Below are 57103 nucleotides of genomic sequence, written 5' to 3' on the forward strand. Positions count from 1 at the left end.
GATCTGGCCGGTGGTGTTGGTGGTCTGGTCGCACATCAGGTCGATCTGGCCGCCGATCAGGTCGTTCATCGCAGGTCCCGTGCCCTGATAGGGAACGGTGGTCATCTGCGTGCCGAGCGCGGACATGAACAGCATGCCGCACAGATGCGAGGCGGAGCCGACGCCGGCATTGCCGTAGATCACGCCGTCCTTCTTGTCCTTCACATGCGCGATCAGCGCGCCGATGTCCTGGGGCGCAAGGTCCGGCTTGCCGATCAGCGTCATGGGCACGTCGGTGACGAGCCCGACCTCCTCGAAATCGGTCAGCACATTGTAGGGCAGCTTGCGGTAGAGCGTGGCCGCCGTCGCCTGGCCGATATGGTGCAGCAGGATCGTGTAGCCGTCCGGCGACGCCTTGGCGACCTGTCCCGCCCCGCGCGTGCCGCCGGCACCGCCGACATTCTCGACGATGACCTGCTGGCCGAGCGAGCGCGACATCGATTCGGCGACGAGGCGCGCCACCGTGTCGGTCGGCCCACCGGCAGCGAACGGCACCACCATGGTGATGGTGCGCGCCGGATAATCCTGCGCATTGCCCTTGCTGAGCGGCAGGGTGGTGAGCGCCAGTGCGGCGAGCGCCATGGCGGCGGCGGTCAATTTCTTCATGCGTCCCTCCCGAGACTGTGTGTGGCTTGTTCTGAACGCTTGAGCGACTTCGAGCCGGAGCGAAACCCGGCCGGTCCCTGCTTGTCCGTCTAGGCGAGCATTGGCGTGTCCGTGCGTCAAGAGACGCTTTGGACTGAGGCGGGGATGTCGGCAAACAAATCGCGCCCCGCGCCGTCCGATCTAGGAACGCGCGGCATGAGGCTCCATATTCGGTCCATGATTCAGGAAGCGCTCCCGCTCGTCGTCGAAATCGCCTTTCAGGACCCGTGGGAGGCCGCGCGCCGCCTCGCGGGCGGGGCGGATGCGCGCCAGTCCGGACTGGTCTTTCTCGACAGCGCGATGGCGCACCCGCGGCTCGGGCGGTGGTCCTACCTGATGGCGCGCCCCTTCGGCCGCTTCAGGGTCGAGGACGGCGTGGCGCGCTGGAACGGCGCGCGCGAGGCGCCGCCGCCGCTGGAGGCGCTGCGCGCGCGGCTCAGGGCCTATGCGCAGCCGCGCCTGCCGGGCGACGCCGCCTTCCAGGCCGGTGCGGCGGGTTATGTCGCCTATGAGGCCGGCCGCCTGTTCGACCGCTTTCCGACGCGCGCGGCCGAGCCGGGAGAAGGGCCGGAAATCGACCTCGGCTTCTACGATCTCACCATCGCCTTCGATGTGGTGGGCCGGCGCGCCTTCATCGTCTCCACCGGCTGGCCCGAGCACGAGCCCGCCCGCCGCGCGCGCCGCGCCCGCGAGCAGCTGGCGCAGGCGAGCGAGCGGCTCGCCGGCCCGCTGCCCCCGCTCGGCGCGCCGGCCATCGCCCGCGACTGGCGGTCCAATTTCGATGCCGACGGCTACCGCGCCGCCGTGGCGCGGGTCATCGCGTATATCCGCGCCGGCGATATCTTCCAGGCCAACTTCACCCAGCGCTTCGAGGCGTTGATCGACGCCACCGATCCGCTCGCGCTCTACGACCAGCTGCGCCGCGCCAACCCGGCGACCTTCGCGGCGCTGATCGTCAATGATGATCGCATCATCGCCTCCTCCTCGCCGGAGCGCTTCGTGAAGCTGACCGGCCCGCAGGTGGAGACCCGCCCGATCAAGGGCACGGTGCCGCGCTCGGTGGAGCCGACCCTCGATGCCTTTCGCGGCCGCGAACTCGCCGCCAGCGAGAAGGACCGCGCCGAGAACGTGATGATCGTCGACCTGCTGCGCAACGACCTCTCGCGGGTCTGCCGGCCCGGCACGGTGAAGGTGCCGCACCTGTGCGGGCTGGAGACCTATGCCAATGTGCATCATCTCGTCTCGGTCGTGACGGGCACACTGCAGGACGGACGCGACGGGCTGGACCTGATGGCGGCCTCCTTTCCCGGCGGCTCCATCACCGGCGCGCCGAAGATCCGCGCCATGGAGATCATCCGCGAGCTGGAGGGTCGCCCGCGCGGCCTTTATTGCGGCTCCATCGGCTATATCGGCTTCGATGGCGCGATGGACTTCAACATCGCCATCCGCAGCGTGACGGTGGAGAAGGGCCCCGATGGGCCTGTCGCCAGCTTCGGCGTCGGCGGCGGCATCACTGCGCTGTCCGACCCCGCCGCCGAACATGCCGAGAGCCTGACCAAGGCCGAGCGGCTGTTCCGCGCCTTCAAGCCGGAGGACGTGGCGTGATCCTGCTCATCGACAATTACGACAGCTTTGTCTTCAACGTCGCGCGCTACCTCACCGAACTGGGCGAGGAGGTGGAAGTGGTGCGCAACGATGCGCTCGACCTTGCCGCCATCGAGCGTCTGGCGCCCGATGCGCTGGTGGTCTCGCCCGGCCCCTGCTCACCCTTTGAGGCCGGCATCTCGCTGGCGGCGGTGCGCGCCTTCTCCGGCCGGCTGCCGATCCTGGGCATCTGCCTCGGCCATCAATGCATCGGCCAGGCCTTTGGCGGGCGCGTGGTGCGCGCGAAGGAGCCGATGCACGGGCGCGTCTCCCGCGTCACCCATCGCGGCAGCGACGTGTTCGCGGGGCTTCCCTCCCCCTTCCCGGCCGGGCGCTATCATTCGCTCGCCGTCGAGCTGGACCCCGGCTCCCCGCTCGTCGCCACCGCCTGGAGCGAGGATGGCGAGATCATGGGCCTCGCCCACCGCACGCATCCCACGTTCGGCGTGCAATTCCATCCCGAATCGGTGCTGACCGGCCCCGGCTATGAGCTTCTGGCGAACTTCCTGCGCCTCGCCGGGCTCGGCAAGGCGATGCCGGCGCTCGCCCTCGCCCCCTTGCCGGACGACGCGCCGCAGCTCTACCCGCCGCTGCTGGCGCCCGCCGCCTTGCCGACTCCGGACTGGGCCAAGGTCTGGCCCGCCCGCTGGGGTGCCGAGCCGTGAGTGCCGTCGTCTCGGTCGACGATCGCGGCTTCACCCTCGGGGATGGCGTGTTCGACACCGCGCTGGCGCTGGGAGGCGTGGTCTTCGCGCGCGACCGTCATGTGGAGCGGCTGCTCGCCGCCGCACGGCAGCTCGGCATTGCCGTCGAACGCACGGCGATCGACGCGGCGATCGACGCGGGGCTCGCCTCTGCCCCCGCCATCCTGCGCACCACGCTGACGCGCGGCGCAGCGGCGCGCGGCCTGTGGCCGGCAAACGCGGGGGAGCCGACACTCATCGTCACCACCGCGCCGTGGAGCCCCACCCTGGTCGGCCAGCCGGCGCGCCTCGTCACCGCCACCGGCCGGCGCAACGAGTACTCGGCGACCGCCAACCTCAAGACGCTCGGATATCTCGACCACATCCTCGCCGCGCGCGAGGCGGCGGTCGCCGGCGTCGACGACGCGCTCATCCTCAACACGCGCGGGCGTGTGTGCTGCTCCACCATCGCCAATATCTTCGTGCGGATCGGCAGACGGCTCGTCACGCCCTCGCTGGCCGAGGGTTGCCTGCCGGGCATCCTGCGCGCACGGGTGATCGAGGCCGCGCCCGCGCTCGGCCTCTCGGTGGAGGAGCGTCCGCTGGCGCCGGAGGTGCTGTTCGGCGCGGACGCGGTCTTCCTCACCAACAGCGTACGCTTCATCCGCCCGGTGCTGGTGCTGGACGGGCGCCCGCTCGCCGGCGACGACGCGGCCGTCGCGACGCTGATGGCGCATTTGCGGGCGCTGGTACGCACCGAATGCGGCGCGGATCTCGCCGCGCCCTGAGCCCGCCCCCTGAGCCCGCGCCCTGAGCGTCAGTGCAGGGAGGGAAGATTGTCCGTCGCCCATTCCTCGCGCGGGATCGCCGCGCCGACGCGGAAGGCGAAGCCGACCACCTTGCGCAGCCCGGCGTCCAGCTCGCAGCGATAGGAGACTTCGTACCATTTGCGCTGGTTGCGGAAGGCGCCGCCATGGGCGATGAGCGTGGTGCCCTCCATGCGCGTGTCGGACAGCGCATAGTCGACCAGCCGGTCGGGCTGGAAGTCGGCCTGCCAGGCGTGGATCTGCTCCATCGCCTCGAGGTCGCACAATTGGGCGATGCGATCCTCGTCCACCAGCCGCCCGAGTTCGCGGCGCAGCCCCCGGTTATGCGGCTGGCCGAGCGCCAGATCGGAGAGCATGCGGGAGGGCTGGATCATGTCGGGTATCACCGGGCGAGCGGCGGTTCCCGGCACCGCGGCGACCGGCGGTGGCATGGAGGTGGGGCGCGCGGACGGCAGCGCCTCGGACGCGGTATCCGGCGCCGGCAGTGGCGTTTCCGACCGCGCCGCGCCGGAGGGCGCCGGTGTGACACCGCGCAGCGCGTCGAAGGCGCGAGCGTCGATCACTTCCGTCTCCACCGCATTTTCCTCGATCGGTGGCAGGCGGGCCGGCACGGCAACGAACAGGATGGCGGCGAACAGAGCGAGGTGCACCCCCACGGAACCGGCGAGGCGGCCGGCATCGGCAGGCGGACTCAGCCGCTCCCGCCGCGCAGGGCGCGCGTCCAGGGCCGGCAGATCGACCTCCGGGGCGGACACAGCCAGAATCATGCGGCGCGGATCGTCATCGGAGAGCCTTGAGCGGAAACGACAGCCATCCCCGACCGGGCGGGCAGCATTATGGCGGCGACGCCTCGACCACCCGCATGAGCAGGCCCACCAGTTCCGACCCCCGCACCGTGTGCCCGCCCTGCCGCCAATCGGTGGTGACGGCCATCACCAGGCCTCGCGCGGGCACGATGGCGATCATCTGCCCGCCATAGCCGGCGGCATAGGCGGCACCCGGGCCGAACACGTCGGGGTTTGGCACCCACCAGAGATAACCGTAGCCCTGATGCCCGCGATCCGTCGGCGACCAGGCGGTGGTGGAGGCTGCGACCCAATCGGCGGGCACGATCTGCCGGCCGCCCCACATGCCCCTGTCCAGGTAAAGCTGGCCGAAGCGTGCAGCGTCACGGGCGGTGAGGCGGAACGGGTAGGCCGGGTGTTCGGAAGCTTTTTCGCGCACATAGCGGCCATCGGCGGCGGTGAAGTCCTGCATGCCGATGGGCCCGGCGATACGTCGCTCGAAGGCCGCGAACAGGTCTTCGCCGGTGGCGCGGCGATAGATGGTGCCCAGCGCGTTGAAGTCCCAGTTATTGTAGAACCGGAAGCTGCCGGGCGGGTGGCTGCCGCGCGCCGGGCGATCGCGCTTCATCGGTGCCGTTTCATGTGCGGCGGGGTGATAGATGCCGGAGCGCGCCATGAGGAGATCGCGCAGCCTCGCGCGGCGCTCTTCCGGTGTGAGCGCGGGCGGGAGGTCGTCAATGCCGAGATCGGCCAGCGTGCTGTCGAGCGACAGCCGCCCTTCCGCCACCGCGATGCCGATCAGTGCCCCGAGGAGGCTCTTGCGCACCGAGGCGACATCGACCTTGCGGGTCACATCACCCCAGCCAGCCACCAGCCGGCCATGCCGCGCCACGACCACGGCTGTCGTGCCAAGCCGGGCCGCCTCGTCCTGCGCCGCCTGGAGACGGGCGGACGACCAGCCGGCGGTCCGGGGATCGGCGCTCTCCCACACCGAGCCGGGCACGGCATCGGGAGAGGCAAGCGAGGGAAATCCGCTGCCGAGAAAAGATGCCGCCGCACCGAGGACGGTGCGACGGTTGATCGCGCGTGCCGACAGGGCTGAAGGGCGGGAGGGCAAGGTCAGGACGCCATCCTGCGCATGACCATCCCTCACCCTCACCCCTCACCCCTCACCCCTCACCCGTCACTCCGCCGCCGGCTGGGCCTGCGCGTTGAGGCTCTGGCGCTTGGTCTGCAGCTTGTTGAGCGCGATGATATAGGCCTGCGCCGAGGCGACCAGCGTATCCGGATCGGAACCGCGCCCCGTCACCGCCTTGTCGCCCTCTTCCAGCCGCACCGACACTTCGGCCTGCGCGTCCGTGCCCTCGGTGACGGCATGCACCTGGTAGAGCGCCAGCTTGGCGGCATGCGGCACGATCGCCTTGATGCAGTTGAACACGGCATCGACCGGACCGTTGCCCTCGCATTCCTCGGTAGTGACGACGCCATCCACCGCCATCTTCATGGTGGCGCGCTGCGGGCCGTGGCTACCGGCGATGACGGAGAGCGACACCAGCTTCATGCGGTCATGCGCGGCGGCGATCTCCTGATCGACCAGCGCCTCGATATCCTCGTCGTAAACCACCTTCTTGCGGTCGGCGAGGTCCTTGAAGCGGGCGAAGGCATCGTTCAGCGCGTTCTCGCCCAGCTCGTAGCCCAGCGCCTTCAGCTTGTCGCGGAAGGCCGCGCGACCGGAATGCTTGCCCATGACCAGCGAGGTCTTGGACACGCCGACACTGTCGGGCGTCATGATCTCATAGGTCGTGTTGTTCTTGAGCATGCCATCCTGATGGATGCCGCTCTCATGGGCGAAGGCATTCCGGCCGACAATGGCCTTGTTGTACTGCACGGGGAAACTCGTCACCGCCGAGACCAGCTTGGAGGCGCGCGTCACCAGCGTGGCGTCGATGCCAGTCTGGTAGGGCAGCACATCGGCGCGGGTGCGGATGGCCATCACCACCTCTTCCAGCGCCGCGTTGCCCGCGCGCTCGCCGAGGCCGTTGACCGTGCATTCGATCTGCCGCGCGCCGCCGGCCAGCGCCGCCAGCGAATTGGCCACGGCGAGGCCGAGATCGTCATGGCAATGGGCGGAGAACACGATCTTTTCCGGGTTGGGCACGCGGTCGAGCACGCGCTCGCGCACGTTACGGAACATCGCCTCATATTCGGACGGGGTGGCGTAGCCCACCGTGTCGGGCAGGTTGATGGTGGTGGCGCCGGACCTGATCGCGGTTTCCACGCAGCGCACCAGATAATCGAGCGGCGTGCGGGTGGCATCCATCGCCGACCATTCGATGTCGTCGATCAGGTTGCGCGCCTGGCTGACCGTGGCGGTGATGATGTCGATCACCTGATCCTGCGTCTTGCGCATCTGGAATTCGAGATGGATCGGCGAGGTCGAGACGAAGGTGTGGATGCGCGGGCGCTGCGCATGCTTCACCGCCTCGCCGGCGCGGGCGATGTCGGCGGGAATGGCGCGGGCGAGGCCGGCGATCACCGCGCGCTTCGTGCGGCGGGCAATCTCGGCGACCGACTCGAAATCGCCATTGGAGGCGATCGGGAAACCCGCCTCGATGACATCGACGCCCATCGTGTCGAGGAGGTCGGCCACTTCCAGCTTTTCCTCGAAGGTCATCGAGGCGCCGGGGCACTGCTCGCCATCGCGCAGCGTGGTGTCGAAGATGATGACGCGGTCCGTCTCGGTGGAAGCGGCGGCGGCGCTTGTGGCGTTCATGGCGGACATCGGGGGCGTTCCTTCTTGTCTGCGGGCGCCGGGAGCCGCGCGGGTTCATATCCCTCTCGGCTTCGTCCGGCGCAAATTCAGCTTTTCAGGCGGTGGCGTGGAGGCATCATCCCCTGAGCGCCCAGGCATCAGCCCGGCCGGCCCTCAGGGGCGGCTAAGAAGAAGCAGGCCGGACGCAAGGAGAGCCTTCCCCGTGAACCGCAGGGCGGCCGGGGTCGCGGAATAGCAGCGGGCGGACGAAGGCGTCACGGCTCGGCTCTCGCGAGGTTGCTCTCTGGACACGCTGTTTAGCCGAGAGCCGGCCCAACGGCAAGAGCAGCGTTGACCGGCAGCGTTGGCCGGTAGCGTTGACCGGCGGCGTTGACGAGCAGCCTGACCGGCGGGTCCGGGCGGGGTCAATGCCCCCCGCCGCCGCCCATCGCCTTCGGCCGGCTCATCAGCGGCGTGCAGAAGAACAGCACCACGAACAGCACGGTCAGCACCAGGAAGACATCGGAGAAGGCCATCACCTCGGCCTGCAGACGCACCTGGCCGGCCAGTCTCTTCAGCGCGGCCGCCTCGGCATCCGAGCCGAGCGAGCCCATGGCCTTCGTCATCGTGTCGAGCCGCTCGACCGCCGTCGCGCTGGCCCATTGCACGCTTTCATGCAGACGAGCGAGGTGAAGGTCCCAGCGGTCGTTCAGCACGGTGTTGATGAGCGCCAGCCCGACCGCGCCGCCGAGATTGCGCATCAGGTTGAACAGGCCGGAGGCGTTCTTGATCTGCGAGGGCGGCAGCGTGCCGAGCGAGATATTATTGATCGGGATCATCGCCATCATGATGCCGACGCCGCGCAGGATCTGCGGCACCAGCAATTCCCCGAAGTCGAAATCCTTGGTGATCCCCGTCATCTGCCAGGTGCCGACCGCGAAGACCGCGAAGCCGAAGGCGATCATCAGGCGCGGATCGACCTTCGCCACCATCCGCCCGGCGACCGGCGCCATGAAGAACATGGCGAGGCCGGAGACGAACATGGTCTCGCCGATCTGCAAGGCCGAATAGCCGCGCACCCGGGCGAGATAGAGCGGGTACAGATAGGTCAGGCCATAGAGGCCGATGCCGACCACGAAGCTGAAGGCGGAGCCGACCGAGAAATTGCGGTTGGCAAAGGCCTTGAGGTCCACCACCGGATCGCGCGCCAGCAGCACGCGGGCGAAGAAGGCGAAGGACGAGAGCCCACCGACGATGGCGAAGAAGAAGATCGCCCGGTCCTCGAACCAGTCGTTGGTCGGCCCCTCCTCCAGCACGAATTCGAGGCTGCCGAGGAAGCCGGCCATGAAGAGGAGACCCCACCAGTCGAAGCGCTGCAGCAGGGAGAAGTCCGGCTCATCGAAATCCACCAGCGTCACCGTGGCGATGACGACGAAGATGCCGGGCACGATGTTCACCAGGAACAGCCAGTGCCAGGAGAACAGGTCGGTGAGGTAGCCGCCGATGGTCGGGCCGATGGTCGGCGCCAGCGTGGCCACGAGGCCGATCAGCGGGGTGACGATCGGCAGCTTCGAGCGCGGGAAGATGGTGTAGGCCGCCGCGAACACGGTCGGGATCATGCCGCCGCCGAGAAAGCCCTGCAGCGCGCGGTAGACGATCATTTCGTTGATGCTGGTCGCCGTCGCGCACATGAAGCTCATGAGCGTGAAGCCCACCGCCGAGGCGGCGAACAGCCAGCGCGTCGACAGCGCCCGCGACAGGAAGCCGGACAGCGGGATCATCACCACCTCGGCGATGAGATAGCTGGTCTGCACCCAGGAAATCTCATCCGACGAAGCGGCGAGCCCGGCCTGGATTTCGGAGAGCGAGGCGGAGACGATCTGGATGTCCAGGATCGCCATGAACATGCCGAACACCATGCACAGGAAGGCGAACATGCGCCGCCCGTCGGTGGAGGCCGCGCGCGGCGCGCCTCCCGCTGTGATCGTTGCATCGGCCATGGTCGCAGCCTCGCTCAGGCGCCGCCGCGTATATCGACGGTGGCGACCACGGACATGCCCGGACGCAGTTCGCCCTTGTCGCGGTCGCTCTGGTCGAGTTCGATGCGAACCGGCACGCGCTGGACGATCTTGGTGAAGTTGCCGGTGGCGTTTTCCGGCGGCAGCAGGCTGAACACCGAGCCGGAGGCTGGCGCCACGCTGACCACGTGGCCGTGGAACTCCTCGTCCGGATAGGCATCGACCGCGATGTCGACCTTCTGGCCCGGCTTGAGCTTGCCGAGCTGGGTCTCCTTGAAGTTCGCGTCGACATAGACCTGATCGATCGGCACCAGCGCGACAAGCCGGGTGCCGACCTGCACCAGCTGGCCGACCTGCACCGCGCGATTGCCGATGACGCCGTCGAACGGCGCGTGCACCACCGTGAAGTCGAGATCGCGCTGGGCCTGCTGGCGGGCATTTTCCAGCTCGCCCTGCACCTGCGACGCCTCGGTGCGCTGGGCCTTCAGCACGTCGATATTGGCTTCGGCCGAGGTGACCGCGGCCTTGGCGGCATCGACCGCCGCCTGCGCCTTGTCACGGTCGGCGCGCGCATTGTCGAGCGTGGCGCGGCTGGAATATTGCGACTTGACCAACTCGGACTGGCGATCGAATTCCAGTTGCGTGCGGTTGAGTTCCGCCTCGACCGACACAAGCTGGGCCTTTGCCTGGTCGACGCTCGCCTGCCCGGCGGCGATCTGCTCGCCGAAGCGGCGGATCGTGGCCTGCTGAGTGGCGATCTTCGCCTCGGCGGCCTTGAGGGAGAGGAGATAGTCGCCGTCGTCGATGCGCGCGATGACATCGCCGGCCTTCACCGGATGGTTGGTCTCGACCTCGAGCGCCACGATGTGGCCGCCCACCTTGGCCGACAGGATGGACATATCGGCGCCCACATAGGCGTCGTCGGTCGACACCATGAAACGGCCGACGCGCCACCAGTGCGCGCCGTAATAGCCGGCGCCACCCAGCGCGGCGACGAGCAGCACGCCCAGCACCAGCCGCTTGTGCCCGCGCCGCCGCGGCCGTGCCGGGGGAGAAGACAGGGCGCCATGGTCGCCCGGCGCGGTATCGGGCTTCTTCAGCGTCACGAGCGTCGCGGATTCCGAACCGCGAACGGCCCCGCCCTCCCCGATCTCCATCGTCTTCGCTTCCGCCTGAGCCATGGCTCACCTCACCGAGGGTCAACTAAACCGTTTAGTTCATCTGCGACTTTACATATCAAACTAAACCGTCTAGTCAACTCCTCAGACGCAAGCCCTTCACGAGCCCCGATCCGTTCGCGAGCCCGTGTCGAGGATGGAGAAGCCATGAGCACGAGTGACGCCGGGATGGCGCCCGGGCGCGGCGCATCGCGCGCCGACGCTGAATCGTCCAAGCGCCGCGACATCATCGACGGCGCACGCCGCGCTTTTTTCGACAAGGGGTTCGACGGCGCCAGCATGGACGAGGTCGCCAAGACGGCGGGCGTCTCCAAGGCGACGATCTACGCCTATTTCAGCGGCAAGGCCGAGCTGTTCGAAGCACTGGTGCAGAATGACCGCATGCGCTCGGCCGAGAGCCTGTTCACGGTCGATGCCTCGATCACCGACGTGGACGCCCTGCTGCGCCGCATCGGCACCTCGTTCATGACCATGATGGTGCAGCCCGACCATATCCGCCTGCTGCGCATGGTGATGGGCGCCGCCGAGAAATTCCCGCGCATCGGTCGCACCTTCTACGATGCCGGGCCCTGCCATGGCGGGCAGCGCCTCGCCCAGCTTCTGCACGAGCAGGCCGAACTCGGCCGGCTGCAGCTCGACGATGAACTCGCCGCCGCGCATGTTTTCTTCAATATCTGCCAAGGCAACATGGTGAAGGCGCTGCTGTTCAGCGATGCCCCCACCCCTACGCCGGCGCAGATCGAGGAAAACGTCAACCGCGCGGTCCGCGTCTTCCTCGCCGCCTACGGCACCGGCCGGCCGAACTGAGCCGGCCCACCGGAGGCCGAACGGAACAGTCCCGGCCAGCCTCGCCGCTCAGGCGTCGTGGACGGCCAGCCGGCGCTCCTCGTCCACGATGAAGTCGCGGATGACGGGCACGTCGTCGCGGTCATTGGACAGCAGCAGCTGGTAGACCATGTTCGAGCCGTGCAGGAAGCCCAGCTCGACCGCGACGAGATAGAACTCCCACATGCGGGCGAAGCGCTCGCCCATCATGGCCACCACCTCGGGGCGCTTGGCCTCGAAATTGATCCGCCAGTGGCGGATGGTCCAGTAATAGTGCAGCCGCAGGATCTCGCAGTCGGCGGTCCACAGCCCGACCCGCTCCAGCGAGGTGAACACTTCCGACATGGCCGGCACGTAGCCGCCGGGGAAGATGTATTTGCGGATGAACGGCGCCGTGGTGCCGGGCGGCGACATGCGCCCGATGGCGTGGATCATGGCGAAGCCGCCGGGCGCCAGCAGCCGCTTCACCGTGCCGAAATACTCGTCAAAGTGATTGACGCCGACATGCTCCATCATGCCGACGGAGACGATGCGGTCATAGGTGCCGGTCAGTTCGCGATAATCGCGCTCGAAAAAGGTGATGCGGTCGAGCACGCCCGCCGCCTCGGCCCGCTTCCTCGATTCCGCCAGCTGTTCGGTGGCGACGTTGATGGCGGTGACGTGCACGCCGAGCTTGGCGAGATAGATGGCCAGCGCGCCCCAGCCTGAGCCGATCTCGGCCACGCGCATGCCGGGCTCCAGCTTCAGCTTGGCCGCGATATGGCGCAGCTTTGCCTCTTGCGCCTCTTCCAGCGACGCCTCGGGCGTCGGGAAATAGGCACATGAATAGATCATCTGGCTGTCGAGCCACAGCCGGTAGAATTCGGGCGGGTGGTCGTAATGGCTCTGCGCGTTCTTGGCCGACTTCCCCAGCGGGTTGGACTGGTGCCAGCGCTTGAAGGCCCGCCAGCCGCGCCTGAGCGCCTGCTGCACCGGGTGCGAGGCGAGGCCGCGCCGGTTGATCGAAAACAGATAGAGGAAATCATAGACGCTGGAGCCGTCCTCGAAGGTCAGCCGCCCATCCATGTAGGCTTCGGCCGAAACCAGCTCCGGATTGAAGAACAGCTCGCGGTCCAGCTTGTCGTCATGCAGGCGAATGACGACCTCGGGGCCGTCCTCACCCGTGCCGAACGCATGGCGAACGCCATCCGGGCCGATAACGACAAGGCGCCCCTTGTGGACGAACCGCTTCAGGAGATGGGGTAGGAAACGCATGGGACGCAGGGTTCTCCCGACAGCCAGGGTGCGGGCATCGGGCATAAGGCCGGCGCCCCTGTCAAGGGCACGGGTCCCGGCAGCGCGCCAATCAGCCCGCCGTTTCCAATCAGTCCGCCGTTTCCTTGACGGTGGCGGGCCGCACCTCGCTCTCGGCCCGCAGCAGCTTGCGCACGGGGCTGCTGGCGACGATCTCGCCCTTGTCGAAGAAGGCCTCGTGGTTCTTCTCGATATCGGCGAGGATGTAGCGGTAGTTCACCATCAGCCCCGCCGCCTGCTGCAGGCCGCGCGCGGAGAGATCGCCGAACGGGTTGATGCGCTCCAGCCGGGCGCCGTTGCCCAGGTGGAAGCGCGCGACGGGATCGAGCGGCCGGCCTTTGGGCGAGCGGGCGACGAGAAAGAAATGCGCCGCCAGCGCCTCGATAAGCGGGCGCAGCGCCGCGCGGGCGGCCTCATCGGGCCCCTCCGGCGCGTCCATTGCGGCGAGCGCGGCACGGTCCTCCGGGGTGAGGAGGCGCGAGGCGTCATTCTGGCGCTCCCCATCCAGCCACGCGCGGAAGGCCGGCACCGGCGACAGGGTGACGAAGGTCGAGAGGTTGGCAAACTCGCGGGAAATTTCCTCCACCACCTGCTTGATGAGGAAATTGCCGAAGGTGACGCCCCCGAGGCCACGCTGGCAGTTCGAGATGGAATAGAACACCGCCGTCCGGGCATTCGCCGGGTCGAGCGGGATGCGCCCGGATGCCAGGATCGGCGCGATGGCGGCGGGCGGTTCGCGGGTGAGCGCGACCTCGACGAAGATCAGCGGCTCATCCACCAAGGCGGGGTGGAAGAAGGCGTAGCAGCGCCGGTCCGGCGAATCGACACGGGCGCGCAGGTCGTTCCAGTCGCGAATCTCGTGCACGGCCTCGTAGCGGATGATCTTTTCCAGGACGTTGGCGGGCGTCGACCAGTCGATCCGGCGCAGCACGAGAAACCCCCGATTGAACCACGAAGCGAACAGATGCACGAAATCGCGGTCGACTTCGACAAGATCCGCGCGGCGGGCCATGCAATCCAGAAGATCCGCGCGCATCGCCACAAGCCGCCCGGTCGCGCCGGGCGCGAGGTTGAACCGGCGGATCAGTTCCTGCCGGCGCGGCTCGCTGGCGGCATGGAGTTCGGCCACCGTGCGGGTGGAGGGATGGGCGGCATGGGCGGCGATGGCCGCGTCGAGCCGGACCGCGTCGGGCCCGAACGACCGTGCCAGCGCCTCGAAGAAGGCCACCCGCTCGCCGGTCTTCAGCGCCGCATAGGCGGTGAGGATCTCCCGTGCCAGCGCCACGCCCGAGGCCTCGCCCCGCCCCGACAGCAGCCGTTCGCACAGATCGATGATGCCGGCCGCCCGCACCGCCCCGGCCGGCCGGCGCTCGCGCCCGAGGTCGAGCAGCGCCCGGCCGCGCTCGGCAATGGTGCCGAGCAGATCGCCGAAGAAACTGGTTCCGCTCTCCACCTTCGCCCTCCCTCGCCGCGGCGCGACGCAGCCGGGCCATGAGAGCGCGAGAGCCGAGCCGGCGCAAGACGCCGCGTGACGGGCGCGCCGGCGCTCATGCAGCCGTGATCCGGCGCCGCGATCAGGCGCCGAGGAAGAAGTCGTAGAGCAGCTTCATGTTGAGCGAGATGATCAGCGCGGCGGCGAGCGAGGCGAGCACGATCTGCCAGCGCGGCGCGGCGAGCGTGCCCATCTTGGCGCGGTTCGCGGTGAACAGGATCAGCGGCACCACGGCGAAGGGCAGTTGCAGGCTGAGAACCACCTGGCTGAGGATCAGCAGCGATCCCGCCCCGCTCTCGCCATAGGCGATCGTCACCGCCGCCGCCGGCACGATGGCGATGGAGCGGGTGATGAGTCGGCGCAGCCATGGCGCCAGCCGAATCTGCAGGAAGCCCTCCATCACGGCCTGCCCGGCTATGGTGGCCGTCACGGTGGAGTTGAGGCCGCAGCACAAGAGCGCGATGGCGAACAGCGTCGGCGCCCAGGCGCTGCCGAGCAGCGGGTTGAGCAGTTCGTGCGCCTTGCCCAGATCCGCCACCTCGCCCACGCCGCCATGATGGAAGGCGGACGCCGCGAGAATGAGGATCGAGGCGTTGATGGTCAGCGCGAACATCAGCGCCAGCGTGGAATCCCAGGTGGCGAGCTTGATCGCCTCGCGCTTGCCCTCGATCGTGTTGTCGTGACGCCGCGTCTGCACGATGGCCGAGTGCAGGTAGAGATTGTGCGGCATCACCGTCGCGCCGAGGATGCCGAGCGCGAGATAGAGCATGTCGGGATTGGTGACGATCTCCGTGGTCGGCGCGAAGCCGCGGATGACATCGCCCCAGTTCGGATCGGCCATGGCGATCTGGACGCCGAAACACAGGGCGATCACCGCCAGCAGCGTCATCACCAGAGCCTCCACGAAGCGGAAGCCGAGCGTCTGCAGCCACAGGATAAGGAACACGTCGAGCGCGGTTATGATGACGCCGATTTCGAGCGGAATGCCGAACAGCAGGTTGAGGCCGATGGCCGTGCCGATGACCTCGGCAAGGTCGGTGGCGCAGATCGCCGCCTCCGCCAGGATCCACAGCACGAAGCTGACCGGACGCGGGAAGGAATCCCGGCAGGCCTGCGCGAGGTCGCGCCCCGAGGCGATGCCGAGCCGCGAGCACAGCGCCTGCAGCAGGATGGCGATCATGTTGGAGAGCAGCGCGACGGTGAGCAGCGCGTAGCCGAACTTGGACCCGCCAGCCAGCGAGGTCGCCCAGTTGCCGGGGTCCATGTAGCCGGTGGCGACGAGATAGCCCGGCCCCATGAAGGCGAAGAAGCGCCAGATGCCCGACTTCTTCGGAACATTGATGCTGCCATGCACCTCCGCGAGCGCCGGATCCCCGCGCTCCCGCCGCCAACCCGCGCCCTCGCCCGATCCCTCGCCTGCCTGCAACCGATCCAGCATCGTTCATTCTCGCTATTGCGAATTAGTCGCAAAAAACATGCGCGCTCTACCGGGCGGTGTCAATGCGATTGCGAACCATTCGCAACAGGCGGACACGTTTTCGCGTGCGATGCGGCAAGCACTTGTGCGGATCGGCTTCCCGGGCGAAGCCATGGGGCATGTTTCGCGCCTTCCGCATCGGTGCCCTCGCCTTCCTGCTCGGATTCGGCCTGCCGCTCGGCGCGCACGCGCTGGTGCAGTGGCACGCGGTCGACTGGACGCGGAACTGGAGCAATGCCGACTGGTCCAGCACCGGCTCGCTGCCGCCCGCCAGCGCGGCGTCTCCGGCGCTGGTGCGCATCTATGCCGCCCGGGTGGGGCGCTGGCGCTCCATCTTCGCGGTGCATAGCTGGATCGTGTTCAAGCCGGCGGACGCGGATGGCTATGACCGCTACGACGTGGTCGGCTGGAGCGGCACACCGGTGCGCCACAATATCCGCCCGCCGGATGCGCGCTGGTATGGCAACGCGCCGCAGCTGGTCGTGGCGCTGGAAGGCGAGGCGGCGGAGCGGCTGATCCCGAAACTGCGGGCCGCCATCGCCTCCTATCCCTTTGCCGAGGCCGGCGACTACCGCGCCTGGCCGGGCCCGAACTCCAACACGTTCATCGCCCATATCGTCGCGCAGGTGCCGGAAATCGCAGCCGCCCTGCCCTCCACCGCCATCGGCAAGGATTTCCCGGTCGATGGCCGCTGGTTCGGCCCCGCGCCCTCGCGCACCGGCATCCGGTTCACGCTCGGGGGCTATGCCGGGCTCACGCTCGCCTGGGTCGAGGGCATCGAGTTCAACCTGCTCGGCGCCGTTGCCGGGCTCGATCTGCGCCGGCCCGGCATCAAGCTGCCCGGCTTCGGGCGGATCGGCATCTGAGCTCGCACGGATACCGTGCGTTCATCTTCCTCGTGCATGCTGTGCGCGAGAATGCTGTCGCGGGGATCGGCCATGATCGGACATATCGTCAACCGGATGAAACTGGCGGGGCGCGGGGCGGGCCTGCTCGCCGCGCTTCTGGCGCCGCTCGCGGCGGGGCCGGCGCTGGCCGCCCCCTGCGGCAACGACGCCGCGGGCTTCGACGCCTGGATGCGCGATTTCCGCCAGCAGGCCGTGTCGCAGGGCATTTCCCCCGCCGCGCTGCGCCCGCTCGACGGCGTCACCTATGATACCAAGGTGATCAGCCTCGACCGCAACCAGAAGCACTTCAAGATGAGCTTCGAGGAATTCTCGCGCAACCGCATCAGCAAGGGCCGCATCGCCAAGGGCAAGCAGATGCTGCAGCGCTACGCCTCGACACTGGCCCAGATCGAGCGGCGCTATGGCGTGCCCGGCCCGATCCTGGTCGCCATCTGGGGCATGGAGACCGATTACGGCGCCAATATCGGCAACATGCCGATCCTGCGCTCGCTCGCTACCCTGTCCTATGACTGCCGGCGCAGCGGTTTCTTCACGCCCCAGCTGCTTGACGCGCTGCGCATCTACCAGCGCGGCGACCTCACGCTCGACGAGATGCGCGGCGCCTGGGCCGGCGAAATCGGCCAGACCCAGTTCCTCGCCAGTTCCTACGTCAAGTTCGCGGTCGATTTCGACGGCGACGGCCGCGCCGATCTGGTGCGCAGTCCGACGGATGTGCTCGCCTCCACGGCCAATTACCTGCGCGGCTATGGCTGGCGGGCCGGCGCCGGCTGGGGCCCGGGCGAGCCGAACTATCAAGCCCTGCTCGGCTGGAACAAGGCGGAGGTCTACGCCCGGACGCTGGGCGTCTTCGCCGGCATGCTGACGCAATAGCCCGGACCACGGCAGCCTCGGCGGGCACCCCGTTGCGCACGTTTGCGAACAGCCCTTATGCGCGATTTCCCGTTGCCGCCCGCCCGCCCCACGGGCAGCGTGCCGGCAACGAGAAATGCGTGAGTGTCTTCCGTGAGAGTCGATCGACTTTCGCGATCCGAAACGCTCCCGCCGATGCAAACGGGAGCCCGCCATGCCGAACCCAACCGAAAGCTATGACTACATCGTGGTCGGCGCCGGCTCGGCGGGTTGCGTGCTGGCGAACCGGCTTTCCGCCGACCCGACGCACCGCGTGCTGGTGCTGGAAGCGGGCGGGCGCGACAACTGGATCTGGTTCCACATCCCGGTCGGCTATCTCTTCGCCATCGGCAATCCGCGCGCCGACTGGTGCTTCCGGACCGAGGCCGAGCCGGGGCTGAACGGGCGCACGCTCAACTATCCGCGCGGCAAGACCCTTGGCGGCTCCTCGGCCATCAACGCCATGATCTACATGCGCGGGCAGGCCGCCGATTACGACCATTGGCGCCAGCTCGGGCTCGAAGGCTGGGGCTGGGACGACGTGCTGCCCATCTTCAGGTCGCACGAGGACCATTATCTCGGCGCCGACGCGTTCCACGGCGCGGGCGGCGAGTGGCGGGTGGAATTTCCTCGCCTCACCTGGAAGCTGCTGGACGAGGTGCGCGTGGCCGCCAGCCAGGCGGGCATCGCCCCGGTTGCCGATTTCAACAGCGGCGACAATGAGGGCTCCTCCTATTTTCAGGTGAACCAGAAGCGCGGCTTTCGCTGGAGCGCCGCGCGGGGATTTCTCAAGCCGGTGCTCTCGCGCCCCAATCTGCGGCTGGAGACGGGGTGCCACACCGAGCGCGTCCTCATCGAGAATGGCCGCGCCGTGGGCGTCGTCTATCGCCAGGACGGCGTGTCACGCACGGTGCGAACGCGCGGCGAGGTCATCCTCGCGGCAGGCGCCATCGGCTCGCCGCACCTGATGAAGCTCTCCGGCATCGGGCCCGGCGCGGAACTCGCGCAGCACGGCATCCCTGTCGTGAAGGACCTGCCGGGCGTCGGCGCCAATCTGCAGGACCATCTGCAGATCCGCATGATCTACAAGGTCGCCGGCGTGCCGACGCTGAACGAGCAGTACCACTCGCTGTTCGGCCGCGCGAAGATGGGGCTGGATTTCGCGCTGTTCCAGCGCGGGCCGCTCACCATGGCGCCCTCGCAGCTCGGCATCTTCACCCGCTCCCGGACGGAGAAGGAACGCGCCGACCTCGAATTCCACGTGCAGCCGCTCTCACTGGGCAAATTCGGCGAGCCGCTGCACCGGTTCCCCGCCTTCACCATGAGCGTGTGCAATCTGCGCCCCGAGAGCCGGGGCACGCTGACTCTGGCCAGCCGCGACAGCACCGCCGCCCCACGCATCCAGCCGAACTACCTCAGCGCCGAGGAGGACCGCCGGGTGGCGGCGGACAGCATCCGCGTCGCCCGCCGCATCGTCGCCCAGCCCGCGCTGGCGCCCTATCGACCGGACGAGATGCTGCCGGGCCCCGCGGTGGCCGACACGGAGGAGGCGCTGGCGCGCGCGGCCGGCGATATCGGCACCACCATCTTCCATCCGGTCGGCACGGCGAAAATGGGGTTGGCCAGCGATGCCATGGCCGTGGTGGACGGGCGCCTGCGGGTATTCGGCATTGCCGGCCTGCGCGTGGCGGATGCCTCGATCATGCCGACCATCGTGTCGGGCAACACCAATTCGCCGACCATCATGATCGCCGAGAAAGCCGCCGGCATGATCCTGCGGGATGCGCGCGGCTGAATGGGTAGGCCCCGACCTCACAGCCACATCAACACTGCCCTCTCCCCGACGGGGAGAGGTGGCCCGCGAAGCGGGTCGGTGAGGGGCGGCGCGACTGCGGAGCGGCGAAGACCCCTCTCCCCACCCCTCTCCCCGACGGGGAGAGGGAGAAGAAAGCGCCGTCCAGCGTCGAGGACGTCCTGGGTAGGGGCGGCCTTCACGGCGCCAGCACCACCTCGCGGCAGGCGGGCGGCAGGTCCTTCAGCATCATCGGCGGCGGCGGCGTCACCGGCTTCTTGGGCGGCTTGGGACGGAGATTGCCCTCCGAAAACCACCAGTTTAGCTCGCTGCCGCAGCCCTCGCCCGGCACCACCGCATCCTGCGGACGGCAGTCGGGGCTGCCCGTCGGGCACGCGATGCGCACATGCATGTGGTAGTCGTGCCCCCAATAGGGCCGCACCTTCTGCAACCAGGCGCGATCGCCGGTGGCGTCGCGGCACAGCGCCTTCTTGATCGCCGCATTGACCAGCACGCGCTCGACCTCGGGGTCCTGCGCCGCGGCCTTGATCACCGCGACATGCGCGGATGTCCACACCTTGGCGTCGACATCGAGCCGGTCGGGCCGCACGATCATGGTGGCGGAGATCGTCTCCCGCTCCTCCGCCGTGAAACTGCGCTTGGGCATGGGGGTGAGCCAGATATCGGCATCGAGCCCGATCTGGTGCGAGGCATGGCCGGTCAGCATCGGCCCGCCGCGCGGCTGCGACATGTCGCCGACGAGGATGCCCGGCCAGTTCGAGACCGCGGGAACACGCGTGGCGAAGCGCTCCAGGAAGGCGACCAGATCCGGGTGGCCCCAGTTGCGGTTGCGCGAGAGGCGCATCGCCTGCCAGGTCCTGCCATTGACCGGCAGCACCTGCGCGCCGGCGAGGCACCCCTTGGAATAGAAGCCGATCGCGCGCGTGGAAAGGTCCGCCGGGCCCCGCACCGCGCCGAACAGCTGCTTGGCCGTCGCGCTGTCGGCATTGCGCGGCGTCGGCGCGGCAAGGGGAGCGACATTCGCCTGTGTGATATCCTGCGCCCGGGCGGAAGGGGCCGGCAGCGCGAGGCCGGCCGCAACCAACCCCGCGACCAGCAAGGCGACCCGTGCCGCTCCAAGGCGCGCGCCGTGGCTCATTCCTGCCTCCTCAGCTCATCGCCTGCGAAAGGACGACGAAGTCCTTGCCGGACGAGCGCGTATCCGGCGCGGCCGAGAGTTCGGTGACGAACAGGGTGGAGCCGGGCACGAGCAGGCTGGCAAGCTGCTGGTTGGCCTCGGGCGCCACGGTGATGCGGTCGATGGCGCTGGTCGCCTTTCCCTGCCCGGCGCCGTTGCCCTCGAAGCCCACGGCGGTCCAGGTGACGTCGCCCCCCACCTTCTTCAGCACATACACGACATTGCCGAGCGGCGTGTCGGGATCCTGGATGGTGACGGGCGCGGTGAGCACTTCCGCCCCATCCTTGATCGCCACCAGCTTCTTGTCGGCGCCGCTGACGATCAGCGACACGGCATCAGCGGCCGGGTTCGGCGCGGCTTCGGTATCGGGCGTTCCGTTGGCGTTCTTGGGGTCATCGGCCTGGATCGCGCTGGTCGCATCCGCCGGCAGCACCAGGCCGGGATGCAGCACATCCACCGGCTGGGAATGCGAATCGGCGATGATGACCGGCGTGCCGTAATGGGTGACGCCGAACAGCAGCTTGGAGAATTCCAGCGGCAGGTGCACGCAGCCATGCGAGGACGGATAGCCCGGCAGCCCGCCGGCATGCAGGCACACGCCCGACCAGGTCAGACGCTCGGTATAGGGCATCGACGCATCGTCATAGAGCGAGGAGTGGTGATCGACATCCTTCTGCAGGATGATGAAGATGCCGACCGGCGTCTCATGCCCCTCCCGGCCGGTGGAGCAGGTGGAGACACCGATGCGCACGCCATTGCGATAGACATAGCAGCGCTGGTCCGGCAGCGAGACGATGATGGCGACGAAGCCATCGGGCGCGCGGTCGGGGTACCACACATATTGCCCCGGCTTGAGCGTGTCGATCGCCTCCAGTTCGCCATCCTGCGCCATGGCGGAACCCATGCCGAGGCCGATCATGCCGGCACCGAGGCCCGCACCTGCCGCCGCCCTGCCCGCCAGCGACAGCGCCGCGCGGCGCGTCAGCCCTGTCCCGCTCCCCTTGCCGCCCATCTCGCTCCCCATGCGCTGATTCTCCGCTCCGCTGCGAGGAACAATATAACACCGGCCCACGCTGCGGGCACCGCCGTGCCGGGCCCGGACATCAGACGGTATCAAGATGAAGTCGCCGATGGTTCACCCATTCTCGAAGCACATGACAATAAAATGAGCGCGTGCAAATCGATATAATCGTGGAACGCAAGGGCAGGTTGGCTGTTTTCCTCACATCGCAGCTGAGCAAATAAGGGAGGCTTTCGATGCAAAGCACGCAGCACAATCTCGAAAACCGCGAAACCATGACGCTGATCGGCAGCGACAAGGTCGAGGGCACCGCCGTTTATCGCCCCGATGGCGATCGCATCGGCTCCATCGCGCGGGTGATGATCGACAAGCTGAGTGGCCAGACCGCCTATGCGGTCATGAGTTTCGGCGGGTTCCTCGGCTTCGGCGAGGATTATTACCCGCTGCCGTGGTCGCTGCTGAAATATGACGAGGCACTGGACGGCTACGTCGTCGACATCACCGACGAGCAGCTTCAGGGCGCGCCCCACCACACCAGCGCCAATGAGGGCGCGTGGGAAGACCGCAACTGGGACCGCAAGGTGAACGAGTATTACCACGTTCCGCCCTATGTGATCTGAGCGGGCGCCCCCTCAACGAAAAGGCCGGGCCAGCGCCCGGCCTTTTTGGTGTTCGCCTGGCCGGGACGTACGCGCCCCGCGGCCTCCCACGCGCTGCCGTTCGAGCGGCTGCCCGCTCACGCGCCTTCCCGGGCTTCCCGGGTAGTGTCCACCGTTTCGGCGCCCGGCGCGTTCTTCTTGATCGATTCGATGGCGCTCACCGCCGATGCCCGCGCCTTGTAGCCCTCCGAAGAGAACATGGTCTCGCCGTTGGACGCCTTGAAGCGGAAGCGGAATTCCCCGGCCTTGTCCTTGTAGATTTCGAACTTGTGCATGATCGAGCCTCCCTTTCGTGCCTAGGGGAGGCCGATGTGAGCACGAAAGCAGGCGCTTGGACAGGGCAAGGCCGTGGACGGCCGCGCTCAGTCGTCGACCTTGAGCGCGGCGATGAACGCCTCCTGCGGGATCTCGACCCGGCCGAACTGGCGCATCTTCTTCTTGCCCTCTTTCTGCTTCTCCAGAAGCTTGCGCTTGCGCGAGATGTCGCCGCCATAGCACTTGGCGGTAACGTCCTTGCGCAGCGCCTTGATGGTCTCGCGGGCAATGATCTTGGCGCCGATCGCCGCCTGGATCGGAATCTGGAACAGGTGCTGCGGGATGAGGTCCTTCAGCTTCTCGCACATCGCCCGACCGCGATATTCCGCGCGGGTGCGGTGCACCAGCATGGAGAGCGCGTCGACCGGCTCGGCATTGACCAGGATCGACATCTTCACGAGGTCGCCGGGGCGATAGTCGGTGATCTGGTAATCGAACGAGGCATAGCCCTTCGAGATCGATTTCAGGCGATCGTAGAAATCGAACACCACCTCGTTGAGCGGCAGGTCATAGGTGACCATGGCGCGCGAGCCGACATAGGTCAGCTCGATCTGGTTGCCACGGCGGTCCTGGCAGAGCTTGAGCACCGCGCCGAGATAATCGTCCGGCGTCAGGATGACGGCGCGGATCCACGGCTCGCGGATTTCCTTGATCTTCACCACGTCCGGCATGTCGGCCGGGTTGTGCATGTCGATCACCGTGCCGTCATTCAGCTCGATCTCGTAGATGACCGAAGGCGCGGTGGCGATGAGGTCGAGGTTGAACTCGCGCTCCAGCCGCTCCTGGATGATCTCCAGATGCAGCAGCCCGAGAAACCCGCAGCGGAAGCCGAAGCCGAGCGCGGCGCTGGTCTCCATCTCGAAGGAGAAGCTCGCGTCGTTGAGGCGCAGCTTGCCCATGGCGGCGCGCAGATCCTCGAAGTCGGCGGCATCGACCGGGAACAGGCCGCAGAACACCACCGGCTGTGCCGGCTTGAAGCCCGGCAGCGCCTCGGCGGTCGGGCGCTTCTCGTCGGTGATGGTGTCGCCGACGCGGGTATCCGCCACTTCCTTGATCGAGCCGGTGAGGAAGCCGATCTCGCCCGGCCCGAGATGCGACATCACGGTTAGCTTGGGCGTGAACACGCCGACGCGATCGACATCATAGACGGCCTCGGTGCGCATCATCTTGATGCGCTGGCCCTTCTTCATCACGCCGTCGACGATGCGCACCAGCACGACGACGCCGAGATAGACATCGTACCAGCTATCGACCAGCAGCGCCTTCAGCGGCGCCTCGCGGTCGCCCTTGGGCGGCGGCAGGCGGGTGACGATGGCTTCCAGCACATCGGGAATGCCAAGGCCGGTCTTGGCCGAAATGAGCACGGCGTTGGACGCGTCGAGGCCGATCACGTCCTCGATCTGCGCCTTCACCTTGTCCGGCTCGGCGGCCGGCAGGTCCACCTTGTTGAGGACCGGGACGATCTCGTGATTATTGTCGATCGCCTGATAGACATTGGCGAGGGTCTGCGCCTCGACGCCCTGCGAGGCATCGACCACCAGCAGCGAGCCTTCGACGGCGGCGAGCGAGCGGTTCACCTCATAGGCGAAGTCGACATGGCCGGGCGTGTCGATGAGGTTGAGCACATAGTCCTTGCCGTCCTTGGCATGATAGGACAGCCGCACCGTCTGCGCCTTGATGGTGATGCCGCGCTCGCGCTCGATATCCATGCTGTCGAGCACCTGCTCGGACATCTCGCGCTCCGACAGCCCGCCGGTGATCTGGATCAGGCGGTCGGCGAGGGTCGACTTCCCGTGGTCGATATGGGCGACGATCGAGAAGTTGCGGATGTTGTCGATGGGTTCGGTGCTCATGGGCGCGGGATAGCATTGGCGCCGTGACGCCACAAGGCGGCACGCGCCTCAGCACTCCCCCGATTGCAAGTAAGATGCGCCGAAACAGCCTAGCGTCCGACGTCCCGCCGGGTGAGCATGACACGATTGGTATCAATTTCAGCAGGTACCAGCATGAATGTGACGTAGTCGGCAGTACTGCGCGACTCGTTGAACTGCCTGTCGCCGGAAAGGCTGCCGCTCGGGCAGAATAACGGCAGCAGGCACTTGACGGTTATGCTGCCCTTCTTACCTTTCACGAAAGCTACCTTGAATTCCTTGGCTTGGATCGCCTGTCCTGCGATGAACACGGCTCGCCCTGCCTTCAGATGCTTAGCGATCAGGTCACGACAACCGGAGCCGATAGCTTTCAGCACATCGGAGGCCACGGTGTCGTCAGCCGAATAGACCTTCAACTGGCCGGTCGAAAGTTTGGCACTATTGGCGGATTCATATTGCCCTCCCACTTGCGCGACCTTGAGATCAAGACCGGTGAGCGAAGCACCAAAAGTCTTAGGCGCATCAATCGTTACTCCCGGAGCCGTCGATTGCTCACGGTAAAGCGACTTCAGCGCCTCAATGTCCCGGAAATCGTGGGTGCAGATACGGGAAACCGCCATTTCACCCATCGCGGCAGGCGGGCCGAAGGATCGATAGATGGCCGGAGCGGCGAATGAACTGTCCTGCGGCGACACATAGATGCCGCCCGTATAAGCGCTCCCAAACGGCTGGCTCCAGCCCGGAGTCTGCGCTGAAGCAGCGCCAGCGATTGACATGCAACCCGCCACAACCAACCCCACTCGCAACCAGCGCATATCAGCCCCCACTGATCGATATATGCAGCTTTACTTAAATACCTTTATTAGATTGCGTCAACTTGATTCGGATATTGCGGTGCGTTCGGCTATGAAGTCCTGCAGAAAAGGGAGCACCATCTTGCCCGAGATGAAGGTCGCCGTCGTACCCGTCACCCCGTTCCAGCAGAACTGCTCGATCGTCTGGGACGAAACCACCAAGCGGGGGGCGGTGATCGACCCGGGCGGCGACCTGCCGCGCATCCTCGCCGCGCTGGAGGAACTGGAAGTGACGGCGGAGAAGATCGTGCTCACCCACGGCCATATCGACCACGCCGCGGGCGCCGCCGAACTGGCCGAGACGCTGAAAATCCCGGTCGAGGGCCCACATGAGGCCGACAGGTTCCTGCTCGACGACCTGCCCACCGCCGGCGAGCGCACCGGCATTCCCGGCCGCGTGGTCACGCCGGATCGCTGGCTGAGCGAGGGCGACACGGTGGACATTGGCGGCGTCGGCTTCGAGATCCTGCATGTCCCCGGCCACACGCCCGGCCATATCGTGCTGGTCAATCGCGACAACCGGCTCGCCATCGTCGGCGACACGCTGTTCCAGCGCTCGGTCGGGCGGACCGATTTTCCCTATGGCGATTCCGCGCTGCTGATCGAGGGCATCAAGACCAAGATTCTCCCGCTCGGCGACGCCTTCACAATTCTGCCCGGCCACGGCTCGGCCTCCAACATCGCGCTGGAGAAGCGGACCAACCCGTTCCTGCGCTGAGCGCGGCCCGGCGCGGCCGTTCGCGCACGCCGCCACGAAACTGTTACTCGCGCGGGCGCACGGTGCGCCTGATGATGAACCCGTCACCAGACCGGGGTTTCGTCATGACGCGCGTCGCGACCGTGTGCCTTCTCCTGCTCTGCGCGCTGGCCGCGCCCTTCGCGGTGGCGCCCGCGCAGGCGCAGGCCGACCGCTGCCCCAAGCTGGTGGCGCGCTCTCCCTTCCTCACCCCCCGCGCCGCGCTGACCTTGCCGGCCGCCTATCCCGCAGCGCGGGAGGTCAGCCTCACCTATGTCGGCCACTCGACCTTCCTCATCGAGACGGCCGGCGGCGTCAGCGTGGTGACGGACTATAACGACTATGTGCGCCCCGCCACGGTCCCGCGCGTGGCCACCATGAACCGCGCCCACTCGACGCATTACTCGCTCAACCCGGATCCCGGCATCGAGCATGTGCTCAAGGGCTGGCGCGAGGATCGCGAGGCGGCGCGCTACGATCTGGAGATTGGCGACCTCTGGGTCGGCAACCTGCCGACCAATATCCGCGACTGGGAAGGCGGCACGATCCGCAACGGCAATTCCATCTTCATCTTCCGCGCGGCGGATCTGTGCATCGCCCATCTCGGCCACCTGCACCACACCTTGACCCCGGAGGATCTCGGCGCGCTCGGCCGCATCGACGTGGTGCTGGCCCCGGTCGATGGCAGCTACACGCTCGATGTCGACGGCATGGTCGAGGTGCTGAAGGCGCTGGAAGCGCCGGTGGTGATACCCATGCACTATTTCAACAGAGGCACGCTGGAACGCTTCCTGCAGCGCTTCGCGAGCAGCAAATATGCCATAGAGCGCTCGGCCGGCCCCACGCTCGTGCTCTCGCGCGAGACGCTGCCGCTTACGCCGACGGTGATGGTTCTGCCGGGCAACTGAGCGCCGGCAGCCCGGCACCCGGCGGATGCGTCGCGATCTGCCGGAGCCAGTGCGTCACCGCCGCCGCATCCATCGGGCGTCCGTGGTGGAATCCCTGCCCGAGATCGCAGCCGATCGACACCAGCAGCGCCCGCTGCCCCTCGTTCTCGATGCCTTCCGCCAGCACCTTCATGCCGAGTTCTCGCCCCAGCGCCACCACCGCATGGACGATGGCGCGATCGTCGGCGGAGCGCTCCATGTCGGTGATGAAGCTGCGATCGATCTTGATCTTGCCGACCGGCAGGCGGCGCAGATGGGTGAGCGAGGCATGGCCGGTGCCGAAATCGTCCAGCGCAATGCCGAAGCCCCCCTCGCGCAGGGCGGACAGCGCCGCCAGCACCATCTCGCCGCGGCGGCCGAGAGTCACGGTCTCGGGCACCTCGAACTCGATCTGCGCGGGGGTGAGCCCGGCCGCGCCCACCATCTCGATGAGTTGCTCGGCGAGGCGCGGGTCGCGGAACTGGTTGGCCGAGAGATTGACCGCCACCCGACCGGGATCCAGCCCCTGATCCAGCCAGGCGCGGACCTGCGCGCAGGTCTTGCCCAGCATCACCCGGCCGATCGGCGCCATCAGCCCCACGCTCTCCGCCGCCGGGACGAACATGTCCGGCAACTGCATCCCGTGCACCGGGTGCTGCCAGCGCAGCAGCGCCTCGAATCCCACCAGCCGTGCGGTCGAGAGCTCGACGATCGGCTGGAAATGCACCTCGAACGCGTCATGGATGAGCGCCTGCCCGAGATCCTCGATGCACTGGTGGCGCTGGTCGGCGGTGCGGCGCAGCGCCATGTCGAAACGGCGGACGCGCCGGCCGGTCTCGCTCTTGGCGGCATAGAGCGCGAGGTCGGCATTGCGCTGCAGCGCATCCGGGCTGGTGCCGTCCTGCGGCCAGCAGGCAATGCCGAAACTGGCCGCGAGCGTGAACGCGCCATCGGAAAGCGGATCGACGATCAACTGACTCAGCCGCAGGTCGATCTCCGCCGCCCGGCGCAGCAGCAATTCGGGATCGGACGTTCCGGGCAGCAGAATGGCGAACTCGTCGCCGCCGACCCGCGCGCACACGTCGCGCGTCCGCGCATTGGCGCGCAGCCGCGCCCCGATCTCCCGCAGCACCACATCGCCCGCCCCGTGGCCATGCGTGTCGTTGATCTCCTTGAAATTGTCGAGGTCGAGCGTGATGAGCGCGCCGGTCGCCCCCGGCTCCTGCATCGCCGCCTCCAGCAACTCCATGAAGCGACTGCGATTGATCAACCCGGTCATGGCATCATGCGTGGCCAGATAGTCCGAACGCGCATGCGCCTCGACGCGGTCGGTGATGTCGCGCTCGTTCACCAGCATGCTGATACTGCCGCTGACCGGATCGGTGGTGGTGCGGATGTCGATCCCGTGCCAGCGCTCCCCGGCCGCCGTCACCATGCGAAAATCGCCGGTCACGGTCTTGCCGAGAAAGGCGTCGGTGCGGGCCGGCTCGTGGTCGAAGGCCCGCCGCCACAGGGTCTGGCCCTCATCGGCCTCCGAGAACCGGGCGAGAAAACGATGATCCGGGTCCGGAAAACAGCGTGCCGCCGCCGGATTGCGGAACAGCAGCCGGCCCTCGGTGTCATAGAGCGAGACCATGACGGCGGTGTGCCGCAGCGCCTCAACCCCGCGCCGCTCGGCCGCCTCGATTTCCGGAATGGTGGCCTCGACCAGCATGCCGACATTGCCGTTCGGCAGCCGCACCGGGCTCATCAGGCAATCCACCGTGAAGGGCTGCCCCTTGGGATAGAAGGTCCAGCGCTCGGTGAACACCTCGCCCGCGCGCAGACGGTCGATGGTGAGGCCGAGACGCGCGCGAATGGCCGCCGAGTGCGGCGTGAAATCGCGCGCGAAGAACTCCTCCTCCTCGCCCGGCGCCACCCGCCACAGGGCGCGGGCCGCCGCATTGGCGTAGTGCTTTCGCATGCGGACCATGTCGAGGATCCACACCGGGCGGTGCAGCAGTTCGAAACCTTCCGTCCGGCACTCCGGGATCGGCGTGACCTTGAACGCAACGGATCCGATATCACTGGGCATGCACGAAGGCCTTCGCTCGATCCCGCCGGGATAATACACACTCGCACGGCTCCCTTGAGGATACGTGACCGAGCGTCGGCAGGCCCGCAAACTTTAGCCGCCCTCCCCCTCGTGCGGCGCATAGGAGGCAGGATCGACCAGCGACGGCCGACCGGGAAGATCCAGCGCCGAGACGCGCGGCGTGCCCTCCGCGATGACGCGGCCGCGCCGGACCACGAAGAGCCGCGCCGCCTTCAGCCGGATCGCCTCGATCGGGTCGGCCGCCTGCAGCACGACGAAATCGGCATGGCAGCCGGGCGCGAGCCCGTAGCCGTCCAGCCCCATGATGCGGGCGGGGTTGGTCGTCACCGCCTCGAAGCACCAGCCCATCGCCTCGCGTGCCGTCATCTGGCCGACATGCAGGCCCATATGGGCCACTTCCAGCATGTCGCCCGAGCCGAGCGAATACCAGGGGTCCATGACGCAGTCCTGCCCGAAGGCCACGTTGACCCCCGCCGCGCGCAGTTCCGGCACCCGCGTCATGCCGCGGCGCTTGGGGTAGGTGTCGTGCCTTCCCTGCAGGGTGATGTTGATCAGCGGATTGGCGATGGCATGGACGCCGGCCTCGGCAATCAGCGGGATCAGCTTGGAGACGTAGTAATTGTCCATGGAATGCATGGAGGTGAGGTGCGAGCCCGCCACCCGCCCGTGGAGCCCGAGCCGGGCGGTCTCGAAGGCCAGCGCCTCGATATGGCGGGAGAGCGGGTCGTCGCTCTCGTCGCAATGGATGTCGACGCGCAGCCCGCGATCGGCGGCGATCTCGCACAATTCCCGCAGCGAGGCGGCGCCATCGGCCATGGTGCGCTCGAAATGAGGAATGCCGCCCACGACATCCACGCCCATGTCGAGCGCGCGATAGAGATTCTGCCGGGCGTTGGGAGACCGGTAGAAGCCATCCTGCGGGAAGGCCACGAGCTGGAGGTCGATATAGTCCTTCACCTGCTCGCGCACATGCAGCAGCGCCTCGACCGCGAGCAGCCGGTCGTCGCACACATCGACATGGGAGCGGATGGCGAGCAGGCCCTGGCTCACCGCGAGGTCGCAATAGGCGAGCGCGCGCTCGATCACCGCCTCATGGGTCAGCAGCGGCTTCAGCTCGCCCCATAGCGCGATGCCCTCCAACAGCGTGCCGGAGCGGTTCAGCCGGGGCAGGCCGAGCGAGAGCGTCGCGTCCATGTGGAAATGCACATCGACGAAGGGCGGCGCGACCAGCCGGCCGCCGGCATCGATCACCTGCCCCGCCGGCTCGCCCAGCTGCGCCGCGATGCCGGGCTCCACCGCGAGGATGCGCCCGTCGGCACAGGCGATGTCGACACCCGTCCGGCCGTCCGGCAGGCGGGCATTCGTCAGCAGCAGATCGACACTCATCGCTGTCCCTTGAAGTACGGCTTCATCAGAGCGCGTGGATAGTCCGCGCGGCGGGCGACCAAGACAAGCGCGGCGATGGAGAAAACATAGGGCAGCATCAGGAAGATCTGGCTCGGCACCGCCCCGCCGGTAATCGTCTGGAGCCGTAGCTGGTAAGCATCGAGCGCGCCGAACAGCAAGGCCCCGAGCAGCGCTTTCCCCGGCCGCCAGGAGGCGAAGACGGTGAGCGCGATGCACACCCAGCCGCGCCCGTTGATCATGCCGAAATAGAACGCGTTGAAGGCCGAGAGCGTGAGAAACGCCCCGCCCAGCGCCATCAGCGCCGACCCCGCCATGACCGCGCCGAGGCGCAGGCCCACGACGGAGAGCCCCTGCGCCTCGACCGCTTCCGGGTTGTCGCCCACCGCGCGGAGCGCGAGGCCGAGCGGCGTGCGCGCGAGGATGAGCGCCAGCGCGCCGACACAGGCGAAGGCCAGCACCGTGAAGGCGGTCTGCTGGGCGAGGATCGGCCCGATGAAGGGCAGATCGCCCAGCACCGGCAGGTCGAGTGGGGGAAAGGCTTCGATGCGCGGCGGCGTCGCGACATTGGGAAAGGCCACGCGATAGCCGAAATAGGCCACCGAGGTGGCGAGCAGTGTCACCCCGATGCCGGTGACATGCTGCGACAAGCCGAGCGGCACGGTCAGGATGCCGTGCAGCAGCCCGAACAGCGCGCCCGTGGCGGCCGCCACCAGCACGCCGCCCCATAGCGGCAGGCCGAGATAGACCGCCAGCCAGCCCGACATGGCGCCGGCGACGAAAATACCCTCGATGCCGAGATTGAGCACCCCCGCCCGCTCGCAGAGCAGCGCGCCGAGCACGCCGAAGATCAGCGGCGTGGCGATGCGGATGGTCGCCGCCCAGAAATTGGCCTGGGTGAGGATGTCGAGCGCGGACCACAGCATCACACGGCCTCCCGGCGGACGAGCACGATGCGGAAGCGCGTGAGAAGTCCGCCCACCAGCACGCTGAGCAGCGACAGCGCCACCACGAGATCGGCGAGATAGTTCGAGACGCCGATGGCCCGGCTCATCGAATCCGCCCCGACGAACACGCCGGCGATGAAGATGGCGGAGGGGATGACGCCCAGCGGGGAGAGATTGGCCAGCGTCGCCACCACGATGCCGGCATAGCCGAAGCCGGGCGAGAGGTCGGCGGTGAGATAGCCCTTGAGCCCTGCCACCTCGCTCGCCCCGGCCAGCCCCGCGAGCCCGCCCGAGAGCAGGCCGACCAGCGCCATCGCCGTGCCGACGGGCAAGCCGGCATAGCGCGCCGCCCGGGCATTCTCGCCCACCGCGCGGATACGGAAGCCCCACACGGTGCGGGTGATGAACACATGCAGCAGAAGCGCCGCGATCACCGCGATCACCAGCCCCCAGTGCAGGCGCAGCCCGGTGATCAGCTTGGGCAGGGTCGCCTCGTCCAGCACCGGCGCCGATTGCGGCCAGCCCATCGCCATCTCGTCCTTCATCGGCCCTTCGAGCATCATCTGCACGAAGAGAAGCACGATGAAGTTCATCAGGAGCGTCACCACCACCTCGTCGGCGCCGAAGCGGGTCTTGAACAGCACCGGCACCAGGAGCAGCGCCGCACCGGCCAGCGCCGCCCCGATCAGCACCAGCGGCACCAGCACATAGGCGGGCGCCTCGATCAACCCGGCACCGAGCGCGACGGTGGCAAGCGCCCCGGCATAGAGCTGGCCCTCGGCCCCGATGTTCCACAGCCTGGCGCGGAAGGCCACGGCGGCGGCAAGGCCGGTGAAAATCAGCGGCGTGGCGCGGGTCAGCGTTTCGGCCAGCGCGAAGCCGTCGCCCGCCGCGCCCTTGGCCATCAGCACGAAGGCGCCCAGCACCGGCGCGCCGGAGAGCGCCAGCGGAATGGCGGTGAGCAGCAGGGCGGCCAGCCCCGCCCCGACCGAGACCGCGACGGTGAGCCAGACCGGTGTGCGCTCGCGCGGGATGAAGCGGATCACGACCGTCCTCCCGACCGAAGCCGCAGTGCCCCCTCACCCCATCCCTCTCCCCGGCCGGGAGAGGGAGCCACCCCGCCGCGCAAGCGCTCGGGCGGACAAAGGGAGAGGAGCGCCCGGACGGCCGCTTCGCGCGCCTTTCCATCGCCCTGCCGGCGAAAGGAGCGGGATGAGGCGTGGCGTGAACGGCCCGGCCCGCTGAAATCCATCATGCCGCCTCCTCCGCCGCGTGGCCGGCCATCATCAGGCCGACCTTGCGGATATCCAGCCCGGCCGTGTCCATCGCGGCGGAGAGATGGCCGGCATGCACCACCGCGATTCGGTCGGACAGGGCGAATAATTCGTCGAGATCCTCGGAGATCAGCAGCACGGCCGCGCCGCGGTCCCGCGCGGCGATGAGCCGGCGGTGCACATCGGTGGTGGCGCCGATGTCGAGCCCGCGCGTCGGCTGGTGGGCGAGCACGAGCCGGGGGGCGCGTTCCAGCACGCGGGCCAGCACCACCTTCTGCATGTTGCCGCCCGACAGCGCGCGGACCGCCGCGTCCGGGCCGGGGCAGCGCACATCGTAATCGGCGATCGCCCGTGCCGCCCGCCGCCGGATATCGCTGCGGCGGACCAGTCCGGCCCTCTGGTTCTCGGGCGCGGCGATGGTCTCCAGCACGTAATTCTCCGCCACGGAGAGGGCGCCGATCGTGCCGTCGCGATGACGGTCCTCCGGGATGCGGCCGATGCCGGCCGCGATACGCCCGGCGGGATCGGCGCGCGAGGCCCTCACCCCGGCGATCAACGCCTCTCCCGCGCGCGGGCTGGCGAGGCCGGCGACCAGCTGTGCCAGCGCGCCCTGCCCGTTGCCGGATACGCCGGCAATGCCGACGATCTCCCCCGCCCGCACCTCAAGATCGGCACCCTCCAGCCGGTCGCGCTGGCCCGGCGCGCCGACGCTGACGCCGCGCAGGTCCAGCACCGGGGCGCCCGGATTGGCCGGCGGGCGCTCGCGCGCCGGGATCGGGCGGCCGACCATCAGTTCGGCGAGGCTGGCCCGGCTCGCCCCAAGGGTCGGCTGGTCGGCCACCTTGGCGCCGCCCCGCAGCACGACGACGCGCTCGCACAGCGCCAGCACCTCGTGCAGCTTGTGGCTGATGAAGATGACGGCCAGCCCCTTGCGGGCCAGCGTGCGCACCGTCGCGGCGAGGCTGTCGGCCTCCTGCGGGGTGAGCACGGCGGTCGGCTCATCGAGGATCAGCACGCGCACATCGCGATAGAGCGCCTTGAGAATCTCGATGCGCTGCTGCTCGCCCACCGAGAGCCGCGCCACCGGCACGTCGAGGTCGGTGGCGAGCCCGCTCTCCGTGATCAGCCGCTCCAGCTTGGCGCGCGCCGCGCCGCGCCGCAGCCCGAGGCTCCACAGCGACTGCGTGCCGAGCACGATGTTCTCGAAGCCGGTCAGGTTCTCGGCGAGGGCGAAGTGCTGGTGCACCATCCCGATGCCCGCCGCCAGCGCGGCCTCGGCCGAGCCGCCCGGCAGCGGCGCCAGTTGCCCGTCGGCGCCGGCAATGTGCACCACGCCCTCGTCGGCGACATAGTGGCCGAACAGGATGCTCATCAGCGTGGTCTTGCCCGCGCCGTTCTCGCCGAGCAGCGCGACGATCTCGCCGGCCCGCACGTCGAGGTCGATATGGTCGTTCGCCGTCAGCGGGCCGAACCGCTTGGTGATGCCGGCGAGCGAGAGGACGAGCGGGCGGGGGTCGGGGTGCATGGGTGTGGCTGCCGCCTGAGGGGACTCTCTCAACCTCTCCCCGATGGGGAGAGGTGGCCCGCGAAGCTGGTCGGTGAGGGGCTACGCCATTGCGGAGCGTCGAAGACCCCCTCACCCCACCCCTCTCCCCGCCGGGGAGAGGGAGCAGCGCACGTCACAGCGTCGATTTGGGCTCGCCGTCGTTCACGTTGACCCGGAACAGGCCGTCCTTGATCTCCTTCTCCTTGACGAGAACGAGGTCGACGATTTCGGGCGGCACCAGCTTGGGGTCGAGCGGAGCAAGGCTGGCGCCGCCCTCGGCCATGTAGCTGTAGGGGCCGTAATCGGCGGCGACGAAGCTGCCCGCCGTCACCGCGGCGATCGCCTTGTCGATGGTCGGCTCCATCTGCCACAGCGCCGAGGCGACCACCGTTCCGGGATACTGGGCGGAGGTGTCGATGACGTTGCCGATCGCCTTCACGCCGCGTTCCTTGGCGGCATCGGATACGCCGAAGCGCTCGGCGTAGAGAATGTCCGCGCCCTTGTCGATCTGGGCGAAGGCGGCTTCCTTGGCCTTGGGCGGGTCGTACCAGGAGTTGATGAAGGTGACGATGAACTTCACCTTCGGGTTCACCGACTGCGCCCCTTCCATGAAGGCCTGCATCAGCCGGTTCACCTCGGGGATGGCATAGCCGCCGACCAGGCCGATCACGTTCGACTTGGTGAGCTTTCCCGCCACCATGCCGGTGAGATAGGAGGGCTCGTGGATGAAATTGTCGAACACCGAGAAGTTCGGCTTGGTGGGACCGAAGGAAGAGCCCATGAGATAGGCGGTGCCCGGATAATCCGCCGCCACCTTGCGCGCCGGGCGCTCGACCGCGAACACCTCGCCGACCACGAGGTCCGCGCCCTCCTGCGAATATTGCCGCATCACCCGCTCGTAATCGGTGTTGGCGACATTCTCGGAGAATTTATAGGTGATGTCGCCGCGCGCCTCGGCCGCCTTCAGCGCCTTGTGGATGCGCGACACCCATTGCTGCTCCACCGGCACGGTGTAGATCGCCGCGACCTTGATCGGCCGGGTCTTGGCGGCGGCCAGCGCCGCGCCACCGAAGGCCGAAAGCGCGACCGCGCCGGCGCCAAGCGCCAGCAACTGCCGTCGATCGATTACGCCTGACGAAAAAAGCGGCAGTGTTTCGGACGACTTCACGACCATCTCTCTATCTCCCCGACGAAGAACGGCGGCTCGCGCCTGCGCGACCGCATTATGCGCCGGCACATGCGAGCGTTGTGCCATTTTCGAACTGTTCAGTCCGAAAAGTCACGCAGGCTTTTCGCCCTGCCCCCAGACATGCTGCCCCAGACATGCGCGAGATAGGCCCGGATGAACGGCGCCATGTCCGCGCGGATGTCGTCGGGACCGCGGGCGATGATCACCGCGTCGATCTCGGAGCGTTCCTGCGCGTGGATATGGGCACGGATGCGGCGAGCCACATCATCGGCACTGTCGCGGGCGACAAGCTGGCGCAGCAGCGCCACGCGGCGCTCGTCGCGCAGCGCGGTCCAGCCGGGCGCCGGCGTCGCGTCGCGCAGCGACAGGCCGGTTTCCTCGGCCAGTTCCCGCCACACGCTGGCCTCCAGGTCGACGCGCCCGTCGGCGGTGACATCGTGGGGGTCGGGCGTGCCGGCGGCGAAATAGATGCGCCCGGCATTGGCCGTCCAGGGCGCCATGCGGGCCAGCACGAAGCCGCCATCCGCCCCGCGCAGCGCGCCCATGGCGAAGCCGTTGCGCGCCGTCGGGTGCGCCGGCTCGCGGCCGAGCAGCCACAGCAGGGCGGCATAGTCGGTTTCGACATAGCGGCCGGTCAGCGTGGCCGCCTCCAGCCGATGCGAGGCCAGCACCAGCACGCGCCCGTTCCAGATGCTCGGCTGCCGCAGCACGCGCTCGGCGAAATGCGCCTCGATCGCGGCCCGGTTCTCCTCCACGAAGCCGCAGGGCCCGCGATCGATCCGCATGTCCAGCCGGTCGATCTCGGCGATGACCGGACGATAGGCGACCACCGCCGTCACGCCGCCTCACACATGCAGCGTGCCCTCGGAGACGATCACCGCGCCGCCACCGATGGTGACGGAGGCGAGCGCGCCACCCGTCACTTCCAGTCCGAGCCGCACCAGGCTCGGCCGGCCCATCTCGACGCCCTGCAGGATGTCGAACGCATTGAACCCATCGCCCGGCTTCTCGCCCGCCAGCAGCACGGCAGCGAGCGAGGCGGCGGCCGAGCCGGTCGCCGGATCCTCGTCGATGCCCATGTTGGCGCCGAACATGCGGGCGCGGAAATCGCCCTCGCCATCCTCGTCGCGGCAGAACACGTAGACCGATTCCGCCTCGCTGCCGAACGTGCCGATGAGCCGCGCCGCGCTGGGGCTGATGCGCGCCAGCGCCGAGCGCGAGGCCAGCGGCACGCAGACGAACGGCACGCCTGCCGAGGCCACCACCGGGCGGTAATCGTCGAAGCCGATATCGGACGTGTCGAGGCCGAGCGCCTGGGCGCAGGCTTCCACGCTCATCGGCTGGGCGTCGAGGATTTCGGGAACGCGCGGCACGGTGAAGATGGCATGGCCGAGCCGGGGGCCCTTCACCGTCACATGGCAGGGCACGGCGCCGACATTCTCCTCCAGCACGAAGGCTGTCGACGTCTCGACCCCGTCGCGAATGGCGAGCAGCACCGCCGTGCCGACCGTGGGATGGCCGGCGAAGGGAAGTTCGTGATTGACGGTGAAGATGCGCAGCCGGGCGCGGCTCTCCTCCTCCTGCGGCTTCACCAGGAAGACCGTCTCGGACAGGTTGAACTCGCGGGCGATGGCCTGCATCTGATTGCCGTCGAGTCCCTCGGCATCGAGCACGACGGCCAGCGGATTGCCCGAGAGGGCGCGGTCGGTGAAAACGTCGAGCGTGACGAAGCGACGGGCCATGGGTCAGAGCTTCTCTGGTGTGAAAATGCGGGACGGCGATACGAATTCATCCTGCGCCGCGACGGTGAGAATCTCCGTCGCGCCGGCGGCAACGGTCCGGGCAAGCAAACCATAGGCCGAAGACGCCGCCATCGAGAGGGCCTGTGCGGTGGAATGCGTCGTCTTCCAGTGCACGAAGAACAGCGCCGCGATGGCATCGCCCGCCCCGCTGGCCGAAATGGCGAGCCGGGGCGTGCGCACGCGGAATCGCCCGTCCGGGCCCGAGGCGATGAGGTCGATGGAATCGGCCGGCGTCTCCTCGGTGTGCAGGCTCGTAACCAGTATGACGCGCGGCCCGGTGGCGTGCACCGCATCGCAAGCGGCCAGAGCCTGCGCCAGCGTGCCGGTGCCATGGCCGGCGAGGATTTCGAGCTCGAACTGGTTCGGGGTGATGAGGTCGGCCGCCGGCACGGCGCGCGCGCGCATGAATTCGGGAATGCCGGCCCGAACGAACAGCCCGGAGCCCACGTCGCCCATCACCGGATCGCAGCAATAATGCGCGCTGGAATTCGCCGCCTTGACCCGGCCGACCGCGTCGAGGATCGCATCGCCGATCTCGGCCGTGCCCATGTAGCCCGAGAGCACGCCGTCGCAGCGCGGCAGCACGTTGCGATCCTCCAGCCCCCCCACCAGCTCGCGGATCAGCCCGCCGCCAAATACCTCGCCGCGCCAGGCGCCATAGCCGGTGTGGTTGGAAAACTGCACCGTGTGGATGCCCCACACCTCATGGCCGAGCCGCTGCATGGGAAACATCGCCGAGGCGTTGCCCACATGGCCGTAGGCAACCCACGACTGGATCGACAGAATGTTCATTGCACAGCGCCCACGCCCGACTTGAGAGGATCCGCGCTTACCTCTCCCGCGGCAAGGCATCAAACGAAATTCCGCATGGCCACCCATCACGAAAGCCGATGGAACGCCGGCACGACCCGCACCTCACCCGTCGATCCAGCCGGGCAGCGCGGCCGGGCGGGCACCTTCGCCCGACGAGCCGGCCAGCACGTAGCCATCCCGCCCCGCCGCCTTGGCGTCGTAGAGGGCCCGGTCGGCCCGGCGCATCACGCTGTCCAGCGCCTCGCCATTGCCGATCATCGCCACGCCGAAACTCGCCGTGACGCGCACCCCGGCCGGCACCAGCTGGTAGGTCCGGCTGGCCAGCGCGGCACGAATGGCCTCCAGCCGCGCGGGCGCCTCCCGGATGTCCAGATCCGGCAGCAGCAGGCAGAACTCCTCGCCGCCGAGCCGCCCGCACAATTCCCCCGGCTGGGCGAGGTTGCGCAGCACGGCGCCGAACAGGCTGATCACCTCGTCGCCTGCGGCATGGCCGAAGCGGTCGTTGATCGACTTGAAGCGATCGAGGTCGGCCATGACCAGGCAGGCGGACCGATCGGAGCGCAGGCGCTCGGTGAAGGATGTGGCGCCATCGAGAAAGGCCGCGCGGGTGAGCGCGCCCGAGAGGTGATCATGCTCCAGCCGCCGGGCGGTTTCCGCCACCAGTTCGGCGACGATCACCCCCAGCAGCGCGAGCCCCAGCAGCAGCGACAGCACCGCGCCGAGGGTCTGCGAATAATAGGCATAGACGCTCATCACATAGCCGCGCACATCCGCCGCCTCGCCATCGCTGAACAGCGGCGCGCCGGCCTTGGCGAGAAACTGCAGCGAGACGATGGCTAGGATACCGGCGAGCAGGCGGTCCCACGGTCCGCGCCGGCCCGAGCCCAGCACACGGGCAGCGCCCAGAGCCGCCATCGCCGCGAACGGCCCCTGATAGGCAAGCCCGTGCGTGAGCGTTCCCCGCGGCAGATCATAGGTCACGGCGACGTTGAACAGCGTGCAGCCGGCCCACAGGATGACGGCGGGCGCCACGGACAGGCCGGGGCGGTAATGACGGGTCAGCCCCGCCGCGATCAGCGTCAGGGCCAGCAGCAGCAGCGAGAAGGACAGGCCGGACAGCAGGCGCGCCGAGGCGATGAGCGGCGCCAGCGCCTCCACCGTCACCGTCGCGGCGGCCGACACGAAGCCGGCGGCGCACCAGCGCCCCAGTTCGAGACGCGAGCGCCAGGACAGACCGAGAAACGCAGCGGCAAAGGACAGGCCGATGAAGCCGTTGATGACCAGAAGAAAAGTGGCGCCCCGCATTGCCCTTGCCGGAACCGAATCGACCGACCCGCCGACCCAGCGCAGCATAGACGGGCCGGGACACCGGCGCCACGAACCGGGCCGTGGCGGTTCCCTCGCGAATGCCCTACCCCGCCACCCCCAAGGGACCGGAACATCGGTCTTGCTCTACTTTCGCGCGCATGCGACAGGCGAGGCATGACCGAGATGCTCTCCGCCGTCGCCCTCGCCCAGGCCGTCCGCGCCGGACGCCTGACCCCGTTCGATGTCGCCGAGCGCTGCCTTGAGGCCATTCGCACGCGGGAAGCCGACGTGCAGGCCTTCGCGGCGCTGGACGCCGATGCGCTGCTCGCGCAGGCCCGCGCCCCGGGGCTGGCCGAGCGCCCGCTGGCCGGCCTGCCGGTGGGGGTGAAGGACATTCTCGACACGGTGGACTTTCCCACCGGGCGCGGCTCGCCGATCTATGCCGGCTACCGTCCGGTGGCGGACGCGGCGATCGTGCGCATGGCGGTGCGGGCCGGCGGGCTGATCGCCGGCAAGATGGTGACGACCGAGTTCGCCTTCCTGCAGCCGTCCCCGACGCGCAACCCGCGCCGCCTGTCGCACACGCCGGGCGGCTCCTCGGCCGGCTCGGCGGCGGCGGTGGCGGCGGGCATGCTGCCCATCACCCTCGGCACGCAGACCGGCGGCTCGATCATCCGCCCCGCCTCGTTCTGCGGCGTCACCGGCTACAAGCCCTCCTTCAAGCTGCTGCCGGTGCTCGGCCTCAAGCCCTTCGCCTGGTCGCTCGACACGCTTGGCCTGTTCGGCGCCCATGTGGCGGATGTGGCTTTCGCGGCCGCCGCCATCAGCGGGCGCGAGCTGGTCCCGGCGGATGACGGGCATGTGCCGCATTTCGCACTGGTGACCACGGCGCGCGCCCACCTCGCGGCGCCGGACGCCCATGCCGCGCTGGAGGCCGCCGCGCGTGCCGCGCGGAAGGCCGGCGCCCGCGTCAGCGTGCTCGACCTGCCGGCCGAGGTGGAGGCCGCCGATGCCGCCTGCGGCCCGGTGCAGGCCTTCGAGGCCGCGCTCGCCTTCGCCGACGAATGGGACCGCCACCACGGCGACCTGTCGGAAACGCTCGCCAGCTATCTCGCGAGTGCCCGGCACGTGACCCCCGACGAATATGACGCCGCCCGCCGCGCCTCGCGGCGCGCGCGCCATGCGCTGGCCGATGCCGCGGCCGGGTTCGATGCCATCCTCACCTTCTCCGCCACCGGCGAAGCTCCGGCGGGACATGCCACGACCGGCTCACCCGTCTTCAACCGGCTGTGGACCCTGACCGGCGCGCCCTGCGTGAACGTGGCCGGCCTCACCGGCGCCAGCGGCCTGCCGATCGGCGTGCAGGTGGTGGGACGGTTCGGACGTGACAGGACCACGCTCGGCGCCGCGCGATTCCTGGAACGGGCGATCCATGACGGCCATTGACGCAAGGACCGAGAATGCGCCGGCAGCCTCTGTGTCGGCGCGAATCTTGGCTTGTGCCTAAATACATTTGGTCAAAAATCGCAAGAGCCCGTTACAGTTTATTAAGTCTAGAAATCTATGGTCAGCTCATCCTTCGGGGGAGCGTAATTCATGAGTATCAAAGCAATTCTTCTCGGCAGCGCGGCCGTCGTCGCGCTTGCGGTTCCGTCCTTCGCCGCCGACCTTGCCTATCCGGTAAAGGCAGCGCCGATGGTTTATGCACCGCCGGTCTTCACCTGGACCGGCTTCTATCTCGGTGGCAATTTCGGCTATGGCTGGGGCGAAAGCTCCGCGCCCTGGCGCGATTATCTCAACTACAAGTATCTGGGCTGGGACCAGAACAGCTATGGCGGGGCGGCTGATCCCGAGGGCTGGTTCGGCGGCTTCCAGTTCGGCTATAACTACCAGTTCGCCAACAATGTCGTGTTGGGCGCGGAAGCCGACTTCCAGTTCGGTTCGATCACGGGCAACCTTGATTATTTCGGCGTCCGCACCAGCCCGGGCAATTTCGACCAGCAGTTCGGCAGCATCGAGACCGAGATCGAGTCCTTCGGCACGGTCCGGGCGCGCATGGGCTATGCCATGGATCGCTTCCTTCCCTATGTCACCGGCGGTCTCGCCTGGGGCAACGTGAAGGTTTCCGAGGGCTGGAACAGCTATCTCAACGGCAACCTGCAGCCGCTCCTGGGCGGCAGCAACTCGGCCAGCGAGACGCTGTGGGGCTGGACCCTGGGCGGCGGCATCGAATACGCCGTCACCGACAACTGGACTGTCAAGGGCGAGTATCTCTACACGGATCTCGGCGATATCAGCTGGAACGGGTCGACCAATACCCGCGCCGACGTGAGCCTGCAGACGCTGAAGATGGGCGTCAACTACAAGTTCTGATCCGGCCTCCAGCGCCCGTCAGGACCATGATCGGCAAGCCCCGGGCCCGCATGTCCGGGGCTTCGTCGTTTTCAGCGGGCGAGACCTCCACCGGCTTTGCCCTCCCCGCGAACGCCGTCCCCGGCTGCCGCGCCGGCGTCGCTATTGCGGGCCGACCAGCCCGGCCACCGTGCTCCACACCGCATCCTTGATGCCGACCGCCGCCGGCGGGGCAATGAGGGTGGGTGGATCGGGGTTCTTCTGCCCGTCCGGCATCAGATCGGCGAACCAGATCTCGCCATCGGTATAATAGGGATCGCCGCCGCCATTGCGCCCGAACAGTGTGGGGCCAAGCCCGGTCACCTGATAGACCTCGCGCACGACCCCCGCTTTCTTGAGGTCATCGACCAGCAGGTCGCGGACCGCATCGACATCCGGGCCGATATGGTGGGTGACGGCGCCGGTATAATGGCTGAGGCCGACGCCGCGGTCATAGGTCGCCGAGCCGAGCCACACAGCCCGGCCTTCGGCGCCGCGATCCAGCACCTTCCACAGCCGCACATGGTCGCGACGATCGGCGCTCGTGCCGACCTCCTTCTCGAAGGCGAGATCCTCGACGCGCCCGTCATAATAGAGCGGGCTGACCGGCGCCTGCGGGTCCGGACGGTCCAGCAGCACCGAGCCGATGATGTCGACGCTCGACTTCAGCGTCACCGGGTCCGCCGCCGTCCAGCCTGCCGCGTACAGGGCGCGGATCACGTCCTCGCGGGCCCCGACCAGACCGACATCGATCGGGTCGCCGGGAATGCCCTGTTTGGTCTGCGTCACCATCGGCATGTGCCGGATGCCGGGCTGGCGCTCGTGATGCGTCCACAGCCGCGGCAGCAGGATATAGGCCAGCGCCGCCCAGACCAGCACGCCGAGCAGCGCCCAATGCCACACCCGCCGCGCGTCCTTCTTCAGCGCGACCATGGGTTCACTCGGCCGCGACGGACTTGTGACTGACCGGATCGTAATTGAGCACCGGCGCCAGCCAGCGCTCGGCCTCTTCCACGCTCATGCCCTTGCGCGCCGCATAATCCTCGACCTGGTCGCGCTCGATCCGGCCAACGCCGAAATAGGCGGCCTCGGGATGGGCAAAATACAGGCCCGACACCGCCGCGCCCGGCCACATGGCGAAGCTCTCCGTCAGTTCCACTCCAATGCGGGGCGTGACGTCGAGCAGGCTGAACAGGGTGGCCTTCTCCGTATGGTCGGGCTGGGCGGGATAGCCCGGCGCCGGGCGGATGCCGCGATAGGCCTCCTGGATGAGCCCGTCATTGCCCAGCGCCTCGTCCGGCGCATAGGCCCAGAACTCGCGGCGCACCCGCTCATGCATGCGCTCGGCGAAGGCCTCGGCGAGGCGGTCCGCCAGCGCCTTGAGGAGAATGGCGGAATAGTCGTCATAGGCCGCCTTGAAGGCCTCCGAGCGCTCGTGTTCGCCGAAGCCGGTGGAAACGCAGAAGCCGCCGACATAATCGGTCACGCCCGTCGTCGCCGGGGCGATGAAATCGGCCAGCGCGATATTGTGCCGGCCCTCGCGCTTGCCCATCTGCTGGCGCAGCGTGTGCAGCCGCGCCAGTTCCGCCGAGCGGGTCTCGTCGGCATAGAGCACGATATCGTCGCCGAACGTGTTGGCCGGCCAGATGCCGACCACCGCGCGGGCGGTAAGCCATTTTTCGGCGATGATGCGGTCCAGCATCCGGCGCGCATCGTCATAGAGGGCGCGCGCGGCGATGCCGACCTTCGGGTCGTCGAGGATGGCCGGGAAGTGGCCGGCCAGTTCCCAGGACTGGAAGAAGGGCGACCAGTCGATATAGGGCACCAGTTCGCCGAGATCGTAGCTCTCGAACACCCGCGTGCCGATGAAGCCCGGCACCGGCGGCTGGTAGGCGTCGAAGTCGAGGACGAGGCGGTTGGCGCGCGCATCCCCCAGCTTCACCCGCACCTTGTTGCGGTCGGACTTGGCATGCGCGTCGGCCAGCTTGGCATATTCGGCGCGCACATTGGCGACATAGTCGGCGCGCGAATTGTCGTTCAGCAGGGCCGAAACAACGCCCACCGCGCGGCTGGCATCGGTGACATAGACCGCCTGCCCGCGCACATATTGCGGGGCGATCTTCACCGCCGTGTGCACGCGCGAGGTCGTCGCCCCGCCGATCAGCAGCGGCAGGCTGAACCCCTCGCGCTCCATCTCGGAGGCGACATGCACCATCTCGTCGAGCGAAGGCGTGATGAGGCCGGACAGGCCGATAATGTCCACCTTCTCCGCCCGCGCGACCTCCAGGATCTTCGCGGTCGGCACCATGACGCCGAGGTCGATCACCTCGTAATTGTTGCACTGCAGCACGACGCCGACGATGTTCTTGCCGATGTCGTGCACGTCGCCCTTCACGGTCGCCATCAGCACCTTGCCGGCCGAGGAATCCTCGGTGATGCCGTTATCCAGCTTCTCCTGCTCCATGAAGGGCATGAGATAGGCCACCGCCTGCTTCATCACGCGGGCGGATTTCACCACTTGCGGCAGGAACATCTTGCCGGCGCCGAACAGGTCGCCGACCACGTTCATGCCGGCCATCAGCGGGCCTTCGATGACATGCAGCGGACGCGCGACGCCCTGGCGCGCCTCTTCGGTATCGACCTCGACGAAATCGGTGATGCCGTTGATCAGCGCATGCGCGATGCGCTTCTCCACCGCCCATGTGCGCCAGGTGAGGTCGGCCTCGCGCTTCTCCTTGCCCGGCCCGCCTTTGAAGTTCTCCGCCAACGCCAGCAGGCGCTCGGTCGCGTCGTCGCGGCGGTTGAGCACCACGTCCTCGCACGCCTCGCGCAGCGCCGGCTCGATCTCGGAATAGAGCGCGAGCTGGCCGGCATTGACGATGCCCATGTCCATGCCCGCCGCGATGGCGTGATACAGGAACACCGCGTGCATCGCCTCGCGCACCGGCTCATTGCCACGGAACGAGAAGGAGAGGTTCGACACGCCGCCCGAGATGTGGGCATGCGGCAATTGCTGGCGGATCGCCCGCACCGCCTCGATGAAGGCCACGCCATAGCCGGCGTGCTCCTCGATGCCGGTCGCCACCGCGAAGATATTGGGATCGAAGATGATGTCCTCGGGCGGGAAGCCCACCTCGTCGACGAGGATGCGGTAGGCCCGCGCGCAGATCTCGACCTTGCGCTCATAGGTGTCGGCCTGGCCCTGCTCGTCGAAGGCCATGACGACGACGGCCGCGCCATAGGCCCGCACCAGCCGGGCGTAATGACGGAAGGCGTCCTCGCCCTCCTTCATCGAGATCGAATTGACGATGCCCTTGCCCTGGATGCACTTCAGGCCCGCCTCGATGACGCTCCACTTGGAACTGTCGACCATGATCGGCACGCGGGCAATATCGGGCTCCGCCGCCAGCAGGTTGAGGAACGTGACCATCGCCTTTTCGGAATCGAGCAGGCCCTCGTCCATGTTGATGTCGATGACCTGCGCGCCGTTCTCCACCTGGTCGCGCGCCACGGCCAGCGCGGCGGTGTAGTCGCCATTGGTGATGAGCTTGCGGAAGCGCGCCGAGCCGGTGACGTTGGTGCGCTCGCCGACATTCACGAACGGAATGATCGACGTCAGTTCAAAGGGTTCGAGGCCGGACAGGCGCAGGCGCGGCTCGATTTCCGGCACCACGCGCGGGGCATGCGGCGCCACCGCCTGCGCCAGCGCGCGGATATGATCCGGCGTGGTGCCGCAGCAGCCGCCGACAATGTTGACGAGGCCCGAGGCGGCGAACTCGCCGACCAGCTTGGCCATCGCTTCCGGGCTCTCGTCATAGAGGCCGAATTCATTGGGCAGGCCGGCATTGGGATAGGCACAGACGAGCGTGTCGGCAATGCGCGACAATTCGTCGATATGCGCGCGCATCTCCTTGGCGCCGAGCGCGCAGTTCAGCCCGATGGAGAAGGGCTGGGCGTGGCGCAGCGAATTCCAGAACGCCGCCGGCGTCTGGCCGGACAGGGTGCGGCCGGACAGGTCGGTGATGGTGCCGGAGATCATCACCGGCAGGCGGATGCCGCGCGCCTCGAACAGACGCTCGATGGCGAAGACGGCGGCCTTGGCATTCAGCGTGTCGAAGATGGTCTCGATCAGCAGCAGGTCCGCCCCGCCGTCGATCAGCGCGCCGGCCTGCTCGCCATAGGCGGTGGCCAGCTCGTCGAAGGAGGTGGCGCGGTAGCCGGGATCGTTGACGTCGGGCGAGATCGAGGCGGTGCGGTTGGTCGGGCCGATGGCGCCGGCGACGAAACGGCGGCGGCCGTCCTTCTGCTCCGCCAGCCTGGCGGCTTCCTTGGCGAGCTTGGCGCCTTCGAAATTGATGTCGTAGACGAGGCTCTCCATGCCGTAATCGGCCATGGCGATGGTGGTGCCCGAAAACGTGTTGGTCTCGACGATATCCGCACCCGCCAGGAAATAGGCGAGATGGATGTCACGCACCGCCTCCGGCTTCGTCAGGTTGAGCAGGTCGTTATTGCCCTTGAGGTCGCGGTTCCAGCTCTTGAAGCGCTCGCCGCGATAGCCGGCCTCGTCCAGCTTCAATTGCTGGATCATCGTCCCCATGGCGCCGTCGAGCACGAGGATGCGCGACGAGGCGGCCTGATGCAGGGCTTCGAGGGTGTCGGCATTGGCTATCGTCTTGGACATTGAGCGGCTCCTACTCCCTCTCCCCGTGCGGGAGAGGGTTGGGGTGAGGGGCATCCGCGCGCAGGATTTCAAGAATCCGCGCCAGAACGCCCTCGATATTGTCGTTCACGTCGTTATTCCAGAAGCGGATGACGAGATAGCCACTGGCTTCGATCATCCGGCTCCGTTCTGCGTCCGTCTCGACGGAATGCTGGCCGCCGTCCAGTTCGATCACGAGCTTGGCGTCGGCGCAGAGGAAATCGACCGTAAAGCGATCAATCGGCTCCTGCCGCCGGAATTTCCAGCCATCGAGCTGCCGGTCGCGAAGGCGGGACCAGAGGAGCTTTTCGACGTCCGTCTGGTTCCGGCGCAGCTGGCGTGCTCGAAATACCCTGCCGTCCATCCCCCTCACCCGCCGCTTCGCGGCGACCTCTCCCCTCGGGGAGAGGTGAAGATGCCGCTCTCTCTGTCTTGTATCAGGCCTTCTCCGTCAGATGGACCTGCCCCCTCTCCCCGACGTGACGAGGGGTGGGGTGAGCGGTTTTCGACGCCCCGCCCCTACGCCGCCGCCTGCCCGTTGCCCTGCCCCGCCGCGACCTCCTGCGGCGGACGAATGCCCAGCAGGTGACACACGGCATAGACGAGGTCGGCGCGGTTGAGCGTGTAGAAGTGGAATTCGGTCACGCCGCGATCGACGAGATCGAACACCTGCTCGGCCGCCACGGCGGCGGCGATCAGCTTGCGGGTCTCGAGGTCGGCGTCGAGCCCCTCGAAACGCCCGCTCAGCCAGTCCGGCACATGGGTGCCGGTCTTTTCGGCGAAGTTGCGCGCCTGCTTGAAATTCGACACCGGCAGGATGCCCGGCACGATAGGCACATCGATGCCGCGCGCGCGCACCTTGTCGAGGTAGCGGAAATACAGGTCGTTGTCGAAGAAGCACTGGGTGATGGCGCGGGTCGCCCCGGCATCCACCTTGGCGGCGAGGATATCGAGATCGGTGTCGAACGAGGCACTCTCGGGATGCCTCTCCGGATAGGCCGAGACCGACACCTCGAAATTGGCGATGCGACGAATGCCGGCGACCAGTTCGGCGGTCGTCCGGTAGCCCTGCGGGTGCGGCTCATAGGCCTGGCCGACGCCGCCCGGCGGATCGCCGCGCAGCGCCACGATATGGCGCACGCCGGCATCCCAATAGCCGCGCACCACGTCGTCCACCTCGCCCCTGGCGGCGGAAACGCAGGTCAGGTGCGCCGCCGGGGCGAGCCGGGTCTCCTTGACGATGCGCTCGACCGTGGCGTGGGTGCGCTCGCGCGTCGAGCCGCCGGCGCCATAGGTCACCGAGACGAATTTCGGCGCCAGCGGCGCGAGGCGGGTGATGGAGGCCCACAGCGTCGCGTCCATCTCCGGCGTCTTCGGCGGGAAGAACTCGAAGGAGACGGAGATCGGCCGCCCCCCGCTGCGCCGGCTGCGACGCTCGACTTCGGACGACATCAGGCGACCTCCTTCTTATCGGGTGGGGCTTGCTTGCCCTGCGGGGCATCGGCGAGCGCGATGCGCGGATCGCGCGCCAGCCAGAGCGAGACGGTGAGCCTGCCTTCGCCCGGTTTTCCACTATTTTCGGGCGACAGCAGGCGATGGGACTGCGGCACGAGGCCGGCCTGGGTGAGCCAGCTCTCCATGATCTCCGGCGCAAAGCCGAGACGGCGATGGGCGTGCTGCTCGCGCAGGAATTCGAGGTCGTGCGGGTCGAAATCGACCACCAGCAGGCGCCCGCCGGGGCGCAGCACGCGGGCCGCCTCCCTCAAGGCGCGCGGCGCGTCCTCCAGGAAGTGCAGCACCTGATGCACGATCACCACGTCGAAGGCATCGCGCGGCAGAGCGAGATTATAGATGTCGCCCTGCCGGACGGTGGCGTTGCGCACGCCGGCGCGCTCCAGATTGGCGCGGGCGACGGCGAGCATGTCGGCCGAGAGATCGATGCCGAGGCCCCGCTCCATCTCGTCGGCGAACAGTTCGAGAATGCGCCCGGTGCCGGTGCCGAGATCGAGCAGGCTGCCGATCCGCGCGCCGGAGAGGATCGATCGGATCGCCGATTCCACTTCCGTCTCGGGCGCATGCAGGCGGCGTATGGCGTCCCATTCATGGGCATGGGCGCGAAAATATTCCTGCGCATGGGCGGCGCGGGCGGCGCGGACCGCCTCCAGCCGCTCGCGGTCGCGCAGCAGCACCTCGTCGTCCGGTGCCATCAGCTCGATCAGCGCGTCGGTGAGCGCGGCGGCGGGCGCCTCGGTGGCGCGGCGGTAGAACACCCAGCTCGCCTCGCGAAAACGCTCGACCAGACCGGCTTCGGCCAGCAGCTTGAGGTGGCGCGAGATTCGCGGCTGCGACTGGCCCAGAATCTCGGTAAGCTCGGAGACGGTCAGTTCACCCTCGCCGATCAGCGCCAGGAGGCGCAGGCGCGTGTCCTCGCCGGCGGCCTTGAGGCCGTCGAGCAGGGGCGCGAAATTGAGCGAGGAACCGGACACGTTGCCTCCGAAAAAGATATAAAGATATGTTTATGTCTTATTTCGTCGATGCGCAAGAGGCGCGCGACCTCGAAGAGGCGCGCGACCTTTCCGGAAGGAGCGGGACATGAGCCACGAGACACGCGGGCACCTGCCGCGGGCGGACGAAGACCAGGCGGGCGAAGACCAGGCGGGCGAAGACCAGGCGGGCGAAGACCAGGCGGGCGAAGACCAGGCGCAGGAGCGCGCGGCACAGCAAGGGGCGGCGCCCGAGTTCGGCATCCGGCCCGGCGAAGTGGCGATCGACCTGCCGCCCAGCGCCGATGCCGGGGTGTATTTCATCGGCCGCATCCGCACGCCGTGGAAGAACCGTGCCGACTGCCCGAAGAACGGGCGCGAGTCGCAGGTGGTCTGCACGGTGGAGATCGCTCCGGCCTTTCGCCCCGCGCTCGAGGGGCTGGAAGGCACCACGCATCTGTGGCTGCTCTATTTCATGGACCGCGCGCCGCGAAACCTCGTCGTGCAGGTGCCCCGGCACTATGGGCGCGGCCGCGGCACCTTCGCGCTGCGCAGCCCCGCGCGGCCGAATCCGATCGCGCTGAGCGCGGTGCAACTGCTGGGCATCGAGGACGGCACGCTGTCGGTGATCGGGCTGGATTGCCTCGACGGCACGCCGCTGATCGACATCAAACCCTATTTCGCCTCCACGGACTGCTTCCCCGAGGCGGTCGTGGGCTGGCATCGCGAACGCGGGCGGGAATGCTAGGCGGAAAGATCCGTCGGGGTCGTTGGAAAGAGTCTGCTAACCAAGATGTGGCATCAATGCATCGGGGATGCGTTATGCGCATGGCTCGGGGTCAAAGGGCCGTTCCAGGCTCTGGTCTGGTCTTGAACCTGCCTTGATCGTGCGTCATTTCCTCACGGCAACGTATGAAGATACATTCCGGCAGATCCAGTTAAGGCATGATGATGGTCGCTCGCCTTGGTTTCGTTCCCGCTGTCGCCTTTACCGTCCTGGCATCGGTGGGCAGCGCCGCAGCGCAATACAATTCAGCAGCCCCGCAGGCTGGTTCGGCCTATGAAGCCGCGACGGGCAATCCGGTGAACGAGGACGTGCAGGTTCCGGCCGCGTACGACCCCTATGCCGGCACGAACGCGGCGGTCGCCCCGCAGGCGGCGCCCGGCACGCCCGCGCCCTATTACGCCCAGCCGGCTGCCGGTGTCGCTGCGCAGCCGCCCGGTGCCGTCCCCGGCGCGCCGGCCGATGCCCGCTATGCGAGCCCGGCGAGCCAGCCGGCCGGCTATCCGCCGGGCGCCTATTCCGGCCAGCAGCCGGTCGGCGCGCCTTCTCCCTATGGCGCCACCGCGGCCGCGGCTCCCGTCAACAGCGCACCGCCGGCCTATGGCCAGTCGGCCGCGGCGCCGGCGCCGCGTCAGGACCTGAACAACAATTATGGCGCCAACGGCTCCAGCGTGGCCATGCTGCCGGCGGAAGACCAGCCGGAGGAGGGCCCGGCGAAGGAACTGCCGGCCAACCTCAAGCGTCAGGTGGTGGACTACCCGACCACCCAGGCTCCCGGCACCATCGTCATCGATACGTCCAACACCTATCTCTATCTGGTGATGGGCGGCGGCAAGGCCGAGCGCTACGGCATCGGCGTCGGCCGCGACGGTTTCACCTGGGCCGGCACCGAAAAGATCTCCCGCAAGGCCGAATGGGCCGACTGGCGCCCGCCGGCGGAAATGATCGAACGCCAGCCCTATCTGCCGCGCTTCATGGCCGGCGGCCCGGGCAACCCCCTCGGCGCGCGCACCATGTATCTCGGCGGCACCATCTACCGCATCCACGGCACGAACCAGCCTTCCACCATCGGCCAGTTCATGTCCTCGGGCTGCATCCGCATGCTGAACGAGGATGTCGAGGCGCTGTACGAGAAGGTGAAGGTCGGCACCAAGGTGGTGGTCCTGCCGGGCAGTTCGCCCAAGACCGCCGCCGCCGATGGCTCCATGGCGCCGATGCCGGTCAGCGCGTCCGTCAGCGCCTCGAACGGCCTCGCCGTTCACTGATCCCTCGGGGCTCTTCTCTGGGGCCCTCGTCGATCGGGGATCTTGTCGATCGGGCGGAATCACCTGATCGACAAGAAAATCGTTTCGATTCAACAGGCTAGGGTGTTTTCGATTCGGAAGACGATCTAGCGCGTCCATGGCCGCTGCGCCGGAACGCGTAGCTCGATCTCGGTGCCGGCGGCGAGTTCGCCGGCACGTTCGACCCAGGCCACCAGCCCGCGCAGCCCTTTTGCCCGCTGTACGAAGGCAAGGTCCAGCCCCGCGCTGCCGGGATGGAAGGCCGCGACAGCCGCCCCGGCGTGCCGGCAGGGCGCGTTCTCCCCCTCCACCGCAAGCGTTGCTCCGCCCGCCGCGAAAAGTCGCGTGCCCGGTGGCAGCTGGGTGAGGTGCGCGATCCCCTCGATCACCAGATTGGCGCCCAGCCATTCCGGCTGCACGTCGGCGATGCCGAGGCGGCGGGCGATCTCCGCGAGTTCGTCCATGGCGACGATGGAAACCTGCCGCGAATTGCGAATCGGCGTGCCGCGCGGAAACCACGGCACGCGCGAATCAGCCGGGCGGGCCATGCCGCTATGCCGATCCCCCGGCACACCCTCCAGCGTCACCCCGAGCGACCCCACCTCGCGGGTGGCGAATCCCGCACCATCGGCGATCAGCGTGCGGGCAAGCCGCGCGGTGAAGCGCTGGGCGGGAACCACCGTGGGGCCAAACAGATCGCCATTTTCATTCATGCACCGGTTTCCTCGCGACATCTCTGGCGGATCGGGCAAATGCGACTGCGCGCGTCACCCGACGGCGCTAAAGTACCATGCTCCACGGACGCAGGCAGGAACCCCAGCGGGGTATGAGCGTTGTGCTTTGCCGGCCTGGCGCCCGTCAGATCGAGGTCGAACCGATGTCCACTCCCAGCGATTCCCTTCCCCACTCCCCGGCCGGCTCGCTCGCGGGCCATCTGAAGGAATTGCGGGCCAAATGGGGGTGGTTCGTCGCCCTCGGCATCGTGATGATCCTCGCCGGTCTGATCGCCCTCGGCAGTTCCTACACGCTGGTGATCGGCACCCTGATCTCGGTCTACTACATCGGCGCGATGATGATCGTGGGCGGCGTCGCGCAGATCTTCCATGCGTTCGGCATGAAGGGTTGGGGCGGCTTCTTCTTCTGGCTGCTGGACGGCATCCTCTACCTCGCCGCGGGCGTGCTGGCCTTCACCCAGCCGGACCTCGCCGCCACGGTGCTGACCCTGCTGCTCGGCATCGCGCTGATCATTGGCGGTCTCTTCCGGGCGATCGCCGCCTTCCAGATGCGCCCTGCGCCGGGCTGGGGCTGGATCCTGTTTTCGGCCATCATCGCCATCATCCTCGGCGTCGAGATCACCGTGCAATGGCCGATCAATTCGCTGTGGATCCTCGGCCTGTTCCTCGGCATCGACCTTCTTTTCAACGGCTTCACGGTGCTCATGTTCGGCCTTGGACTGAAAAAATGAGCGAGGCGACGTGAGGCAGAGCGCCTTGGCCCGATCGATCGGCCGCGATGAGCCGGCTGGCTCTCCCCAGGCGGAGGTGCCGCCGGCTCCTTCGGCGGATCGGGCCGGCAAGCCGCCTGCCTCCGGCCGGGATCTGCGGCTCGATCTGTTTCGCGGTCTGGCGCTGTGGTTCATCTTCCTCAACCACATCCCCAACAATGTCGCGAACTGGATCACCAACCGCAATTTCGGCTTCTCCGACGCCACGGAGATCTTCGTCTTCATCTCCGGCTATACCGGCGCGATGGTGTATGGCCGGCAGATGGCGGCCGATGGGATGATCGTCACGTCCGCCCGCATCCTGCGGCGGGCGTGGCAGCTCTACATCGCCTTCATCTTTCTGTTCGTCATCTACCTCGCCGAAATCTCCTATGTCGTCGGCAGCTTCTCCAACCCGCTCTACGTGGAGGAGATGGGGGCGCTGCAATTCCTCTCCGAGCCCGACGTCGCGCTGGTTCAGGCGCTGCTGCTGAAATTCCGCCCGGCCAACATGGATGTGCTGCCGCTCTATATCGTGTTGCTCGCGACCTTCCCGCCCGTGCTCTGGGCGCTGCGCCGCAAGCCCGATCTCACGCTCGCGGCCTCCGCGCTGATGTGGCTGGTGGCGACCAGCACGGGCTGGAACCTGCCCGCCTATCCCGACGACCGGACGTGGTTCTTCAATCCCTTCGCCTGGCAGTTGCTGTTCGTGTTCGGCGGCTGGTGCGGGCTGGGCGGCAGCGACCGGTTGTCGCGGGTGGTCCAGTCGCCGGCCGTGGTGGCCGCCTGCCTCGCCTATCTCCTCGTCTCGCTGCTGGTGGTGATCAGCTGGTGGTGGCCGCCGCTGGAAGGGCTGGTACCGCCGGCCATCGGCGACCTCATCTATCCCATCAGCAAGACCGACCTGTCGCCGCTGCGGCTGATCCATTTCCTGGCACTGGCCATCGTCGTGGTGCGCGCCGTGCCGGTGGACCTGCCGGTGCTCCGCTCGCCGCTGCTGGCGCCGATGATCCTCTGCGGGCAGAACTCGCTGCAGGTGTTCTGCCTCGGGGTGTTTCTTTCTTTTGCCGCACATTTCGTGCTGAATGAGATTTCGGGCACGCTTCTCATGCAGCTTGCGCTGAGCATGGCCGGCATCGTCCTGATGGTGGGTCTCTCTGCCTTGCTGTCGTGGTATGGTCGCGTCGAGCGCGAGATTGCCGCGCGCAAACATGGCTGATCGACGCGGTTCGCTGTGAAAAATTGGGTCTTGAGTTTTGTCGTTTCGGCTCTCGTCTTGGCGAGCGGGTTTTCCGCTCGGGCCGAGAGCGCTTCCGTATGCGCCGCCCCCTCCGAACTGACGCGCGCCGTCTTCACGCTGCCGCGGCTGGCAAAGTCGCTGGCCGCGAAGAAGCCGACCCCCGTTCTGGTGCTCAACAGTTCGTCGCTTGCCAAGAAGAGCGCGCTGAAGGCCGGGACGGACAAGGACGCGCCGCGCGCCTTCCCGAGCTTTCTGGAAGAGACGCTGCGGGCCCGCTATCCCGATGGCGGGGTGGTGGTGACAACCCATAACGAGCCGCGCGCCACGGCGGAGGCGATCCTTGCCGACCTGCCCGGCGTGCTGGCGCAGGCCCGGCCGGCTCTGGTCATCTGGCAGACCGGCACCTATGACGCCATCCTCGGCGCCGATACCTCGGCCTTCTCGGACGCGGTGAATACCGGCATCGGCCACATCCACGAATCCGGCGCCGACGCGATCGTGATGAGCCCGCAATTCAGCCCGCGCACCGCCATCGCCATCGATGTCGCGCCCTATGCCAACGCCCTCGCCTGGGCCGCACGCTCCAGCGGCATCCCGTTCTTCGACCGCTACGACATCATGCAGTTCTGGGCGAGCGAAGGCATTTTCGATTTCGACACCGCCCGCCCCTCCCCGTCACAATTCGAGGACGTGCATCGCTGCATCGGCCGGCTTCTGGTCGGCATGATCGTGGATGGCGTCGAGACACGCGCCTTGGGTTCACGCTGACATGCGCCTTCTTCCCCTCGCTCTCGCCGCGACGCTCGCGCTTGCGCCGCTGGCTCCCCGGCCTGCCGCCGCCCAAAGTTCATCCGCCTCCGCCGCACCCATCCCGCAGGCGGCGCAGTCGATCCTGCCGCCCACTTGCCCGGCAGCCAAGGCCTCCACCCGCCTGAGCGCGCCCCTCGCCCGCACGGCGGCGCGGCTGCGCGCGGGACAGCCGATCACCATTGTTGCCATCGGCTCCTCCTCCACCGCCGGCGCGGGCGCCACCTCGGCGTCGGCGAGCTATCCGAGCCGGCTGCAGGCGGCTTTGCGCGAGCGTTTCCCCGGCGCCGACATCACGGTGCTCAACCGCGGCGTCAACGGACAGGACGCCCCGGAAATGCTGGCGCGCTTCGACGCCGACGTGGCGGCGGCCAAGCCCACTCTGGTGATCTGGCAGGCCGGCGTGAACGCGCTGTTCCGCGCCGACGGCCTCGCCACCGCCGGACCGGAACTTCGTCAGGCGATCACGCGCATCCGCGCGCTCGACGCGGATCTGGTGCTGGTCGACCCGCAATATTCGCCGCGCGTCATCGCCGATGCCGATACCGGCGCGATGATCCGGCTGATCGACGCCGTGGCCAGCGAGGAGGGCGTCGACGTCTATCACCGCTACGCGCTGATGCGCGACTGGCACGAAGCCGGCCGCATGCCGTTCGAGTCCTTCCTCGCCAAGGACAGCTTCCACATGAACGACTGGGGCTATGACTGCTTCGCGCGCGACCTCGGTCGGTCGATGGCGGCCAATATCGACGCCCAGCAGCGCGCGGCCGACCTCACGCCGTCCGCCTCCCGATCGTCCGCCAAACCGTCCGCCTTCCCCGCGAAGAACCCGTCCGCGCCCGTCTCCGCCACGCCTTGAGAGTCACGCCCTGAGGCGCGCCGGCGACGGAGCGCGGAGGGGCGGGAGCGGCGCTGCGCCCTTTGTCATGTTGCGCGTCGCCAGCCAATGCGTTCACAACGGTCCGGCTCTCTCAACGACGGGCTGTGGGCTGATGCTGGATCCGGCTTCCAAGGCGCGCGAGCGCTCGATGCTGCTGGGCGCGATCTCCGATTTCGCGCTCGGCCTGCTCTTCCTCGCCGCGGCGCTGTGGGCGAACTCGCTCATGATGATGGCGGAGGTGATCCGTGGCTACATCCTGCTGGCGCTGGAACTCGTGCTGCTCGTGCTGCTGCGGCGCATCCAGCGTGGCGCGTTCCATGATTTCGACTATGGCGCGGGCAAGCTGGAGCAGTTTGCCAATGCCGGGCTCGGCACGGCGATGGGGCTTGCCGGCGCCTCGGTGGCGGTGGCGGCGAGCTATCGCTGGTGGCATCCGCCCGAGCAGGTGGAACTCGGCCTGATCGCCGCGGTGGTCCTCAGCCTCGTCAACCTCGCGCAGAACGGGCTCGTGCTGCGCGCGCTGTGGAGGGCGGGAAGCGACGGCTCCTCCGTCATCATCACCGGGCAGGTACGCACCCGGCTGGCCAAGCTGATCTCGTCCGGCATCGTGCTTCTGGCGCTGCTGGCCAACGCGCTGTTCGCCGGCTCTCCCATCGGCCTGTTCGCGGAAGTTGCGGGCTCGGTCTTCGTGGCCGTGGTGATGGTGCAGCTCGCGGTTTCCATGTGGAAGCAGGCCCTGCCCTCGCTGCTCGACCGCGCGCTGGAAGAACGCCAGCAGGTGCAGATCAACCGCGCGCTCATCGCCCAGTTCGATGCCTATGACAGCCTCGGCGCGGTGCGCTCGCGCCTGTCCGGCAACACGGCCTATGTCGAGATCGAGCTCGGCTTCCTGCCGGAGCGGACCATGGCCGACATCCAGGCCGCCATGGACCGTATCACCACCGAGCTCGCCACCCTACTGCCGGGCGCCAGCGTCACCGTGATCCCGCGACTGAGCGCGCCGGCGCATGCGGGGCCGGGCGCGAACGCGCGGCGCGAGGACTGAGGCGCCGCCGCCGGAACGGCCGCGCGGATCTCAGTCGTCCTTGTCGGAAAAGGCGCCGCCGAAGCGCTTCATCACCGCCTCGCGGGCGGCGATCACCCGGCGCTCGTAATCCTCGGCCATCGGCTCGGTAAGCACGCTCTCCAGCCCGGCGAGCAGCGCCCAGAGGGCGGGAATCTCCGCCTCGTCCTCGATGAAATCCGTCAGCGCCTCGCCATCCGCGTCGTCCACGGTGCGCGAGAGAAACTCGAACAGCACCACCGCGACGGAGCGGTCGATGACCAGGGTGATTTCGTCGTCATTCGCCGGCTGGGCCATGCCTGATCCTCGCTGTTGAGCCGCCTCCATCCTATCGATCCATGACGCGCCGATTACAAGCGCCGGCCATCCCGCCCGGCAGCGCGGGCGGACGCTTGCTTTCCCGCGCGCGGCGTGCTGACCCTCAGGACCAGCAGGGAGGGACGACATGTCGGCAGCTGACGAACTCAGGACGGTGCGGGACTTCGTGCGCTACGCCGTGAGCCGTTTCAACGCGGCGCAGCTCGAATTCGGTCACGGCACGACCAGCGCGCTCGACGAGGCCGCCTTCATCGTGCTGGAGGCGCTGCAGCTGCCGGTGGACGACCTCTCCCCCTGGCTCGACGCCCGGCTGACCAGCGGCGAGCGGGTTCGGCTCGCCGAACTGATCGAGCGGCGCTGCCTCACGCGCGAGCCGGCCGCCTACCTGCTGGGCCGCACCTATATTCGCGGCGTGCCGTTCCGCAGCGATTCGCGCGCCATCGTGCCGCGCTCCTTCATCGGCGAATT

General features: G+C 68.0%; 50 protein-coding genes and 1 pseudogene (2 of these 51 running past the window's edge). 20 read left to right on the top strand and 31 right to left on the bottom strand.

Annotation, left to right across the window (positions count from 1 at the left end; all coding sequences use genetic code 11):
- Positions 1-645, bottom strand: partial view of a tripartite tricarboxylate transporter substrate-binding protein gene (locus tag QOZ99_RS01760; protein WP_306888157.1) — the 5' portion only. It extends 342 nt beyond the left edge of the window; only the first 645 of its 987 coding nucleotides appear in the window; the start codon lies at positions 643-645; the stop codon falls past the left edge of the window.
- A 216-nt stretch (positions 646-861) separates the two neighbouring features.
- Here QOZ99_RS01760 and pabB point away from each other — a divergent pair, with 216 nt between their 5' ends.
- From pabB to QOZ99_RS01775, 3 genes and pseudogenes are all read left to right on the top strand, one after another.
- The gene (gene pabB / locus QOZ99_RS01765; protein ID WP_306888429.1) at positions 862-2289 is read left to right on the top strand and encodes an aminodeoxychorismate synthase component I; all 1428 of its coding nucleotides are present in this window, start codon (positions 862-864) and stop codon (positions 2287-2289) included.
- Positions 2286-2846, top strand: a pseudogene (locus QOZ99_RS01770) (anthranilate synthase component II); the annotation flags it as partial. The gene pabB and the pseudogene QOZ99_RS01770, both read left to right, overlap by 4 nt.
- 143 nt (positions 2847-2989) lie before the next feature.
- A complete protein-coding gene (locus tag QOZ99_RS01775; protein ID WP_306888158.1) occupies positions 2990-3799 on the top strand; it encodes an aminotransferase class IV in 810 nt (269 codons plus the stop codon).
- A 29-nt stretch (positions 3800-3828) separates the two neighbouring features.
- Here QOZ99_RS01775 and QOZ99_RS01780 read toward each other — a convergent pair whose 3' ends face one another.
- The 5 genes from QOZ99_RS01780 to QOZ99_RS01800 all read right to left on the bottom strand — a co-directional run bounded on the left by QOZ99_RS01780 (position 3829) and on the right by QOZ99_RS01800 (position 10574).
- Positions 3829-4605 carry a DUF930 domain-containing protein gene (locus tag QOZ99_RS01780; RefSeq protein WP_306888159.1) on the bottom strand — a complete coding sequence of 259 codons (777 nt, stop codon included), beginning with the start codon at positions 4603-4605 and terminating at the stop codon, positions 3829-3831.
- 67 nt (positions 4606-4672) lie between these two features.
- Positions 4673-5776 (bottom strand): serine hydrolase domain-containing protein, encoded by a 1104-nt coding sequence (locus tag QOZ99_RS01785; protein ID WP_306888160.1) that lies wholly within the window; start codon positions 5774-5776, stop codon positions 4673-4675.
- A gap of 30 nt (positions 5777-5806) precedes the next feature.
- Positions 5807-7396 (bottom strand): 2-isopropylmalate synthase, encoded by a 1590-nt coding sequence (locus QOZ99_RS01790; protein WP_306888430.1) that lies wholly within the window; start codon positions 7394-7396, stop codon positions 5807-5809.
- A 404-nt stretch (positions 7397-7800) separates the two neighbouring features.
- A complete protein-coding gene (locus QOZ99_RS01795; RefSeq protein WP_306888161.1) occupies positions 7801-9375 on the bottom strand; it encodes a DHA2 family efflux MFS transporter permease subunit in 1575 nt (524 codons plus the stop codon).
- Between the two features lie 14 nt (positions 9376-9389).
- Complete coding sequence (locus QOZ99_RS01800) at positions 9390-10574, bottom strand: HlyD family secretion protein (protein WP_306888162.1); 1185 nt, start codon at positions 10572-10574, stop codon at positions 9390-9392.
- 144 nt (positions 10575-10718) lie between these two features.
- Between QOZ99_RS01800 and QOZ99_RS01805 the strand changes: the two genes are divergently transcribed.
- Positions 10719-11378, top strand: coding sequence for a TetR/AcrR family transcriptional regulator (locus tag QOZ99_RS01805; RefSeq protein WP_306888163.1), 660 nt, complete (start codon positions 10719-10721; stop codon positions 11376-11378).
- 48 nt (positions 11379-11426) lie between these two features.
- On the opposite strand, the gene QOZ99_RS01810 is transcribed toward QOZ99_RS01805, so the two are convergent.
- From QOZ99_RS01810 to QOZ99_RS01820, 3 genes are all read right to left on the bottom strand, one after another.
- Positions 11427-12650: an SAM-dependent methyltransferase gene (locus tag QOZ99_RS01810; protein ID WP_306888165.1), complete on the bottom strand. Its 1224-nt coding sequence runs from the start codon at positions 12648-12650 to the stop codon at positions 11427-11429.
- 109 nt (positions 12651-12759) lie between these two features.
- Complete coding sequence (locus QOZ99_RS01815) at positions 12760-14142, bottom strand: malonyl-CoA decarboxylase (RefSeq protein WP_306888167.1); 1383 nt, start codon at positions 14140-14142, stop codon at positions 12760-12762.
- 121 nt (positions 14143-14263) lie between these two features.
- Positions 14264-15619 carry an Nramp family divalent metal transporter gene (locus QOZ99_RS01820; RefSeq protein WP_306888168.1) on the bottom strand — a complete coding sequence of 452 codons (1356 nt, stop codon included), beginning with the start codon at positions 15617-15619 and terminating at the stop codon, positions 14264-14266.
- 158 nt (positions 15620-15777) lie between these two features.
- On the opposite strand from QOZ99_RS01820, the gene QOZ99_RS01825 reads away from it, so the two are divergent.
- The 3 genes from QOZ99_RS01825 to QOZ99_RS01835 all read left to right on the top strand — a co-directional run bounded on the left by QOZ99_RS01825 (position 15778) and on the right by QOZ99_RS01835 (position 19249).
- Positions 15778-16524, top strand: coding sequence for a DUF3750 domain-containing protein (locus QOZ99_RS01825; RefSeq protein WP_306888169.1), 747 nt, complete (start codon positions 15778-15780; stop codon positions 16522-16524).
- Between the two features lie 72 nt (positions 16525-16596).
- Positions 16597-17436 carry a lytic murein transglycosylase gene (locus tag QOZ99_RS01830; RefSeq protein WP_306888171.1) on the top strand — a complete coding sequence of 280 codons (840 nt, stop codon included), beginning with the start codon at positions 16597-16599 and terminating at the stop codon, positions 17434-17436.
- A 193-nt stretch (positions 17437-17629) separates the two neighbouring features.
- The gene (locus QOZ99_RS01835; RefSeq protein ID WP_306888172.1) at positions 17630-19249 is read left to right on the top strand and encodes a GMC family oxidoreductase; all 1620 of its coding nucleotides are present in this window, start codon (positions 17630-17632) and stop codon (positions 19247-19249) included.
- 196 nt (positions 19250-19445) lie between these two features.
- Here QOZ99_RS01835 and mepA read toward each other — a convergent pair whose 3' ends face one another.
- Together mepA and QOZ99_RS01845 are read right to left on the bottom strand one after the other, a co-directional pair.
- Entirely contained in the window at positions 19446-20405 is a 960-nt protein-coding gene (gene mepA, locus QOZ99_RS01840) for a penicillin-insensitive murein endopeptidase (protein WP_306888173.1), read from the bottom strand.
- 10 nt (positions 20406-20415) lie between these two features.
- The gene (locus QOZ99_RS01845) at positions 20416-21468 is read right to left on the bottom strand and encodes a L,D-transpeptidase (protein ID WP_306888174.1); all 1053 of its coding nucleotides are present in this window, start codon (positions 21466-21468) and stop codon (positions 20416-20418) included.
- Between the two features lie 233 nt (positions 21469-21701).
- Between QOZ99_RS01845 and QOZ99_RS01850 the strand changes: the two genes are divergently transcribed.
- Positions 21702-22085 (top strand): PRC-barrel domain-containing protein, encoded by a 384-nt coding sequence (locus QOZ99_RS01850; RefSeq protein ID WP_306888175.1) that lies wholly within the window; start codon positions 21702-21704, stop codon positions 22083-22085.
- Positions 22086-22201: 116 nt separating this feature from the next.
- Here the strand turns inward: QOZ99_RS01850 and QOZ99_RS01855 are convergent, their stop codons facing one another.
- The 3 genes from QOZ99_RS01855 to QOZ99_RS01865 form a co-directional block, all read right to left on the bottom strand.
- Positions 22202-22399 (bottom strand): YegP family protein, encoded by a 198-nt coding sequence (locus QOZ99_RS01855; protein WP_306888176.1) that lies wholly within the window; start codon positions 22397-22399, stop codon positions 22202-22204.
- An 87-nt stretch (positions 22400-22486) separates the two neighbouring features.
- On the bottom strand, positions 22487-24292 hold the full coding sequence (lepA, locus tag QOZ99_RS01860) for a translation elongation factor 4 (protein WP_306888177.1): 1806 nt from the start codon (positions 24290-24292) through the stop codon (positions 22487-22489).
- Positions 24293-24381: 89 nt separating this feature from the next.
- Positions 24382-25086, bottom strand: coding sequence for a hypothetical protein (locus QOZ99_RS01865; RefSeq protein ID WP_306888178.1), 705 nt, complete (start codon positions 25084-25086; stop codon positions 24382-24384).
- 169 nt (positions 25087-25255) lie between these two features.
- Here QOZ99_RS01865 and QOZ99_RS01870 point away from each other — a divergent pair, with 169 nt between their 5' ends.
- Together QOZ99_RS01870 and QOZ99_RS01875 are read left to right on the top strand one after the other, a co-directional pair.
- The gene (locus QOZ99_RS01870; protein ID WP_306888431.1) at positions 25256-25882 is read left to right on the top strand and encodes an MBL fold metallo-hydrolase; all 627 of its coding nucleotides are present in this window, start codon (positions 25256-25258) and stop codon (positions 25880-25882) included.
- Positions 25883-25986: 104 nt separating this feature from the next.
- The gene (locus QOZ99_RS01875) at positions 25987-26808 is read left to right on the top strand and encodes an MBL fold metallo-hydrolase (protein WP_306888179.1); all 822 of its coding nucleotides are present in this window, start codon (positions 25987-25989) and stop codon (positions 26806-26808) included.
- Here the strand turns inward: QOZ99_RS01875 and QOZ99_RS01880 are convergent.
- The 10 genes from QOZ99_RS01880 to QOZ99_RS01925 form a co-directional block, all read right to left on the bottom strand.
- Positions 26774-28900, bottom strand: a complete 2127-nt coding sequence (locus QOZ99_RS01880; RefSeq protein ID WP_306888180.1) for a putative bifunctional diguanylate cyclase/phosphodiesterase — start codon at positions 28898-28900, stop codon at positions 26774-26776. The two genes, QOZ99_RS01875 and QOZ99_RS01880, sit on opposite strands and share 35 nt — an antisense overlap.
- 93 nt (positions 28901-28993) lie before the next feature.
- The gene (locus tag QOZ99_RS01885) at positions 28994-30307 is read right to left on the bottom strand and encodes an amidohydrolase family protein (RefSeq protein WP_306888181.1); all 1314 of its coding nucleotides are present in this window, start codon (positions 30305-30307) and stop codon (positions 28994-28996) included.
- Positions 30304-31248, bottom strand: a complete 945-nt coding sequence (locus tag QOZ99_RS01890; RefSeq protein WP_306888432.1) for an ABC transporter permease — start codon at positions 31246-31248, stop codon at positions 30304-30306. Before QOZ99_RS01890 ends, QOZ99_RS01885 begins: the two co-directional genes overlap by 4 nt.
- Positions 31249-31250: 2 nt before the next feature.
- On the bottom strand, positions 31251-32318 hold the full coding sequence (locus QOZ99_RS01895) for an ABC transporter permease (protein ID WP_306888182.1): 1068 nt from the start codon (positions 32316-32318) through the stop codon (positions 31251-31253).
- A 205-nt stretch (positions 32319-32523) separates the two neighbouring features.
- Entirely contained in the window at positions 32524-34071 is a 1548-nt protein-coding gene (locus QOZ99_RS01900; RefSeq protein WP_306888184.1) for an ABC transporter ATP-binding protein, read from the bottom strand.
- Positions 34072-34225: 154 nt separating this feature from the next.
- The gene (locus QOZ99_RS01905; RefSeq protein ID WP_306888185.1) at positions 34226-35266 is read right to left on the bottom strand and encodes a BMP family protein; all 1041 of its coding nucleotides are present in this window, start codon (positions 35264-35266) and stop codon (positions 34226-34228) included.
- 92 nt (positions 35267-35358) lie between these two features.
- On the bottom strand, positions 35359-36120 hold the full coding sequence (locus QOZ99_RS01910) for an NUDIX hydrolase (protein WP_306888186.1): 762 nt from the start codon (positions 36118-36120) through the stop codon (positions 35359-35361).
- 6 nt (positions 36121-36126) lie between these two features.
- The gene (locus tag QOZ99_RS01915; protein ID WP_306888187.1) at positions 36127-37023 is read right to left on the bottom strand and encodes a PhzF family phenazine biosynthesis protein; all 897 of its coding nucleotides are present in this window, start codon (positions 37021-37023) and stop codon (positions 36127-36129) included.
- 3 nt (positions 37024-37026) lie between these two features.
- Complete coding sequence (gene pdxY / locus QOZ99_RS01920; protein WP_183190238.1) at positions 37027-37875, bottom strand: pyridoxal kinase PdxY; 849 nt, start codon at positions 37873-37875, stop codon at positions 37027-37029.
- 123 nt (positions 37876-37998) lie between these two features.
- Positions 37999-39201, bottom strand: coding sequence for a GGDEF domain-containing protein (locus QOZ99_RS01925; protein WP_306888188.1), 1203 nt, complete (start codon positions 39199-39201; stop codon positions 37999-38001).
- A 177-nt stretch (positions 39202-39378) separates the two neighbouring features.
- On the opposite strand from QOZ99_RS01925, the gene QOZ99_RS01930 reads away from it, so the two are divergent.
- Together QOZ99_RS01930 and QOZ99_RS01935 are read left to right on the top strand one after the other, a co-directional pair.
- Entirely contained in the window at positions 39379-40650 is a 1272-nt protein-coding gene (locus QOZ99_RS01930) for an amidase family protein (RefSeq protein ID WP_306888189.1), read from the top strand.
- Positions 40651-40800: 150 nt separating this feature from the next.
- The gene (locus tag QOZ99_RS01935; RefSeq protein WP_306888190.1) at positions 40801-41577 is read left to right on the top strand and encodes an outer membrane protein; all 777 of its coding nucleotides are present in this window, start codon (positions 40801-40803) and stop codon (positions 41575-41577) included.
- 141 nt (positions 41578-41718) lie between these two features.
- Here QOZ99_RS01935 and QOZ99_RS01940 read toward each other — a convergent pair whose 3' ends face one another.
- From QOZ99_RS01940 to QOZ99_RS01960, 5 genes are all read right to left on the bottom strand, one after another.
- Positions 41719-42528: an LssY C-terminal domain-containing protein gene (locus QOZ99_RS01940; RefSeq protein ID WP_306888191.1), complete on the bottom strand. Its 810-nt coding sequence runs from the start codon at positions 42526-42528 to the stop codon at positions 41719-41721.
- A 4-nt stretch (positions 42529-42532) separates the two neighbouring features.
- Positions 42533-46276 carry a methionine synthase gene (gene metH, locus QOZ99_RS01945; RefSeq protein ID WP_306888192.1) on the bottom strand — a complete coding sequence of 1248 codons (3744 nt, stop codon included), beginning with the start codon at positions 46274-46276 and terminating at the stop codon, positions 42533-42535.
- A gap of 10 nt (positions 46277-46286) precedes the next feature.
- Positions 46287-46658, bottom strand: coding sequence for an endonuclease domain-containing protein (locus QOZ99_RS01950; RefSeq protein WP_306888193.1), 372 nt, complete (start codon positions 46656-46658; stop codon positions 46287-46289).
- 155 nt (positions 46659-46813) lie between these two features.
- Complete coding sequence (metF, locus tag QOZ99_RS01955; protein ID WP_306888194.1) at positions 46814-47746, bottom strand: methylenetetrahydrofolate reductase [NAD(P)H]; 933 nt, start codon at positions 47744-47746, stop codon at positions 46814-46816.
- Entirely contained in the window at positions 47746-48780 is a 1035-nt protein-coding gene (locus tag QOZ99_RS01960; protein WP_306888195.1) for an ArsR/SmtB family transcription factor, read from the bottom strand. Before QOZ99_RS01960 ends, metF begins: the two co-directional genes overlap by 1 nt.
- Before the next feature lie 106 nt (positions 48781-48886).
- On the opposite strand from QOZ99_RS01960, the gene tsaA reads away from it, so the two are divergent.
- Both tsaA and QOZ99_RS01970 read left to right on the top strand, forming a co-directional pair.
- Positions 48887-49525 (top strand): tRNA (N6-threonylcarbamoyladenosine(37)-N6)-methyltransferase TrmO, encoded by a 639-nt coding sequence (gene tsaA, locus QOZ99_RS01965; protein ID WP_370876775.1) that lies wholly within the window; start codon positions 48887-48889, stop codon positions 49523-49525.
- Between the two features lie 200 nt (positions 49526-49725).
- Positions 49726-50826: a L,D-transpeptidase gene (locus tag QOZ99_RS01970; RefSeq protein ID WP_306888434.1), complete on the top strand. Its 1101-nt coding sequence runs from the start codon at positions 49726-49728 to the stop codon at positions 50824-50826.
- Positions 50827-50951: 125 nt separating this feature from the next.
- On the opposite strand, the gene QOZ99_RS01975 is transcribed toward QOZ99_RS01970, so the two are convergent.
- On the bottom strand, positions 50952-51557 hold the full coding sequence (locus QOZ99_RS01975; RefSeq protein ID WP_306888196.1) for an MOSC domain-containing protein: 606 nt from the start codon (positions 51555-51557) through the stop codon (positions 50952-50954).
- A gap of 164 nt (positions 51558-51721) precedes the next feature.
- Between QOZ99_RS01975 and QOZ99_RS01980 the strand changes: the two genes are divergently transcribed.
- The 5 genes from QOZ99_RS01980 to QOZ99_RS02000 all read left to right on the top strand — a co-directional run bounded on the left by QOZ99_RS01980 (position 51722) and on the right by QOZ99_RS02000 (position 56299).
- Positions 51722-52309 carry an HdeD family acid-resistance protein gene (locus QOZ99_RS01980; RefSeq protein WP_306888198.1) on the top strand — a complete coding sequence of 196 codons (588 nt, stop codon included), beginning with the start codon at positions 51722-51724 and terminating at the stop codon, positions 52307-52309.
- Between the two features lie 25 nt (positions 52310-52334).
- On the top strand, positions 52335-53546 hold the full coding sequence (locus QOZ99_RS01985) for an OpgC family protein (protein ID WP_306888199.1): 1212 nt from the start codon (positions 52335-52337) through the stop codon (positions 53544-53546).
- 30 nt (positions 53547-53576) lie between these two features.
- A complete protein-coding gene (locus QOZ99_RS01990) occupies positions 53577-54335 on the top strand; it encodes an SGNH/GDSL hydrolase family protein (RefSeq protein ID WP_306888201.1) in 759 nt (252 codons plus the stop codon).
- A 1-nt stretch (position 54336) separates the two neighbouring features.
- Positions 54337-55233 carry an SGNH/GDSL hydrolase family protein gene (locus QOZ99_RS01995; RefSeq protein ID WP_306888202.1) on the top strand — a complete coding sequence of 299 codons (897 nt, stop codon included), beginning with the start codon at positions 54337-54339 and terminating at the stop codon, positions 55231-55233.
- Between the two features lie 133 nt (positions 55234-55366).
- Positions 55367-56299 carry a cation efflux transmembrane domain-containing protein gene (locus QOZ99_RS02000; protein WP_306888203.1) on the top strand — a complete coding sequence of 311 codons (933 nt, stop codon included), beginning with the start codon at positions 55367-55369 and terminating at the stop codon, positions 56297-56299.
- 30 nt (positions 56300-56329) lie between these two features.
- Here the strand turns inward: QOZ99_RS02000 and QOZ99_RS02005 are convergent, their stop codons facing one another.
- Entirely contained in the window at positions 56330-56614 is a 285-nt protein-coding gene (locus QOZ99_RS02005; RefSeq protein ID WP_183190224.1) for a hypothetical protein, read from the bottom strand.
- Positions 56615-56762: 148 nt separating this feature from the next.
- Here QOZ99_RS02005 and prmB point away from each other — a divergent pair, with 148 nt between their 5' ends.
- Positions 56763-57103, top strand: the beginning of a protein-coding gene (gene prmB / locus QOZ99_RS02010; RefSeq protein ID WP_306888204.1) for a 50S ribosomal protein L3 N(5)-glutamine methyltransferase. It continues 601 nt past the right edge of the window; 341 of the gene's 942 nt are visible here — the first part of the coding sequence; it begins with the start codon at positions 56763-56765; its stop codon lies off the right edge, out of view.

Source organism: Ancylobacter amanitiformis, assembly GCF_030814815.1.
GTDB classification, from domain to species: domain Bacteria; phylum Pseudomonadota; class Alphaproteobacteria; order Rhizobiales; family Xanthobacteraceae; genus Ancylobacter; species Ancylobacter amanitiformis.

Bases quoted from the DNA above. Each gene is read 5' to 3' on its own strand.
- pabB (WP_306888429.1), top strand. From the start codon at position 862: ATGATTCAGGAAGCGCTCCCGCTCGTCGTCGAAATCGCCTTTCAGGAC.
- QOZ99_RS01780 (WP_306888159.1), bottom strand. From the start codon at position 4,605: ATGATTCTGGCTGTGTCCGCCCCGGAGGTCGATCTGCCGGCCCTGGAC.
- QOZ99_RS01790 (WP_306888430.1), bottom strand. From the start codon at position 7,396: ATGAACGCCACAAGCGCCGCCGCCGCTTCCACCGAGACGGACCGCGTC.
- QOZ99_RS01795 (WP_306888161.1), bottom strand. From the start codon at position 9,375: ATGGCCGATGCAACGATCACAGCGGGAGGCGCGCCGCGCGCGGCCTCC.
- QOZ99_RS01800 (WP_306888162.1), bottom strand. From the start codon at position 10,574: ATGGCTCAGGCGGAAGCGAAGACGATGGAGATCGGGGAGGGCGGGGCC.
- QOZ99_RS01805 (WP_306888163.1), top strand. From the start codon at position 10,719: ATGAGCACGAGTGACGCCGGGATGGCGCCCGGGCGCGGCGCATCGCGC.
- QOZ99_RS01810 (WP_306888165.1), bottom strand. From the start codon at position 12,650: ATGCGTTTCCTACCCCATCTCCTGAAGCGGTTCGTCCACAAGGGGCGC.
- QOZ99_RS01820 (WP_306888168.1), bottom strand. From the start codon at position 15,619: ATGCTGGATCGGTTGCAGGCAGGCGAGGGATCGGGCGAGGGCGCGGGT.
- QOZ99_RS01825 (WP_306888169.1), top strand. From the start codon at position 15,778: ATGTTTCGCGCCTTCCGCATCGGTGCCCTCGCCTTCCTGCTCGGATTC.
- QOZ99_RS01830 (WP_306888171.1), top strand. From the start codon at position 16,597: ATGATCGGACATATCGTCAACCGGATGAAACTGGCGGGGCGCGGGGCG.
- QOZ99_RS01835 (WP_306888172.1), top strand. From the start codon at position 17,630: ATGCCGAACCCAACCGAAAGCTATGACTACATCGTGGTCGGCGCCGGC.
- mepA (WP_306888173.1), bottom strand. From the start codon at position 20,405: ATGAGCCACGGCGCGCGCCTTGGAGCGGCACGGGTCGCCTTGCTGGTC.
- QOZ99_RS01845 (WP_306888174.1), bottom strand. From the start codon at position 21,468: ATGGGGAGCGAGATGGGCGGCAAGGGGAGCGGGACAGGGCTGACGCGC.
- QOZ99_RS01850 (WP_306888175.1), top strand. From the start codon at position 21,702: ATGCAAAGCACGCAGCACAATCTCGAAAACCGCGAAACCATGACGCTG.
- QOZ99_RS01855 (WP_306888176.1), bottom strand. From the start codon at position 22,399: ATGCACAAGTTCGAAATCTACAAGGACAAGGCCGGGGAATTCCGCTTC.
- lepA (WP_306888177.1), bottom strand. From the start codon at position 24,292: ATGAGCACCGAACCCATCGACAACATCCGCAACTTCTCGATCGTCGCC.
- QOZ99_RS01865 (WP_306888178.1), bottom strand. From the start codon at position 25,086: ATGTCAATCGCTGGCGCTGCTTCAGCGCAGACTCCGGGCTGGAGCCAG.
- QOZ99_RS01870 (WP_306888431.1), top strand. From the start codon at position 25,256: ATGAAGGTCGCCGTCGTACCCGTCACCCCGTTCCAGCAGAACTGCTCG.
- QOZ99_RS01875 (WP_306888179.1), top strand. From the start codon at position 25,987: ATGACGCGCGTCGCGACCGTGTGCCTTCTCCTGCTCTGCGCGCTGGCC.
- QOZ99_RS01880 (WP_306888180.1), bottom strand. From the start codon at position 28,900: ATGCCCAGTGATATCGGATCCGTTGCGTTCAAGGTCACGCCGATCCCG.
- QOZ99_RS01885 (WP_306888181.1), bottom strand. From the start codon at position 30,307: ATGAGTGTCGATCTGCTGCTGACGAATGCCCGCCTGCCGGACGGCCGG.
- QOZ99_RS01900 (WP_306888184.1), bottom strand. From the start codon at position 34,071: ATGCACCCCGACCCCCGCCCGCTCGTCCTCTCGCTCGCCGGCATCACC.
- QOZ99_RS01905 (WP_306888185.1), bottom strand. From the start codon at position 35,266: ATGGTCGTGAAGTCGTCCGAAACACTGCCGCTTTTTTCGTCAGGCGTA.
- QOZ99_RS01915 (WP_306888187.1), bottom strand. From the start codon at position 37,023: ATGGCCCGTCGCTTCGTCACGCTCGACGTTTTCACCGACCGCGCCCTC.
- pdxY (WP_183190238.1), bottom strand. From the start codon at position 37,875: ATGAACATTCTGTCGATCCAGTCGTGGGTTGCCTACGGCCATGTGGGC.
- QOZ99_RS01925 (WP_306888188.1), bottom strand. From the start codon at position 39,201: ATGCGGGGCGCCACTTTTCTTCTGGTCATCAACGGCTTCATCGGCCTG.
- QOZ99_RS01930 (WP_306888189.1), top strand. From the start codon at position 39,379: ATGACCGAGATGCTCTCCGCCGTCGCCCTCGCCCAGGCCGTCCGCGCC.
- QOZ99_RS01935 (WP_306888190.1), top strand. From the start codon at position 40,801: ATGAGTATCAAAGCAATTCTTCTCGGCAGCGCGGCCGTCGTCGCGCTT.
- QOZ99_RS01940 (WP_306888191.1), bottom strand. From the start codon at position 42,528: ATGGTCGCGCTGAAGAAGGACGCGCGGCGGGTGTGGCATTGGGCGCTG.
- metH (WP_306888192.1), bottom strand. From the start codon at position 46,276: ATGTCCAAGACGATAGCCAATGCCGACACCCTCGAAGCCCTGCATCAG.
- QOZ99_RS01950 (WP_306888193.1), bottom strand. From the start codon at position 46,658: ATGGACGGCAGGGTATTTCGAGCACGCCAGCTGCGCCGGAACCAGACG.
- metF (WP_306888194.1), bottom strand. From the start codon at position 47,746: ATGTCGTCCGAAGTCGAGCGTCGCAGCCGGCGCAGCGGGGGGCGGCCG.
- tsaA (WP_370876775.1), top strand. From the start codon at position 48,887: ATGAGCCACGAGACACGCGGGCACCTGCCGCGGGCGGACGAAGACCAG.
- QOZ99_RS01970 (WP_306888434.1), top strand. From the start codon at position 49,726: ATGATGGTCGCTCGCCTTGGTTTCGTTCCCGCTGTCGCCTTTACCGTC.
- QOZ99_RS01975 (WP_306888196.1), bottom strand. From the start codon at position 51,557: ATGAATGAAAATGGCGATCTGTTTGGCCCCACGGTGGTTCCCGCCCAG.
- QOZ99_RS01980 (WP_306888198.1), top strand. From the start codon at position 51,722: ATGTCCACTCCCAGCGATTCCCTTCCCCACTCCCCGGCCGGCTCGCTC.
- QOZ99_RS01995 (WP_306888202.1), top strand. From the start codon at position 54,337: ATGCGCCTTCTTCCCCTCGCTCTCGCCGCGACGCTCGCGCTTGCGCCG.
- QOZ99_RS02000 (WP_306888203.1), top strand. From the start codon at position 55,367: ATGCTGGATCCGGCTTCCAAGGCGCGCGAGCGCTCGATGCTGCTGGGC.
- QOZ99_RS02005 (WP_183190224.1), bottom strand. From the start codon at position 56,614: ATGGCCCAGCCGGCGAATGACGACGAAATCACCCTGGTCATCGACCGC.